The organism is Lysobacter sp. DMC104, assembly GCF_056313665.1.
Genome location: NZ_JBQUZW010000008.1, coordinates 178,348 through 236,018 on the forward strand (window position 1 = coordinate 178,348; position 57,671 = coordinate 236,018).

The 57,671-nt window shown below is 68.6% G+C and carries 42 protein-coding genes and 1 pseudogene (1 of these 43 running past the window's edge); 24 read left to right on the plus strand and 19 right to left on the minus strand.

Going from position 1 to position 57,671, the window contains the following annotated elements:
• The 4 genes and pseudogenes from ACT53R_RS12115 to ACT53R_RS12130 all read left to right on the plus strand — a co-directional run.
• Positions 1 to 341: pseudogene (locus ACT53R_RS12115) on the plus strand (hypothetical protein); the annotation flags it as partial.
• Positions 341 to 2,062 carry a BatD family protein gene (locus ACT53R_RS12120; RefSeq protein ID WP_476172133.1) on the plus strand — a complete coding sequence of 574 codons (1,722 nt, stop codon included), beginning with the start codon at positions 341 to 343 and terminating at the stop codon, positions 2,060 to 2,062. The pseudogene ACT53R_RS12115 and the gene ACT53R_RS12120, both read left to right, overlap by 1 nt.
• Positions 2,063 to 2,249: 187 nt before the next feature.
• Entirely contained in the window at positions 2,250 to 3,620 is a 1,371-nt protein-coding gene (locus ACT53R_RS12125; protein WP_476172134.1) for a dicarboxylate/amino acid:cation symporter, read from the plus strand.
• Positions 3,621 to 3,732: 112 nt separating this feature from the next.
• Positions 3,733 to 4,182 carry a hypothetical protein gene (locus tag ACT53R_RS12130; protein ID WP_476172135.1) on the plus strand — a complete coding sequence of 150 codons (450 nt, stop codon included), beginning with the start codon at positions 3,733 to 3,735 and terminating at the stop codon, positions 4,180 to 4,182.
• 69 nt (positions 4,183 to 4,251) lie between these two features.
• Here the strand turns inward: ACT53R_RS12130 and ACT53R_RS12135 are convergent, their stop codons facing one another.
• Entirely contained in the window at positions 4,252 to 4,896 is a 645-nt protein-coding gene (locus ACT53R_RS12135; protein WP_476172136.1) for a phosphatase PAP2 family protein, read from the minus strand.
• A 184-nt stretch (positions 4,897 to 5,080) separates the two neighbouring features.
• Between ACT53R_RS12135 and ACT53R_RS12140 the strand changes: the two genes are divergently transcribed.
• The 3 genes from ACT53R_RS12140 to ACT53R_RS12150 all read left to right on the plus strand — a co-directional run bounded on the left by ACT53R_RS12140 (position 5,081) and on the right by ACT53R_RS12150 (position 10,706).
• The gene (locus tag ACT53R_RS12140) at positions 5,081 to 6,352 is read left to right on the plus strand and encodes a hypothetical protein (protein ID WP_476172137.1); all 1,272 of its coding nucleotides are present in this window, start codon (positions 5,081 to 5,083) and stop codon (positions 6,350 to 6,352) included.
• 149 nt (positions 6,353 to 6,501) lie between these two features.
• On the plus strand, positions 6,502 to 8,493 hold the full coding sequence (gene tkt / locus ACT53R_RS12145) for a transketolase (RefSeq protein WP_476172138.1): 1,992 nt from the start codon (positions 6,502 to 6,504) through the stop codon (positions 8,491 to 8,493).
• A 23-nt stretch (positions 8,494 to 8,516) separates the two neighbouring features.
• Positions 8,517 to 10,706 carry a tetratricopeptide repeat protein gene (locus ACT53R_RS12150; RefSeq protein ID WP_476172139.1) on the plus strand — a complete coding sequence of 730 codons (2,190 nt, stop codon included), beginning with the start codon at positions 8,517 to 8,519 and terminating at the stop codon, positions 10,704 to 10,706.
• 25 nt (positions 10,707 to 10,731) lie between these two features.
• Here ACT53R_RS12150 and ACT53R_RS12155 read toward each other — a convergent pair whose 3' ends face one another.
• Positions 10,732 to 11,208: a hypothetical protein gene (locus ACT53R_RS12155; RefSeq protein WP_476172140.1), complete on the minus strand. Its 477-nt coding sequence runs from the start codon at positions 11,206 to 11,208 to the stop codon at positions 10,732 to 10,734.
• 317 nt (positions 11,209 to 11,525) lie between these two features.
• Between ACT53R_RS12155 and ACT53R_RS12160 the strand changes: the two genes are divergently transcribed.
• From ACT53R_RS12160 to ACT53R_RS12185, 6 genes are all read left to right on the plus strand, one after another.
• Entirely contained in the window at positions 11,526 to 11,996 is a 471-nt protein-coding gene (locus ACT53R_RS12160; protein WP_476172141.1) for a hypothetical protein, read from the plus strand.
• A gap of 108 nt (positions 11,997 to 12,104) precedes the next feature.
• Entirely contained in the window at positions 12,105 to 12,407 is a 303-nt protein-coding gene (locus ACT53R_RS12165; RefSeq protein WP_476172142.1) for a hypothetical protein, read from the plus strand.
• A gap of 79 nt (positions 12,408 to 12,486) precedes the next feature.
• The gene (locus ACT53R_RS12170) at positions 12,487 to 12,795 is read left to right on the plus strand and encodes a hypothetical protein (protein ID WP_476172143.1); all 309 of its coding nucleotides are present in this window, start codon (positions 12,487 to 12,489) and stop codon (positions 12,793 to 12,795) included.
• Positions 12,796 to 12,881: 86 nt separating this feature from the next.
• A complete protein-coding gene (locus ACT53R_RS12175) occupies positions 12,882 to 13,217 on the plus strand; it encodes a hypothetical protein (protein WP_476172144.1) in 336 nt (111 codons plus the stop codon).
• Positions 13,218 to 13,333: 116 nt separating this feature from the next.
• A complete protein-coding gene (locus tag ACT53R_RS12180) occupies positions 13,334 to 13,555 on the plus strand; it encodes a hypothetical protein (protein WP_476172145.1) in 222 nt (73 codons plus the stop codon).
• A gap of 203 nt (positions 13,556 to 13,758) precedes the next feature.
• Complete coding sequence (locus ACT53R_RS12185) at positions 13,759 to 15,837, plus strand: PAS domain-containing protein (RefSeq protein WP_476172146.1); 2,079 nt, start codon at positions 13,759 to 13,761, stop codon at positions 15,835 to 15,837.
• Positions 15,838 to 15,852: 15 nt separating this feature from the next.
• On the opposite strand, the gene ACT53R_RS12190 is transcribed toward ACT53R_RS12185, so the two are convergent.
• The gene (locus ACT53R_RS12190; protein WP_476172147.1) at positions 15,853 to 16,476 is read right to left on the minus strand and encodes a hypothetical protein; all 624 of its coding nucleotides are present in this window, start codon (positions 16,474 to 16,476) and stop codon (positions 15,853 to 15,855) included.
• Between the two features lie 276 nt (positions 16,477 to 16,752).
• On the opposite strand from ACT53R_RS12190, the gene ACT53R_RS12195 reads away from it, so the two are divergent.
• The gene (locus ACT53R_RS12195; protein ID WP_476172148.1) at positions 16,753 to 17,469 is read left to right on the plus strand and encodes a hypothetical protein; all 717 of its coding nucleotides are present in this window, start codon (positions 16,753 to 16,755) and stop codon (positions 17,467 to 17,469) included.
• Positions 17,470 to 17,488: 19 nt separating this feature from the next.
• Here ACT53R_RS12195 and ACT53R_RS12200 read toward each other — a convergent pair whose 3' ends face one another.
• On the minus strand, positions 17,489 to 19,459 hold the full coding sequence (locus tag ACT53R_RS12200; RefSeq protein WP_476172149.1) for an acetyl-CoA hydrolase/transferase C-terminal domain-containing protein: 1,971 nt from the start codon (positions 19,457 to 19,459) through the stop codon (positions 17,489 to 17,491).
• Between the two features lie 387 nt (positions 19,460 to 19,846).
• Here ACT53R_RS12200 and ACT53R_RS12205 point away from each other — a divergent pair, with 387 nt between their 5' ends.
• The 3 genes from ACT53R_RS12205 to ACT53R_RS12215 all read left to right on the plus strand — a co-directional run bounded on the left by ACT53R_RS12205 (position 19,847) and on the right by ACT53R_RS12215 (position 23,717).
• Positions 19,847 to 20,260 (plus strand): BlaI/MecI/CopY family transcriptional regulator, encoded by a 414-nt coding sequence (locus ACT53R_RS12205; protein ID WP_476172150.1) that lies wholly within the window; start codon positions 19,847 to 19,849, stop codon positions 20,258 to 20,260.
• Positions 20,247 to 21,758, plus strand: coding sequence for a M56 family metallopeptidase (locus ACT53R_RS12210; RefSeq protein ID WP_476172151.1), 1,512 nt, complete (start codon positions 20,247 to 20,249; stop codon positions 21,756 to 21,758). Before ACT53R_RS12205 ends, ACT53R_RS12210 begins: the two co-directional genes overlap by 14 nt.
• 231 nt (positions 21,759 to 21,989) lie before the next feature.
• Positions 21,990 to 23,717, plus strand: coding sequence for a TonB family protein (locus tag ACT53R_RS12215; RefSeq protein ID WP_476172152.1), 1,728 nt, complete (start codon positions 21,990 to 21,992; stop codon positions 23,715 to 23,717).
• Between the two features lie 60 nt (positions 23,718 to 23,777).
• On the opposite strand, the gene ACT53R_RS12220 is transcribed toward ACT53R_RS12215, so the two are convergent.
• Both ACT53R_RS12220 and ACT53R_RS12225 read right to left on the minus strand, forming a co-directional pair.
• Entirely contained in the window at positions 23,778 to 24,584 is an 807-nt protein-coding gene (locus tag ACT53R_RS12220; RefSeq protein WP_476172153.1) for a S1/P1 nuclease, read from the minus strand.
• A 158-nt stretch (positions 24,585 to 24,742) separates the two neighbouring features.
• Entirely contained in the window at positions 24,743 to 25,363 is a 621-nt protein-coding gene (locus ACT53R_RS12225) for an OmpW/AlkL family protein (RefSeq protein ID WP_476172154.1), read from the minus strand.
• A gap of 246 nt (positions 25,364 to 25,609) precedes the next feature.
• Between ACT53R_RS12225 and gap the strand changes: the two genes are divergently transcribed.
• Positions 25,610 to 26,614 (plus strand): type I glyceraldehyde-3-phosphate dehydrogenase, encoded by a 1,005-nt coding sequence (gene gap / locus ACT53R_RS12230; RefSeq protein WP_476172155.1) that lies wholly within the window; start codon positions 25,610 to 25,612, stop codon positions 26,612 to 26,614.
• Between the two features lie 709 nt (positions 26,615 to 27,323).
• On the opposite strand, the gene ACT53R_RS12235 is transcribed toward gap, so the two are convergent.
• On the minus strand, positions 27,324 to 28,574 hold the full coding sequence (locus tag ACT53R_RS12235; protein ID WP_476172156.1) for a cation:proton antiporter: 1,251 nt from the start codon (positions 28,572 to 28,574) through the stop codon (positions 27,324 to 27,326).
• Positions 28,575 to 29,237: 663 nt separating this feature from the next.
• Between ACT53R_RS12235 and ACT53R_RS12240 the strand changes: the two genes are divergently transcribed.
• From ACT53R_RS12240 to ACT53R_RS12250, 3 genes are all read left to right on the plus strand, one after another.
• Positions 29,238 to 29,534 (plus strand): hypothetical protein, encoded by a 297-nt coding sequence (locus tag ACT53R_RS12240; protein WP_476172157.1) that lies wholly within the window; start codon positions 29,238 to 29,240, stop codon positions 29,532 to 29,534.
• Positions 29,535 to 30,260: 726 nt separating this feature from the next.
• On the plus strand, positions 30,261 to 33,920 hold the full coding sequence (locus ACT53R_RS12245; RefSeq protein ID WP_476172158.1) for a class I SAM-dependent DNA methyltransferase: 3,660 nt from the start codon (positions 30,261 to 30,263) through the stop codon (positions 33,918 to 33,920).
• 92 nt (positions 33,921 to 34,012) lie between these two features.
• Complete coding sequence (locus ACT53R_RS12250; protein WP_476172159.1) at positions 34,013 to 34,474, plus strand: metallophosphoesterase family protein; 462 nt, start codon at positions 34,013 to 34,015, stop codon at positions 34,472 to 34,474.
• A 49-nt stretch (positions 34,475 to 34,523) separates the two neighbouring features.
• On the opposite strand, the gene ACT53R_RS12255 is transcribed toward ACT53R_RS12250, so the two are convergent.
• Both ACT53R_RS12255 and ACT53R_RS12260 read right to left on the minus strand, forming a co-directional pair.
• Positions 34,524 to 37,271 carry a zeta toxin family protein gene (locus ACT53R_RS12255; RefSeq protein WP_476172160.1) on the minus strand — a complete coding sequence of 916 codons (2,748 nt, stop codon included), beginning with the start codon at positions 37,269 to 37,271 and terminating at the stop codon, positions 34,524 to 34,526.
• Positions 37,268 to 37,615, minus strand: a complete 348-nt coding sequence (locus tag ACT53R_RS12260; RefSeq protein WP_476172161.1) for a hypothetical protein — start codon at positions 37,613 to 37,615, stop codon at positions 37,268 to 37,270. The genes ACT53R_RS12255 and ACT53R_RS12260 overlap by 4 nt, the downstream gene beginning before the upstream one ends.
• Before the next feature lie 565 nt (positions 37,616 to 38,180).
• Here ACT53R_RS12260 and ACT53R_RS12265 point away from each other — a divergent pair.
• Complete coding sequence (locus tag ACT53R_RS12265) at positions 38,181 to 41,687, plus strand: Dyp-type peroxidase (protein WP_476172162.1); 3,507 nt, start codon at positions 38,181 to 38,183, stop codon at positions 41,685 to 41,687.
• A gap of 63 nt (positions 41,688 to 41,750) precedes the next feature.
• Positions 41,751 to 43,001, plus strand: a complete 1,251-nt coding sequence (locus tag ACT53R_RS12270; protein WP_476172163.1) for a hypothetical protein — start codon at positions 41,751 to 41,753, stop codon at positions 42,999 to 43,001.
• A gap of 36 nt (positions 43,002 to 43,037) precedes the next feature.
• Here the strand turns inward: ACT53R_RS12270 and ACT53R_RS12275 are convergent, their stop codons facing one another.
• The 5 genes from ACT53R_RS12275 to ACT53R_RS12295 are packed head-to-tail and all read right to left on the minus strand — an operon-like array spanning position 43,038 to position 47,547.
• On the minus strand, positions 43,038 to 43,691 hold the full coding sequence (locus ACT53R_RS12275) for a DUF6182 family protein (protein ID WP_476172164.1): 654 nt from the start codon (positions 43,689 to 43,691) through the stop codon (positions 43,038 to 43,040).
• The gene (locus ACT53R_RS12280; RefSeq protein ID WP_476172165.1) at positions 43,688 to 44,794 is read right to left on the minus strand and encodes a hypothetical protein; all 1,107 of its coding nucleotides are present in this window, start codon (positions 44,792 to 44,794) and stop codon (positions 43,688 to 43,690) included. The genes ACT53R_RS12275 and ACT53R_RS12280 overlap by 4 nt, the downstream gene beginning before the upstream one ends.
• The gene (locus tag ACT53R_RS12285) at positions 44,791 to 45,363 is read right to left on the minus strand and encodes a hypothetical protein (RefSeq protein ID WP_476172166.1); all 573 of its coding nucleotides are present in this window, start codon (positions 45,361 to 45,363) and stop codon (positions 44,791 to 44,793) included. The genes ACT53R_RS12280 and ACT53R_RS12285 overlap by 4 nt, the downstream gene beginning before the upstream one ends.
• Before the next feature lie 7 nt (positions 45,364 to 45,370).
• On the minus strand, positions 45,371 to 46,015 hold the full coding sequence (locus ACT53R_RS12290) for a hypothetical protein (protein ID WP_476172167.1): 645 nt from the start codon (positions 46,013 to 46,015) through the stop codon (positions 45,371 to 45,373).
• Positions 46,012 to 47,547 carry a GH3 family acyl-acid amido synthetase gene (locus ACT53R_RS12295; protein ID WP_476172168.1) on the minus strand — a complete coding sequence of 512 codons (1,536 nt, stop codon included), beginning with the start codon at positions 47,545 to 47,547 and terminating at the stop codon, positions 46,012 to 46,014. The genes ACT53R_RS12290 and ACT53R_RS12295 overlap by 4 nt, the downstream gene beginning before the upstream one ends.
• Before the next feature lie 334 nt (positions 47,548 to 47,881).
• Here ACT53R_RS12295 and ACT53R_RS12300 point away from each other — a divergent pair, with 334 nt between their 5' ends.
• Positions 47,882 to 49,867 (plus strand): multicopper oxidase family protein, encoded by a 1,986-nt coding sequence (locus ACT53R_RS12300; RefSeq protein ID WP_476172169.1) that lies wholly within the window; start codon positions 47,882 to 47,884, stop codon positions 49,865 to 49,867.
• A 506-nt stretch (positions 49,868 to 50,373) separates the two neighbouring features.
• On the opposite strand, the gene ACT53R_RS12305 is transcribed toward ACT53R_RS12300, so the two are convergent.
• From ACT53R_RS12305 to ACT53R_RS12325, 5 genes are all read right to left on the minus strand, one after another.
• Positions 50,374 to 52,107: a UvrD-helicase domain-containing protein gene (locus ACT53R_RS12305; RefSeq protein WP_476172170.1), complete on the minus strand. Its 1,734-nt coding sequence runs from the start codon at positions 52,105 to 52,107 to the stop codon at positions 50,374 to 50,376.
• A 1-nt stretch (position 52,108) separates the two neighbouring features.
• Positions 52,109 to 54,241: an ATP-dependent nuclease gene (locus ACT53R_RS12310; RefSeq protein WP_476172171.1), complete on the minus strand. Its 2,133-nt coding sequence runs from the start codon at positions 54,239 to 54,241 to the stop codon at positions 52,109 to 52,111.
• Between the two features lie 405 nt (positions 54,242 to 54,646).
• Positions 54,647 to 55,882, minus strand: coding sequence for a S1 family peptidase (locus ACT53R_RS12315; RefSeq protein WP_476172172.1), 1,236 nt, complete (start codon positions 55,880 to 55,882; stop codon positions 54,647 to 54,649).
• 278 nt (positions 55,883 to 56,160) lie between these two features.
• Entirely contained in the window at positions 56,161 to 57,102 is a 942-nt protein-coding gene (locus tag ACT53R_RS12320; protein ID WP_476172173.1) for an ROK family protein, read from the minus strand.
• Positions 57,099 to 57,671, minus strand: partial view of an alpha-amylase family glycosyl hydrolase gene (locus ACT53R_RS12325; protein ID WP_476172174.1) — the final stretch only. Its footprint extends 1,371 nt past the window's final position; 573 of the gene's 1,944 nt are visible here — the last part of the coding sequence; its start codon lies beyond the right edge, outside the window — the gene reads right to left on this strand; it ends in the stop codon at positions 57,099 to 57,101. Before ACT53R_RS12325 ends, ACT53R_RS12320 begins: the two co-directional genes overlap by 4 nt.

Genomic DNA, 57,671 nt, shown 5'->3' on the forward strand with positions numbered 1-57,671 from the left:
AGCAGCAGAAGGATCAGCAGCAACAGAACCAGCAGCAGAACCAGCAGCAGCGCGACCAGCAGGGGCGCCCGAAGCCGGGCGAACCGCCGAAGCCGGTCGATCCGGTGCAGTCCGCCGAGCAGCAGGCCGCCGATCGCGCCCAGCGCGAGCGCATGGCGCGCGCGCGGGCGGGCGGCACGACGCCGCAGCCGAACACGCCGCCGAAGGAAACCGCCGAGGCGCGCGAGCGCCGGCTGGCGAACGAGGCATGGCTGCGTCGCGTGCCCGATGACCCGGGCCAACTGCTGCGCGAGAAATTCCGGCTCGAACAGCGGCGCCGCAAGCACGGAGGCGATCGCTGATGGCGCGTGCGCCGCATCACGGGCGTTGGCTCGTGCCGTGGCTGTGCCTGCTGCTGGCCGCGATCGTGCTGCCGGCATGGGCGCAACAGGTGCCGGCGTCGCTGGATCGCCAGCAGATCACGATGGGCGAGAACGTCACCCTCACGATCGACGTCGATTCCTCCAACGCGCGCGGCCTGCCCGATTTCACGCCGCTGATTCACGATTTCCGCATGGTCGGCCAGTCGTCCTCGCAGCAGGTGACGATGAACGGCGGCAGCGTGCAGATGACGCTGCGCCTCCAGCTGGTGCTGTCGCCGACGCACCCGGGCGAAATCGACGTCGGGCCGCTGTCGTTCGGTGGCGCGCGCACGCCGAAGCTGCACCTGACCGTGCTGCCGCCGCCGGTCTCGGCCGACACGCAGGCGCCGCCGCCCACCGGTGACACCCTGCGCGGGCCGGGCAACGGGCCGGTCTTCATCCAGGCGAAGATCGACACCACCGCGCCCTACGTGCAGCAGACCGTCGGCTACACCGTGCGGCTGTACTACGAACTGGGCACGCTGCTGGAAGGACGCCTCGACCAGGATCCGCCCGACGGTGCCAGCCTGCAGAAGATCGGCGACGATCAGGAAACCATCGAGCAGGTCGGCAACACGCAGTACAGCGTGGTCGAGCGGCATTTCCTGCTGATCCCCGAGCGTGCCGGCAAGGTGACGGTGCCGCCGGCGCGGTTCCTCGGCCGCATTTCCGGCGGGCTGGGCGGGGCGTTCGGCGGATTCCTCGGCGGCGACGACATGCGCGTCCGCGGCCCGTCCGCGGAGCTGCAGGTCAAGCCGATCCCGGCCGACGCGCCGCAGCCGTGGCTGCCGCTGGCCGGCCTGCAACTGCGCTACGTCGACAGCCCGCGCAGCGCGCGTGCCGGCGAGACCGCGCTGGTCACGGTGCAGGCCGTGGCCGACGGCGCGGTGCTGGCGCAGGTGCCCGAACTCGTCCTGCGCGTGGACGGCGACGCGCAGGTGTTCCCCGAATCGGCGCAGACCTCGGGGACGTTCGTGAACGGTCGTCCGCAGGCGACGGTGACGCGGCGGTTCGCGCTGCTGCCGACGCGCGAAGGCACGCTGCGCGTGCATGCGCCGCGGATCACATGGTGGGATGCCGCCGCCGGCGTGTCCCGCGTCGCCACGCTGCCGGACCTGGTGCTGCCGGTCGCCGCCGCCGGGCCCGGCGCGCAAGGGCAGGGCGACACGGGCGACGTGGCCGACGACGAGGACGATGGCGCCGACTTCTCGTGGCGCGAGTGGCTGCCCGACAACCTCTGGACGGTCGCCTTGCTGCCGCTGGGCGCGATCTGGCTGGTCTCGCTGGTCGTGGGCCTGCGCTTCTGGTCGCAGCGGCGCCAGGGCGCGAAGACGCCGCCCGGCGCGCGTGCACGGACCGCGACCGTGCTGCCCGATCCGCAGGCGCTGGCGACCGCGCTCGCGCGCGGCGACCGCGGCGCGGTGGAGCGCGTGCTGTGCGCGCTTGCCGGCGTGCGCGACCTCGATGGCGTCCGCGTGCGCCTGGCCGATCCCGCCCAGCGCGAGGCCGTCGCCTCGCTGCAACGTGCGCGCTGGGGGCGCGGCGACGCCGCCGCGGCGATGGCTGCGATGCGCGCCACGTTCGCCCAGGGCCCGCGCTGGTGGCCGCGTCCGCCGCGCGCGCCGCCGTCGGTGCTGCCGCCGCTGTATCCCGAGCGCTGATCCGGAACGCCGAGCAGTAGCGTCGAGCCGTAGCGTCGATCCATGACGCCGGCCGAGTGCGTCGAGCGACGGCCTGCGCTGTGCGCGTGCCGCGGGTTCCGGCCCGTTCGTTCGTCGCCCGCCATGCGGCCGGGGCGCCACGGGGCATGGTGTACCCTCTCGGCTTTCGTCCCAGAGGAGCCGCGCCATGGCCCATGCCGCCATCACCCCGTCGCCCGCGAAACCCGGCGGCATCCCGCTGCACGTCAAGGTGATGATCGGCTTCCTGGTCGGCGTGGCGCTGGGCGTGCTGGCCTACGTGGCGACCAAGGGCGCATGGGCCGGCACGCTGGACGAAGCCACGCTGCAGTCGGTCATCGACAACGCCACCAAGCCCTTCGGCGAGATCTTCCTCAACCTGCTGTTCATGCTGGTGGTGCCGCTGATGTTCTCGGCGCTGGTGCTGGGCGTGGCCGAACTGGGCGACATCGCCAGTCTCGGCCGCCTGGGCTGGAAGACGCTGCTCTACACCGCGGTGGTCACCGGCGCCGCGGTGCTGATCGGCCTGGTGATGGTGAACCTGCTGCAGCCCGGCCTGCACATCACGCGCGAGCTGGTGGACAGCGCGCTGTCGAGCAACCTGCAGAAGGCCGGCGACATCGTCACCAAGGGCGAGGCGCTGAGTTTCCGCGACCTCATCGTCAACATCGTGCCGCACAACATCGTCGGTGCCATGGGCGACGACAGCAAGAAGCTGGGCATCGTGTTCTTCTCGCTGATGATCGGCATCGGCCTGGTGATGAAGCCCACGCCCGGCACGCAGGCGTTCAAGCACGCGCTGCACGGCCTGTTCGAGATCTGCATGCACCTGATCGGCATGTTCGTGAAGCTGGCGCCGTACGCGGTGGCCTGCTTCATGTTCAACCTGTGCGCGAAGCTCGGCTGGGACGTCATCGTCAGCCTGTTCTGGTTCGTGGCGACGGTGCTGATCGCGATCTTCATCCACGGCTTCGTGGTGCTGCCGCTGTGGGTGCGCTTCATGGGCGGGATGTCGCCGCTGGCGTTCTTCCGCGGCGCGCAGGAAGCGATGCTCACCGCGTTCGCCACCGCCTCGTCCACGGCCACGCTGCCGGTGACGCTGCGCGTGGCCGAAGAGAACCTCAAGCTGCCGCGCAAGGTCTCGCGTTTCGTGCTGACCGTCGGTGCGTCGGCCAACCACCACGGCACCGCGCTGTTCGAGGGCATCACCGTGCTGTTCCTGGCGCAGGTCTACGGCGTGCACATGCCGATCGAGCAGCAACTGCTGGTGCTGGCGCTGTGCATCCTCGGCGGCATCGGCACCGCGGGCATCCCGTCGGGTTCGCTGCCGGTGATCGCGATGATCTGCGGCATCGTGGGTGGCATCCCGCCGCAGGGCATCGGCATCATCATCGGCGTGAACACCTTCCTCGACATGTGTCGCACGTCGCTGAACGTCACCGGCGACCTCGCGACCGCGGTCGTGGTCTCGCACCGCAGCGGCGAGCGTGATGCGCCCGGCGGCGCGCTGCCGGACGATCTCGACGAGATCGTGCGCTGAACCACGCCGTCGCCGGATCCGCGACGACTTCGCTTGTGGCCGTCGCCGTGCGGCTGGCAGAATCCACGCGAGTCGCCCGCACCGGGCGATACGCAGACAAGGAGAACGCAAGATGCGCATGATGTTCGCGACGCTGGCGCTGCTGGCCGCCACGCTGTCGGCCGCCGCGGGAACGGCGATGGCCGGCGACCCGCCGTGCAAGACCAACTTCAAGGAAGAGGGCCGCTTCATCACCGGTCGCCGCTTCACCAGCTTCGACACGGTGACCGGCGTCAACGTGTCGACCGCGTTCAAGCGCATCTACGCCGAAGGCACCAAGTCGGGCCTGCGCGTCGTCTCCAGCGACGAGAAGGCCGGCGTGATCTCGTTCGAGCAGCCCGATGGCGGCTCCACGCTCGGCGGCGGCACCGCCAACCTGCCGTGGAACGTCGTCATCGAATCCGCGGGCAAGAAGGAAGTGAAGATCACCGTCACCAAGACCACGCCGGGCGGTTATTCGACCAGCACCAAGTTCCAGATCGAATCGATCTGCGCGGTGATCGACGCGGCGCGCAATCCGTAAGCCGCCCGCGCCTCGCGCCATCACGAAGCCCCGGTCGCGTTCGCGGCCGGGGTTTCGCGTTTGCGGTGGTCAGAACGTCTTCGCGTAGCCGACCATCACGCCGCTGCCGTCGGGCGTGAAGCCGAGGAAGATCGGCCGCTTGCGGTGGTGCGCGTACACGCCGAAGGCGACGCCCACCGCCGCGCCGGCCAGCACGTCGCTCTGCCAGTGGCCATGGGTCTTCACCCGCGCCACGGCGTCGTAGACCGGCAGCAGCGCCAGCGCGTAGACCGCGGGATGGTCCTGGCGGTATTCGAGGATGAAGGGCGTCACCACCGACGCCATCTCGGCCACTTCGCCGCTGGGGAAACTCTGCGCGCCGCCGCCCTGGAAGAAATCGTTCGGGTCGTTCGTCTCGCTGGGGCGGCTGCGCGAGAAGGCATGCTTCAGCACGAGGGTGGTGCCGGCGCTGAGGACCATCGCGTCGAAGGATTGGTCGAACGTGCGCCCCAGGCGGGTATCGCTGTCGGCGAAGACCGCGCCGCCGACGGTGGTCAGGGCCACGCCTGCGGCGAGGCCTGTCTGGACGTTGCGGTTCCAGATCCCGCTGTCGTCGTAGGCCACGCGGTGGTCGATGCCGAGCGGGCCGCCGGCGAGGGCGTTCCCGGCGGACAGGAGCGCAGTGAGGCACAGGCCGCAGAGGCCGGCTGATCGGATCGGACGGAACGTGTGCATGCGGCTCTCCCCCGGGGTCCGGAACCCGCAGCCTCCGCCCGCCGGATTAGGGCTGCATGAAGGTCGGTGGCCGGATCGGGCCGGGTGGCCGTCCGGGACAACGGGCCGGGCGGGTGTGAGAATGGGGCGCGCAGTCCGCCGGGCGCCACGACATCCACACAACGGAAGCAAGGGGAGACAGGGAATGCCGACCAGAGAACAGAACCAGGCTGCACTGGACCAGATGGGCGCGAACTTCCTCGCCGATGTCGACGCGACGCGGGACGTGGACGGCCTGCCGCCGTTGACGGAAGGGGCGAAGACCGTGTTCCGGGACCTCCTCAACGACCCGAGCGGTCCGCACGAGGACCTGCTTTCGGCGATCGACGAAGGCAACCTGCAGATGATGATGACGCCGATCGGCCCGGGGCAGGGCATGTACTCGGCGCCTTCGAGGGCCTTGTGCATCGATCCGGAAGCGCTGGAACAGGCCGCCGCCGATCCGCGCATCGGCTACAACCTCAATTTCACCTTGTCGCACGAATGCCGGCATGCGCGCGACGGCGCCGGGATCTCGACGCTGATGTCGGATTTCAGTCATGCCGCGATGGCCAAGGCGCAGGAACCGGGATTGCCGCACGACTACACCGACCTGGTGCGCGATTACCTGCAGCGCGATCGCGCGTTCGAGCAGCGCGCCGAAACGGCCGGCTTCAACGCCCACGTCTCGAAGGTGATCGCGGAAGTCGGCCCGCACGCGACCCAGACCGACGTCTACGAGAAATCGCCCAAGGACATGGCGCCGTACATGGACCTCGTGGCGCGGGGCGGGCTGCTGTCGCGGGACACCTACGCCTACAAGCCGGAGTTCGTGACCCAGGCCGACGGCCTGCACCTGGATGCCGCGCATCCGAACACGCTGGCCGCGATGGGGACGCATTTCTACGATGCGCAGCAGTACGACTGGCGACAGGGCCTGAAGGCCACGCTGGACATCATCAACAACATCGAACAGAACCCGGCCGCGACCCGGGACCCGCAGCAGCCGCCGCGGATCGATCTGGCCGCGCTGGGGCTGGGCGCGCCGCCGGATGCCCACTGCCGCGGCTTCATGCAGCGCGTGGTCGACGGCAGCCTGCCGCCGCCGACGGCGCCGGGCCACCCGGACCACGCCTACTTCACGTTCCTGCAAGGGCAGTTCCCCGGCGCCAGCGACCAGACCGTCGCGCAGGCGATGCTGCAGGCCAAGCAGGCCGGGCTGCAGGATGCCTCCCACATCGATGCCGCGCGCACCGCGGCCGGACCGGACGGCCGGTTGTGGGTGACCGGCACCAACGACCACAGCTTCGCGGTGGTGCCCGGCAACGAGCCGCCCATGGCCCGGATCACGCAAGACCTCAGCACCCAGGCCCTCGAGCAGGCGGATGCCCGCGCGCAGCAGGCCCAGCAGCAGCGCCAGACCTGCGTGATCCTGTAGCGCCGCGAGCCGGCCCGCCCCCGCGGGCCGGCCCGGCCGCCGTGCAGGGGCGGACCGGTTCCGGGCCGGCGTCCGTGGATTCCGCGGCCCCCGGGATGGGACAATGGGCGGCCCGCAGTCCGCCGGGCGCCGCCGACCTCCCACGCCCCATGACGACGCCCAGCCGCCGCACGCTCGCCAACGCCCTCCGTTTCCTCGCCATCGACGCCGTCCAGGCCGCCAACTCCGGACATCCGGGCATGCCCATGGGCATGGCCGACATCGCCGAAGTGCTGTGGAACGACTACCTCAAGCACAACCCGGCCAACCCGGGCTGGGCCGACCGCGACCGCTTCGTGCTGTCGAACGGCCACGGCTCGATGCTGCAGTACGGCCTGCTCCACCTCGCCGGCTACGACCTGTCGATCGACGAGCTGAAGCGGTTCCGCCAGCTGGGCTCGAAGACCCCGGGCCACCCGGAGAACTTCGTCACCGGCGGCATCGAAACCACCACCGGCCCGCTGGGGCAGGGCATCGCGAATGCCGTGGGCTTCGCGCTGGCCGAGAAGCTGCTGGCGCAGCGCTTCAACCGCGACGGCCACGCCGTCGTCGACCACCGCACCTGGGTGTTCCTCGGCGACGGCTGCCTGATGGAAGGCATCTCGCACGAGGCCTGCTCGCTCGCCGGCACGTGGAAGCTCAACAAGCTGGTCGCGTTCTGGGACGACAACAGCATCTCGATCGACGGCCAGGTGCAGGGCTGGTTCACCGACGACACGCCGGCGCGCTTCGAGGCCTACGGCTGGCAGGTGATCCGCGGCGTGAACGGCCACGATCCCGACGAGATCCGCACCGCGATCGACACCGCGCTGAAGTCCGAGGACCGTCCGGTGCTGATCTGCTGCCGCACCACGATCGGCTTCGGCTCGCCCGCGAAGGCCGGCAAGGAGTCCTCGCACGGCGCGCCGCTGGGCAAGGACGAAGTGGCCGCGACCCGCGCCGCGCTGGGCTGGGAGCACGGCCCGTTCGAAGTCCCCGCCGACGTCGCCGCCGCGTGGGACGCGCGCAGCAAGGGCCACGCTGCGGAAACGCGCTGGACCCACGTGTGGGAGTCCTATGCGGCGCAGTATCCGGACCTCGCCGCCGAGTTCGAGCGCCGCCTGCGCGGCGACCTACCGGCGGAGTTCGCCGCGCATGCCGACGGCTACATCGCGAAGCTGCAGGCCGAAGGCCCGGTGGTCGCCTCGCGCAAGGCCTCGCAGATGGCGATCGAGACCTTCGCGCCGCAGCTGCCGGAACTGGTCGGCGGCTCCGCCGACCTCGCGCATTCCAACCTGACCCTGTGGAAGGGCAGCAAGAGCGTTGCCGGCAGCGATCCCGACGCCAACTACGTCTACTACGGCGTGCGCGAGTTCGCGATGACCGCGATCTCGAACGGCCTCGCGCTGCACGGCGGCTTCGTGCCGTACGACGCGACATTCCTCGTCTTCAGCGACTACGCGCGCAACGCCGTGCGCATGAGCGCGCTGATGGGCGCGCGCGCGATCCACGTCTACACCCACGACTCGATCGGCCTCGGCGAGGATGGCCCGACCCACCAGCCGGTCGAGCATCTCGCCTCGCTGCGCTACATCCCCGACAACGACGTGTGGCGTCCGTGCGACGCGGTGGAATCGGCGGTGGCGTGGCGCGCGGCGATCGAACGCCGCGACGGCCCCAGCTGCCTCGTGTTCTCGCGCCAGAACCTGCCGCATCAGGCGCGCGACGCCGCGCAGGTCGCGGCGATCGCCCGCGGCGGCTACGTGCTGAAGGATTCGGTCGGTGCGCCGACGCTGATCCTGATCGCCACCGGTTCGGAAGTCGGCCTCGCGATGCAGGCCGCCGCGCAGCTCGGCGACGGCGTGCGCGTGGTGTCGATGCCCTCGACCGACGTGTTCGACCGCCAGGATGCGGCGTACCGCGAAGCGGTGCTGCCGAAGGCCTGCCGCAAGCGCATCGCGATCGAAGCGGCGACCCGCGATTTCTGGATCAAGTACGTCGGCCTCGACGGCGCGGTGATCGGCATGGACGGCTATGGCGCCTCGGCCCCGGCCGAGCAGCTGTACCCGCATTTCGGCATCACCGTCGACGCGGTGGTCGCGGCGGCGAACGGGCTGGATTGATCCGTCGACCCGCCGGCATGGCGATGCACGCACGACGTGTCGTGCTCGCCTTCCGCCGCCTCGCCCTCGGCGGCGCGGCGGCGATCGTGCTCGCTGCCGGGGCGCCGGCTGCCGCCGCGCCCAACTGCGTGGCGCTGGAACATGCCGACGGCCGGCCGCTGCCGGTGCCGTCGGTCTGCGTCGCGCGCTTCGGCGTCGCACCGCCGGCCGACGACAGCGCCGCGGCGCGGCGCAAGGCCGCCGATGCCTTGTTCGCGGCCGCGAAGCGATCCGACGACGCCGGCCGCTTCGACGAGGCCGAGTCCGCCATCGACTGCGCCGACGCGGTGCTCGGGCCCGCGGCCGACGCGCTCGCCCGCGAGGAGCTGCTGCGCCAGCGCGGCGTGCTGGACTACCACCGCGAACGCATCCCGCAGGCGCTGTCGCGCTTCGAGTGCGGGTTGCAGCGGTCCACCGCGCGCGAGGACCGCACCGCGATCGCGCGTGACCTCAAGAACGTGGGCAGCGCACTGCGCCGCCTCGGCGACTACCACGGCGCGCTGGCGGCGCTGACCCGCAGCCTGGAGATGCAGCGCGCGGCCGGCGGCGTCCAGCCCGCGGTGCTCAACAATCTCGGCGACGTCTATCGCGCCCTCGACGAGCGCGACAAGGCGGAGGGTTACTACCGCGAAGCGCTGGCGGTGTCGGAAAGGCGCGGCGATGCGAAGACGGCCGCGCACGTGCGCGAGACGCTGGCCGAACTCGCGCTGGACCACGGCGATGCGCGCGCCGCGCGGCCGCTTCTGGAAGCCGCGCTGCGCGCGTACCGCGAGGCCGGCAAGCGCACCTTCATGCTGCGGGTCTACGCCGGCCTGATCCGCACCGCACTGCTGGAGGGCGACACCACGGCCGCGCAGCGCTTCGTCGCGGATGCGCTCGCCGTGGCCGATGCCCACCACCTGCCGCTGCCGGCCGACCTGCAACGCGAGGCCGCCCGCGTCGACCGCGTGTTGGGTCGCCTCGATGCGGCCGATGCGCGGTTGCGGCAGGCGCTGGCGGCACTGCCCGAGCGCGATGCCGATCGCGCCTCGCTGCTGGAGGCGCTGGCGGAAACCCGGGAGGCGCAGGGACGCCACGACGCCGCGTTCGTCACCCTGCGCGAGGCGCATGCGCAGGCCGAACGCCTGGCGCAGGCGCGGCAGGACCAGCAACTGGGCTGGCTGCGCGCGCGGTTCGAGACCGCCGAGCGCGATCGCACCATCGCCGCGCTGGAAGGCGAGAACCGCCTGCGTCGCGCCGAGCTGCGCCAGCGCACGCTGCTGCTGTGGCTGACGGTGGCGGTCGCGGCCTGCGTCGCGCTGCTGATCTGGACCGGGCTGCAGCGCCGCCGCCAGCACGAGCGCCTGCTCGCGGCGACGCGGCAGGTGCGGCACGAAGAGGAACTGGCGCGCTACCGGCGCGAGGCCGAGGCGCTGGCCGAGGATCGCAGCCTGCTGCAGGCGCTGCTGGACAGCCGCGGCGATGCGGTCTGCCTGCTCGACGCCGACGGCCACCTGCTGGCGGCCAATCGTGCGGCCTGCGAGTTGCTCGGGATCGATGCCGCGCGCCCGGCCGGACCGGTGCTCGCGGACTTGCTCGCCGCGGAGGATCGCGCGCCGCTCGCCGAGGCGCTGGAACGGATGGAGGACGCCACCGCGCAGGCGTTGCCGGTCGCAGCGGCCGACGGCCGGCGCCTGCAGGCGCGGCTGTCGCCGTGGGAACGCGGCGACGGCCTGGTGGTGCTGGTGCTGGCCGCGCAAGGCGGGCCGCCCGAAGTGTCCACCGTGCCCGAAGCCCCGGCGGCGACCGACCCGGCCACCGCGCCGGAGACCGGCGATGCGCCGCCTGCCGACGCCGGGTCCGAGGACCTCCGCGGCGACTTCCGCCGGGCGCTGGTCGAGCTGATGCTGGCCGCGGTCGACACCTGGGAGCGCAGCACCGGCACGTCGCGGCTGGAACTGGCGGAGAAGAGCCGCCTGTGGCGCGTCACCATCGACGACGGTCGCCTGCGTACCCGCGCGATGGAGCGCTACCTGTCGCTGTCGAAACTGCCGCGCAACCCGCGCTGGCGCGACGTGCTGCGCACGGCCTACCACGTGCTGGGGCAATGCGCGCTGGAACCCGAGGCCCGCGCCGCCCTCCAGGCCCGGGTCGACGCGGTGCTGGCCTACACCCGCCGCGACGCGCTGGTCTGAGCGGCCGCGGGCGGCGTCCCGTGCCTCACGAGTCCGGATCGTTCGACGCCCCCGGCTGCGTCGTGGGGACGCAGACCACGCACACGCCCTTGAGGCCGTCCTTGAAGCGATAGTCCCGGTGGTGCTCGTCGATGCCGTCGCCGTCCAGATCCTCGTTGTGGTTGAACGCGTCCGGCGACACGACGTGCGGCGTCGCGACCAGACCGCTGCCGTTGCGGAGCTGCTGGCCGATGCAGGTCTCGGTGGCCGCCTGGTTGGCCCAGAACCACTCGTCGACGATGCCGCAGGACTTGGGCGTGTTGCAGGTGCTGCCCAGGACCATGTCGTCGTCGGCGTGCTCGGCGCGATAGGTGATGAGGGTCGATGTCGATAGATCGAAGGTCGACACCGCCTGTTGCTGGTAGCCCGCGGGGCACCAGTTGACGGGCCGGGTGTCGTGGGCGAACGCCGGCGCGGCGGCCAGCAGGCAGAGGCTGAAGGGCAGGAGCGCGACGTTCCGCATGGGCAGGCTTCGGATGGGGACACAGCCGACAGTCTAGGGATGCCGCTGCCCGCCGGGCCATGCGCATGCGGGAACAAATCGGGCCAAGGTGCGCACAAGTCGTTGAATTCCCGTTCTGCGGCATGGCCGACGTCGTCCGTGCGGCCCGTCGGCACCTCGCCGCAGGCCCGCCCGGCGGGGTGGTGCGAAGTGTCGTTCGGTCCCGGATCGTCCCGGCATGTCCCGGTTTCGTACTGGCCGCACGGCGGGGCGCTGCCTAGCGTGATCGCACCCCGTCATCCGGCGGGGACGATCCTCGCTCCCGGGAGAAGCACCGCATGAAACTGACCCAGACCCTTTCGCTCGGCCTGCTGTTGGCCCTCGCAGCCGCCGGCCACGCCCGTGCCGAAGCGCCGCTGCAAGGCGTGTTCGTCTACTACGGCGGCGCCGAGTTCGCCGGCAGTTCGGCGGGGCTGACCGTCGGTCCCTACGCCAGCGCCTTCGACTGCCAGACCGCGTTGAACGCCGCGATCGACAACGCCGTGAACCAGGGCTACCAGATCGAGAGCGTCTCGCCGTGCATCGGCCACTGGGCCTTCAGCGGCGGCGGCGTGCCGGAAATGGAAGCCGCGCCGTACACCCTCGCCGTGCTGGCGGACTCGCCCGGCGAATCCGGCGGCATCGCCCACGTCCTGCTGGACGAAGTGGCCGCGACCCGCAAGACGTTCCGCATCGACGAGTACGAAGCGACGCTGCAGGCCATCTCGCAGGCGGCGATCACCGACCCGCTGCGCAAGAAGGACCGCTGATCCGCCCCGTCGCACGGACGCGGCAGCCCCGCGATGCCGCCCGGCTTCCCGTCCGGGCGGCCCGCGTTCGACCGATCCCCATCCGATCCCTTCCGTTCCGGAGCTTCCATGAAGTCCCTGCTGTCCACCTTCGCGCTCGCCCTGCTCATCGCCGCCGCCACCCCGGTGTCCGCCGCCCAGATCGGCGGCATGACCCCCGTCGGTCCCACGCCCTACGTGCCCGGCGTGTGGCGCGCCAAGGTCCGCTACGTCAATCCGGTCAAGCAGCCCAACGGCACCGTCTCGACCTACAGCTACATCGACATCACCGCCGATACCCAGGCGTACTGCGAGAACCAACTGTCCACCCTGGCCAACAGCCCCGGCGTGTCGGTCGTGACCTTCTGCTGGTTCGACGCGTACTACGACTGATCCGGTCCGCGTTGCGCGACGGTCGGCCGCCACGCTGCGGCCGGCCGTCGCCCTTTCCGCCACAGGTGAATCCATGACCATGACGTTTCCCCGCCCCGTGTCCTCCGCGTTGTTCGCCGGCCTGCTGCTGGCCGTCGCCGGCGGCGTGTCCGCCGCCGCCGATCCCTGGGTGGCGGTGCTCGACTACGACGACGGCGTCGAGGCCTACACCGTCCGCATCGTCGCCGCCACGGAAGACGACTGCATCGCCCGCGCGTCGATGTACCGCGGCGCGGAGGTGATCTCGCCCTGCCAGCCGACGCCGTCGGCGATCACCGATCCCAAGGAAGACAAGCGCACGTCGAAGACGCCGCGCCCCAAGCAGCCCAAGCTCTACGACGACATGTGAGCTGCGGTCGAACCCGTCCGACACGAGACCTCCCGACGCGGCCCGCCTGCCGCATCGGGGACGACAACACTCCGGAGACCCTTGCCATGCCCCTGTTCCGCCACGTCCTGTCCGCAGCCTGCGGCTGCACGCTGTTCCTGACGACCGCCGCCGCGCTCGCCGCTGATTGGACCGCCGTCCTGTCGGTCGACGACGGCACCGGACCGCAGAGCGTCCGCATCGTCGCCGCCACGGAAGACGAGTGCTACGCCCAGGTGTCGCTGCATCGCGGTGCCGAGGTGATCGAACCCTGCCAGCCCACGGCCTCCGCTATCACCGATCCGAACGATGCGAACCGCACGTCGAAGACGCCCAGGCCGGTCACCGAGCCGAGGGATGCCGGGCGCGTGCTTGGGGATGTCGGGCATACCGGCGGCGGCTGAACACGCTCCAGGGTCCGGCCCGTTCCGTGATCTCGCCCCGGCGACGGGGCGTTTTGTCTCCCTCCCGGCGACAGAGAATCCGGAGAGGTTTTCTCGCAATCCATTCGGAAACACAGATGCTCAACGATACGAAACGCAACACACGAAAGACCGTCGTCGCAATCGCGGCGACGCTGGCCCTGGCCAGCGCGAGCGCGGCCGCTTATGCCGCCTGCAACACGTACCTGGCCGGAAAGTGCAAGACGAAATACGTCAACTGCCTGAAAATCAACGGCGTGGATTGCGAACAAAAATACATCGCCTGCATGGAAGCGGCCGGCTGCTCGTCCATGTTGTGACGCGACGGTCGGCATGTCGGATGCGACGGGTGCCGTGGATCGCTTCTTCGAGGCATCCCTCGCAGCCGGCTCTTCCCGCGATGCGTGGCCTTCCTTCGGCCGGGCATCGCGGGTGATAGATTGACCCCGGACCGGTGCGGGGCACCGGCAAGGGGAGAGGGGCGTTGCGAGGGACACGCACGCGGACGCGATGGAACGGCCTGTTGCCGGCGACCGCGCTGGCCTGCGTCGTGGCCACCGCCGATGCCGCGTCGATCCCGGCCTGCGCGGCGATCGACATCCACTCGCTGCCTTCGCCGGCGACCTGCCAGCGCCTGTTCACGTCGGTCGATCCCGAAGCGCTGTACGTGATCGCGGATGCACAGCTCAAGGCAGGCGAGCTGGAACCGGCCCGCACCGCGCTGGACTGCGCCGCGACGCGGCTCGCCTCCAACCCCGATGCCGCGGCGCGCTACGAATGGGTGCGCCGCCTCGGCGTGCTCGCCTATCGCGACGAGAAGATCGACGTGGCGCTCGGGCATTTCCGCTGCGCGCTGTCGATCGCCGAAACGCGCAACGATCGCGCGGCCATCACCAAGCAGCTCAAGAACGTCGGCAGCGCGCTGCGCCGCGACGGCAAGCTCTACGACGCGCTGCGCACGCTCGAACGCGGCCTCGCCATCGCGCGTGCCGACCGCAGCGACGAGGTCGGAGGCCTGCTGGCCAACATCGCCGACGTGTACCGCGACCTCGACGATATCGCACAGGCCGAGGCCTACACGCGCCAGGCGATGGCCGCGTTCCATCGCAGCGGCAACGAGGCCGAAGCCGCGCACATGCGGCACGGGCTGGGCAAGTTGGCGCTGGACGCCCACGACACGAACACCGCCATCGCCGAATTCAAGCTCGCGCTGACCGCGCTGACCGCGCTGGAGGCGCAAGGCAACGTGCCGTACCAACTGCGCGTGCATGCCGACCTCGCAGCGGCCGCGTTGGCCGAAGGCAATGTCGAGCGTGCAGGCCGCCACGTCGACGCCGGGCTGGCGCTGGCCGCCAGGCACGGGTTGCAGGTGCCGTCCGAACTGCAGCTCGCGGCGGCGCGCGTCGACCGGATCCACGGAGAGATGGTGAGCGCCGGTAACCGCCTGACCGCGGCCCTGCAGGACAGTCCGGCCAGTCCCGGCGAACGCGCGGCACTCCTGGACGAACAGGCGGTCCTGCTGAAGCAGGAAGGAAAGTACCGCGACGCGCTGGACAGGCTGGATGAGGCCCGCGAGGCGGAGCGGGAAAAATTGCGCGCCGCGAGCGATCGCCGGCTGGATTTCCTGCGCACGCGTTTCGAGGTCTCCGAGCGCGAGCGTGTGATTTCCGAGCGCGGACGCACCATCGCCGTACTGCGCCAGCGCACGCTGGTGCTGTGGCTCATCGCGGTGTCCGCGCTGGCCGCACTGTTCGCGGTGTCGATCGTGTTCCTGCGCCGCCAGCAGCGTGCGCGCCTGGTCGAGGCCGCGAACCGCGCGCGCTACGAGGAAATGCTGGCGCGCTACCGGCGCGAGGCCGACGCGCTGGGCAGCGATCGCGACCTGCTGCAGGGCCTGCTGGACAGTCGCGGCGACGCGCTGTGCCTGCTCGACGCCGACGGCACCGTGCTCGCGGCCAATCGCGCCGCCTGCCCGCTGCTGGGCGCCGCGCGCGATGGCCTGACCGGCCGCCCGCTCTCCGACCGGTTGTCCGCCGAGGATGCCGCGGCGCTGGCGACGGCGCTGGAACGCATGGAGGACAGCGCGTCGCAGACGTTGGCCTTCGCCGCGGGCGATGCGCGTCCCGCGCTGCATGTCGAGTTGTCGCCGTGGGAACAGGGCGACGGCCTCGTGGTGATGCGGCTTGCGACGCCCGCGGAAGCCTCCGCGGCAGAGGCCGGCACGATGCCGTCACCCGTGGCGGCGGACGCCGAACCGGTCCTCGACGAAGACGCGGCGCGCGCCGCCTTCCGCCTCGCGCTGGTGGAACTGATGCTGGCGGTGGTCGAGGCCTGGGAACGCAGCACCGGCCGGAACCGCATCGAACTGGCCGAACGCAGCCGCATCTGGCGCATCAACATCGACGACGGCCGCTTGCGCGCGCGGGCGATGGAGCGCTACCTCAGCCTGTCGCGTCTGCCGCAGAACCCGCGCTGGCGCGACGTGCTGCGGCTGGCCTATTACGTGCTGGGCGAATGCCGGCTGGACACCGCCGAGCGCGACGATCTGCAACGCCGGGTGGACGGCGTGCTCGCCTACACCCGGCGCAGCGCGTTGGTGTGATCGCGCGCGGCGTGGTCAGCGGGGCGATGTCGGTGCCGGTTCGACGACCTGCACGTTCCGCGGTGTCGCCTTCGACGACTTGAGGGGCGCCATCTCCGGCGGCGCGCAGACGTAGCAGGTGCCGGTCAGCCCCGCGCCGTAATCCCTGTACTGCTCATGGTGATCGGCCGCGTTGAACGTGGCCGGTGAGGTCACTTCGAAATACGCCTGCCCGTTCCCCATGTCCGGTGCGTTGCAGTACGAGTAGGCATCGACGGCGGCGTACAGCCAGACATCGACGACGCCGCAGGTGGCGTTGGGGCGAGGAGGCACCGAGTGCGTCGTGGTATTGGCCGACACCCGGGCCAACGCGGTCGACTGCGCGCGGACGCTGGGGTGCAGCAGCGCACCGATCGCTTCGGTCAGCGTCGCGCGGCGTTGCGGGCCGGCGCGCCGGGCACCCACCGGTTGCGGCGGGCGGGGATGTTCGTCCTGGAACGTCTGCAGATCGGCGGCACTGAACTGGAAGCTGCCGATGGTGATGCGCCGCGCCCCGGCCACCTTGCAGGCGCTCGGCTCGACGGGCGAATCGGCCAGCGCCGGGAAGGCGGCCGGCAGGCCCAGTGCACACAGCAGAAGCAGTCGGAACACGGTGGTCATGGCAGCCACTCCTTGAGGTCGGGTCGGGCCAGTCTCGGGAAGACGATCGCCGCCGGCCAGCGGAACGCCGGGCAGAAGCCGGGAACAAAACCGGCAACCCCTTGATTCGTATCGATGCGGGCCGTGGTGACGGCGATTTGTTCCCGGCTTCGTCCTTACCCGGCGGCGGGCCGCTGCCTACGGTGATCCGACCGGATCGCACCGCGTCCTGCCTCCCGCACAACGGCGCTCCGGCCCGTCCATCGCCGCGTCCGCGGCCTCGCCAGGAGCCTCGCCATGTCGTCGTCTTCCCCGCTGTTTCCCGTCTTCGCCTCACGTCGCGCCGTTTTCGCCGCCGCGCTCGCCGTCGTCGCCGGCCTGTCGTCCACCGCCGCGCCGTCGGCCCGTGCGCAGGACCGGGTGGTCGGTCCGCCGCGCGGCAACCTGCCCATCGCCGTCGTCCCCGAGCGGATGCCGACGCTGGGCTGCTGCCACTGCCTCGGCGGCGAGAACAAGCTCGACCTGGGCACCATTCCCGGCAATCCCTGGCGGGTCAACGGACAGCCGGCCGTGGCGGTGCCGGCGCCGAACGCGGCCTGGGCGCCGGCCCCGAACGGCACCCGCTGGATTTCCGTCAACGCCGCGGCCGCCGGCGACACGAACGCGACCTACCACTACACGCTGCAGTTCCGCGTCCCGAAATGCACGATCCCGCAGAGCATCGTGCTGAAGGGGCTCGCGGCGGCCGGCGACAATTTCATCAAGGTCTCCCTCACCGGTCCGGTCGGCGCGGGGCCGGTGCAATGCACCAATACCGGTGGCTATTGCTTCACCACCGGCAACCAGCTCGTCAACTTCGCGACCTGGCCGGTCACGGTGGTGCCCGGGGTCTACACCCTGAACGTCGACGTCAACAATCTCGGTGGTCCCACCGGCATGTTCCTCAGCGCCGTGCTCGAAGGCCGCTGCACGAAGGAGCCGGTGAAGCCGGAGAAGGGTGCGCAGGAACCGTGAGTGCGCTGCGGCAGGGGCTTCAGCCCGTCCGCCGCAGCCCCAGCAGCACCAGCTTCGCGGACACCTTGTCCGCGAAGCCGGCTGGCGCGTCGTAGCCCATGCGCGCCAGCGCTTCGCGTTCGGCGTCGTTCTCGGCGGCACCGGCCATCAGCGCCTTCGTGATCGTCGCCAGCTTCGCGCCGCGGGTCGCGGTGTTGGCTTTCAGCCACAGCAACGCCTTCGCCAGACGCTGTTCGACCGGCGTGAAATCGCTGCCCAGCGGATAGTCGGGCAGGGTGCCGTCGGCGCGGAACGGCGCCAGCGCCGCGCTGAGGCGTTCGGGTGTGTTGCGGCCCGGCATGCGCAGGCGCAGCAGCGATTCGCCGAGCTTGCCGGCCGCGTTCGCCTTCGACAGCAAGTCGTGCTGGAAGCGGCTGTCGGCCACCGCCGCCATCGTCGCGATGCAATCCTCGTCGCAGGCGCCGCGCAGGTCGGCGATGCCGTATTCGGTGACGTACACGTCGCGCAGGTGGCGCGGGATCGTGGTGTGGCCGTAGTTCGAGACCACGCTGGAGATCGCCGGCATGCCCGGTTCCTCGCGCAGCGCGCGCAGCATCAGCACCGAGCGCGCGTCGTGCAGCGCGTGCGCCATCGCCACGAAGTTGTACTGCCCGCCCACGCCGGACACCACGCGGCCGTCGGCCAGGCCATCCGACACCGCAGCGCCCAGTACCGTCGCCATCATGCAGGTGTTGAAGAAGCGCGCCTCGCGGCGCTGCACGCGCTCCAGCGATTCGCGGCCGCCGTAGAGTTCGTTGACTTCGCCGACGCGGCGCATGCCGATGCCGCTGCGCGCGTCGTCGCCCAGCGTGCGCAGCCAGTCGTAGAACTCGTGCGAACCGAGGTAGAACGCGCCGTGCAGGAATTCGCCTTCGCGCGCGACGCGTGCGTGGTCGGCCTCGCTGGCGCTGCCGTCGGCGATGCGCCGCATCAGCGCTTCGTCGTCGACCACGCGACGGCGCAGCACGCCGGCCTGCACCAGCGCGCGGAAGCCTTCGTTGATCATCTCGCTGCAACCGTACAGGCCGATCTCGAACGGCCCCAGCCCGCCGCTGGCGACCACCGCCGGATGGCGTTCGATCTCCGGATCCAGCGCCTGCAGCACGCGGCGGTACGCGGCGTTGTCCGTGTGGCGCAGCACCAGCGCGTGGCACAGCGCGTCGGCCAGCGCGCCGATGCCGATCTGCAGCGTGCCGCCATCGCGCACCAGCGCGCTGGCGTAAAAGCCGATCGCGAATTCGGCGTCGGCCACCGGCTGGCGCGGCAGCGCGAACAGCTTCGGATGCGGCCCCGGCGGCGTCACCACCACGTCGAAGAAATCCGCGTCCACCGCGGCGCCGCTCTCGATCCACGGCAGCTCCGGATCGACCTCGGCGATCAGCAGCGGCCGCGCGCCGCCGCGCGCGGCGATGGCGTCCAGCACGTCGAAGGTGAGGTCGGTGTTCGACGACAGCGACAGCCGCGTGCCGTCGGCGTTCGCCGCGACCTTCTGCACGATGCAGTTCACGCCGCGCTCGGCGACGGTGCGCGCGACGTGGGTGTAGTTGAGGCTGGCGTAGCGGCGCTGCGCGTGGCGCGAGCGCAGCAGCGCGCCGGACTGCATGTAGAACTCCTCGATCTCCACGTGCGCCGGCAGTGCGTCGCGCTTCTCCGCCTGCACGTAGGCCAGGCGCGGGAAGTCGTCGCCGAAGTGGCGCGACAGGAACGGGGCGAGGAAGCGGCGTTGCAGGTCGCTGGTCGCCGTCGGCGTGTCCAGCGACAGCGCGGTGTAGAGATGGAACGGACGCGACGGCTCGCGCTCGATCCGCGCGTACAGCGCGTTGAGCAGGCGGTGCGGCTTGCCGATGCCCAGCGGCGCGGCGATGTGCAGCGGGCCGTCGAGGGTGGCGAGGAGGGTCTCGACGGCATCGTCGAGCGAGGTGAGGCGATGCGGGCGGGTCGGTTCGGTCATGCGCGCATGATCGCGGAGTTTGGCCGCGGGCGTCTTGTTCCGGCGCAATTCGGTGGCGCGTCCGGGCCGGGCAGGGCGGGGAGGGTCACGCATCTCCGGTGCCTCGTGGCGTCATCGAAGGCATATGCGCATCGAACCCATCCCCACCCAAACCCTCCCCTTGAAGGGGAGGGCTTCAAAGCACAACGGCCTTCTCCTGCCGCACCAAGGCACTTCAAGGCGCCCGGCATTTCTCCCTCCCCTTCAAGGGGAGGGCCGGGGTGGGGATGGAGTCGGCTCAGCTCCGCAAAGGGCCACGCCTCGAAGCCGGGTCGATCCGGCACTTGACATGATCGTTTACGGATGTAATCTGAATTTCGATTACGAGCGTAAACGAGTGCCGCGCACATGCAGATCAGCGAAGCCGAATCGGTGGTGATGGACGTCCTCTGGCAGCGCAGCCCGCTGGCCGCGGAAGAGGTGGTGGCCGCGCTCGCCTCGCGCCAGGACTGGCAGGAAGCGACGGTGAAGACGCTGCTCAACCGCTTGCTCAACAAGGGCGCGATCGAAGCCGACAAGGACGGCCGCCGCTACCTCTACCGCCCGCTGCTGCGGCGCGAGGACTGGGTGCTCGACGAAAGCGAGAGCCTGCTGGCGCGGCTGTTCGACGGTCGCGTCGCGCCGCTGGTGGCGCACTTCAGCCGGCATCGCAAGCTCAGCGCGGACGACGTGGCCGAACTGCGCCGGCTGGTGGCGTCGCTCGATGCGGACGACGGCGCCGACGACGACACCGCCACGGAGACGCGCGATGGACATCCCTGAGCTGGGCACGCCCGATCTGCTGGCGCTGCTGTGGCGCATGTCGCTGGTCGCGACCCTCGCGCTGGCCGCGCTGCTGGTGCTGCCGCGCTGGCTGCGCGCGCGCTTCGGCGCCGATGTCGGCTATGCCGCGTGGTGGCTGCTGCCGGTGTCGCTGGTCGCGCTGGCGCTGCCCGCACGCACGGTGCTGCCGACGCTGCCGACGACGCCCGCGCCCGCATTGCACACGCTCGTGCAGCCGGTACTGGCGGCGCCCGCGCAGGCCGCGGATCACTCGGCGTGGTGGTTGCTCGCCTGGCTGGCCGGCGCGCTGCTGACGGCGATGTGGCTGTGGCGCGCGCAGCGCCGGTTCGAGCGCGGTCTCGGCGCGCTGGCGCTCTGCGACGACGGCCTGTGGCGCGCGCAGGCGAATGCGGGCCTGCCGGCGCTGGTCGGCGCGCTGCGTCCGCGCATCGTGCTGCCCGACGATTTCGAGCATCGTTACGACGCCCACGAACGCGGACTGATGCTCGCGCACGAACGCCTGCACCGGCGGCGCGGCGACCATCTCGCCAACCTCGCCGCGGCCGCGTTCCGCTGCCTGTTCTGGTTCCACCCGCTGCTGCCGCTGGCCGCGGCCCGATTCCGCCACGACCAGGAGCTGGCCTGCGACAGCGCCGTGGTCGCGGCCCATCCCGATTCGCGACGCGCGTACGGCGAAGCGATGCTCAAGACCCTCATGGCCGACCGGCAGGCGCCGCTGGGCTGTCACTGGGGCGTCTCACATCCCCTGAAGGAGAGAGTCATGCATCTCGTCACCCCCCCGCCGCGCCCCCGGGTCCGGCGATTCGGCGCCGCGCTGGTCGCGACGCTGCTGTTCGGCGCCGGCTTCGCGGTCTGGTCGGCGCAGCCCGCGCGTGCCGTGTCCGGCATCACCGGCCAGGGCCGCGACTACCACATCGCGATGGAGCTCAAGACCGACGGCCTGCCGCCCGCGCATCTCGAAGCGGGCGGACGTTACGGCACGAAGTTCGATCTGAAGCACCGGAACGGCCGCGGCGGCGACTTCCGCATCGAAGGCCGCGTGCGCAAGGCCGGGCAGGACCGCTTCGACGTGGCGTTGGTGCTGAGCCGCAACGACGTCGTGGTCAGCCGTCCGCGGCTGATCGTCGCCCGCGACACGCCGGGCGTGGTGAAGGTGGGCGAGCAGAAGGCCGACGGCCGTTTCGACGGCATCGAACTGGCGATGCGCGTCGACGACACCCCGCCGCCGGCCCCGCCCGCGCCCCCGGCGCCGCCTTCGCCGCCTGCACCCCCGCCGCCGCCGGAAGCCTCGGGCGCGCCGGATGCACCGCCGCCGCCGGACCCGCCGACGCCGCCCGCAACGCTCGTGTCCCTTCCCGCGCTGCCCGCGCCGCCGAAGCCCGCGGCCTTTCCTGCGCCACCGGCACCTTCCACGGGTGCGCTGATTCCGCTGAAGTTCCTGCAATCCATGGAAAAGCCGAAGGCCGATGCGTGCTGAACGCGATGGTTGCGCGATCCGGTGATCACGGCATTCGCGTGATCGCCACGCGCGGACAAGCGACGCGGTCGGCGGAGATGGCCGGGATCCGCGGCCGCATCCAGTCGCGACGCGATGAGCGCCGCGCCCCGGCGGCCCCGCGCCGCCACGACCACGGCCCGCTGAAGATGTAGCCGCGTCGTGGCGACGCATCGATCGCCACGACGCGGATGGCTCCCCAGGAGAACGACGATGAACGTGCATGACGTCCTGATGCTGCTGTGGAAGGCGACGCTGGCGACCAGCGCCGCGTCGCTGCTGCTGCTCGTGCTGCCGCCGCTGCTGCGGCGCCGGTTCGGCGCGGGCGTGGCGTACGCGGCGTGGATCCTGCTCCCGGCGGCGCTGCTGGCCGTGTCGTTGCCCACCGTCTCGCGGCCGGCGCCCGACGCCGTGGCGCCGCCATCGGTCGTGCCGGCGGCGGCCTGGGCGCAGGTGACGGCCGTGCGCGAGGCCGTCGCGCAGGCCGTCGCGATGCCCGCGCACGTGGCGCCGCCGGCTTGGCCGTGGCGCCCCTGGCTCTTCGCGCTGTGGCTGTGCGGCGCACTCGCGTCCGTGGCCTGGCTGTGGCTTCGGCAGCGGCAGTTCGAGCGCAGCCTCGGTGCGCTGTCCCGCCTCGCGGACGGCCACTGGCGCGCGGACGGCCGCGTCGGCCTGCCGGCACTGGTCGGCGTGGCGCCGGCGCGCATCGTGCTGCCCGCGGACTTCGACACCCGCTACGACGCGCGCGAGCGCGCCCTGATGCTCGCCCACGAACACGCGCATCGCGCGCGCGGCGACCACTACGCCAATCTCTTCGCCGCGCTGCTGCGCTGCGTGTTCTGGTTCCACCCGTTGCTGTGGTGGGCGCTGTCGCGCTTCCGCCACGACCAGGAGCTGGCCTGCGACCAGGCGGTGATCCTGTCCCATCCGAATGCGCGACGCACGTACGGCGAAGCGATGCTCAAGACCCTCATGGCCGACCGGCAGGCGCCGCTGGGCTGTCACTGGGGGCTTTCACACCCGATGAAGGATCGACTCATGCAACTCAGACAAGACATCCCCCGTGCCGGCCTGCGTCGGCTCGGCGTGGCGCTGGTCGGCGCGCTGGCGCTGGGCACCGGCTTCTCCGTGTGGTCGGCACAGCCCGTGGCGATCACGTCCACGTCGTCTCCGGTCGCGGCGCCGGCCGCTGCCGATCCCGCCAACGACGGCCTCTACATCACGTTCCAGCTGGGCGGGATCATGGACGGCCACCCCGACCTGAGCCCGCAGGAGGTCAGTTGGCTCAAGCCCGGGCAGGCGCTGTCGTCCAGCCTCAACTGGGCGGAACAGGACCAGACCCGTACCACCGTCGCGATGACCTACGGCGTCGAACAGGACGCACAGGGGCGGATGACCGCCACCATCGCGCTGTCGCAGAAGGACAACGCAGCGCTCGGCACCAACGCATCGGCCGAGCATCCGAACCTCATCCGCATCCCGGTCACCCCGGGCCGGGTGTCGCGTTTCGAGCAGGTCGTCGGGCACGGCAGCACGCGGATCGCGTTCGAGGTCCATCGTGACGCCGGTCCGTGCCGGGGCCAGCCCGGCCGGCGCGATGTGCTGGCGATCGTGCAGGACGGCGCGTTCGACTGCATCCGGTCGGCGAATGCGGCCGCCGCGAGCGCGCCTTCGCCCGAAACCTACACGCCGCCGGCGGTCTATCCTGCCGCCGCGCTCAAGTCCGGCACCAACGGCAGCGTCACCGTGCGCTACAAGGTCGGTCGCGACGGCCGCGTGCTGGATGCGAACGTCGTGTCCGGCACCCCGGCCGGCGTGTTCGATGCCGAAGCGCTCAAGGCCGTGCGGCAGTGGCGGGTCCGGCCCGCCATGAAGGACGGCGTCGCGATCGAAGCCTGGCAGCAGACGCGGATGTCGTTCGAGGTGCCGAAGGATCGCTGATGCGGCCACCGCGGCGCGCGCCGTCACATGGCGCGCGTTGCGGACGGAGGCCCGCCGTCCTCAGCGCGACGGCGCCAGCGCGTCGTTGAGCAGGGTCGCGAGATGGTGCCCGGCGATGCGCAGTTGCTGCTCCGCCACCGGTCGCCACTGCGGCACGTAGGTCGCCGGCAGTTTCGCGCCCGGCGGATAGAAGCCATCGCGCAGCACGATCCGGCACGAGGCTTCGGCCCACGCCTGTGCATCGCCGACGCCCGTGGCGTCCTTCGGCAGCGGCAGATGCTGCACGGTCTCCAGCAGCGGGCGTTCGTCGATGCCGGCGAACAGCCCGCTGTCCCACAGCGAGTGCAGGTTGGTGCCGCGGCCGCCGACCTGCAGCTGGAACAGGTTGCCGCCGCGATCGCGCGTGGTGGCGTGCAGCGGCTGGTGCACGTCGCCGACGAAATGCACCAGGAACTTCAGCGCCCGCGCACGTGCCGCATCAGGCTGGCTGCGGTCGGCCAGCACGTCGCGCTGGCGGCGGATCGCCTCGATCACGCAATCGCCGTCCGGGCACTGCTTCGGCGGCACGTAGCCGCAATCCTCATCGGGCAGGTTGACGTAGTGCCAGTGCGAGGTGCGCTTGCCGATGCCCGGATCGTCCGCGGGCGGATGGTCGCGCAGGTCGTCGGCCCAGTTGGCGACGCCGGCGAGCGTGGGATCGGCTTCGCCATGCAGCAGCCGCGCGACTTCGGCGCGGGCGGCGGGCACGAGTTCGGGAGCGGCGAGCGCACCGACCATGCGGTGCCCGACGGCACCCCAGGCGAATGCGTTCGAGACAGGCAGTGCGGCGAGCGCGCCGCAGACGATCAGGCAACAAAAACGGGTCATGCGGAGGAGAGTAGCCGACATGACCCGCAAGGTGCAGACGTGTTGTTCGCGTCCTCGTCGACGCGACCATCGCCGGCCGTTGCGGCCGGCGACGGGTGTTGCATGAAGCGACTTGCTCGGGATGACTCGATCAGAACGACTCGATCAGGACGATTTGCTCAGAACTGGAAGACGTACGCGGCGCCGTAGACCAGCGGGTCGATGTTGACGGTGCCGAGGTTCGCGCCGTTCAGCTTGACGTCGGTGTCGATGTCGATCCAGCGGGCGTCGACGCGGATCGAACCCTTGTCGCTGACCTTGAAGTCGACGCCGGCGTGCGCGGCGAGGCCCCACGAGTTGTCGAGCTTCAGCTTGCTGCCGGCCAGCGCGCCGGTGGTGCTTTCGCTGAAGAAGTAGGTGTAGTTCAGGCCGGCGCCGATGAACGGCTTCACCTTGCCTTCGCCGAAGTGGTACTGCAGCGACACGACCGGCGGCAGGTGCTTGGTCGAGCCGACGTTGCCGAGGCCCTTGATGTCGATGTCGTGCTGGAACGGCAGCGCGGCCAGGACTTCGATGCCCAGGTTGTCGCGCACGAAGTATTCGGCGGTGACGGTCGGACGGACGTTGCTGCCGACTTCGACGTCGAGCGTGTTGCCGGCCAGGCTGCCGTTGTCGGACTTCGGGTTCACCTGGTGGGCGCCGACGCTGAAGGTCCACTCGCCGGCCTGCTGGGCGAAGGCCGGGGCGGCGAGGCCGCCGAAAGCGAGAGCGATGGCGAGCGGGGCGTAACGACGGATCATTGGATTTGCCTCCTTGGGCATTGAAGTTGGACTACCGCTTTGTTGGGCGGCAGTATCTGCGCGCTCTTCCGGGCGCCGTTTGAGGATGATCAATTTTTTAACGAATGACCAGACGGTACCGTGTGGTCCGGGATCGAAGTCCGGTTCCCGGGGTGCCGGCCCCTTCCCTCCGGCCCGGGGCGGCCCGACGGTCCAGTAGAATGGGCGGCTTCCCCGTCCCCACCCCTGCTCAGGAGCGATCCGCCCATGGCGATCAAGGTTGGCATCAATGGTTTCGGCCGCATCGGCCGCAATGTCCTGCGTTCCGCGGTCCAGAACTTCGGCGACGACATCGAGATCGTCGGCATCAACGACCTGCTGGAGCCGGAATACCTGGCCTACATGCTCCGCTACGACTCGGTGCACGGCCGCTTCAAGGGCGAGGTCTCGGTCGACGGCAACACCCTGATCGTCAACGGCAAGCGCATCCGCCTCACCCAGGAACGCGATCCGGCCAACCTCAAGTGGGACGAGGTCGGTGCCGAGGTCGTCATCGAATCCACCGGTCTGTTCCTCGACAAGGCCAGCGCCGAGAAGCATCTCGCCGCCGGCGCGAAGAAGGTCATCATGTCGGCCCCGTCGAAGGACGACACGCCGATGTTCGTCTACGGCGTGAACCACGCCACCTACGCCGGCCAGGCGATCATCTCCAACGCCTCGTGCACCACCAACTGCCTCGCGCCGATCGCCAAGGTGCTGGACGACAAGTGGGGCATCAAGCGCGGCCTGATGACCACCGTGCATGCCGCCACCGCCACCCAGAAGACCGTCGATGGCCCGTCCAACAAGGACTGGCGCGGCGGCCGCGGCATCCTCGAGAACATCATCCCGTCCAGCACCGGCGCCGCGAAGGCCGTGGGCGTGGTGCTGCCGCAGCTCAAGGGCAAGCTCACCGGCATGTCGTTCCGCGTGCCGACCTCCGACGTCTCGGTCGTCGACCTGACCTGCGAACTCGACAACAGCGCCACGTATGCCGAGATCTGCGCCGAAATGAAGGCCCAGTCCGAAGGCGCGCTCAAGGGCGTGCTCGGCTACACCGAGGACAAGGTCGTCGCCACCGACTTCCGCGGTGACACCCGCACCTCGATCTTCGACGCCGACGCCGGCATCGCCCTGGACGGCACCTTCGTCAAGATCGTGTCCTGGTACGACAACGAATGGGGCTACTCCACCAAGTGCCTCGACATGGTGAAGGTCGTCGCCGGCAAGTAAGCGCCGACGCACCACACCGCGACACCCGCGAAAGCGCCTCCGGGCGCTTTCGTGCTTTGGGGCGCCCGGCACGGCAAGCCTTCCTTGCAGGAGCGCCGGAAGGCGCGACCACCGACGCGGTAAGCGCTTCCTGTGGGAGCGACGGCAGTCGCGACAACCGAATCGGCAGACCTTCCCGTCACCCGCACCGGATCAAAGCTTCACCGTCATCCTCGCCTGCGCGAGGATGACGACCTTGTGCCTGCCGTCGCCGCCTCCCGGCAACCCCATCCCCACCCCGACCCTCCCCTTGAAGGGGAGGGAGCAAAGCGCCGCCGCCCTGTTTGTGGGAGCGGCGTAAGCCGCGACACCTGCCGCGGCAGCCTTCCTTGCAGGAGCGCCGGGAGGCGCGACCACCGACGCGGCAGACCTTCCCGTCACCCTCACCGGATCAATCCTTCACCGTCATCCTCGCGCAAGCGAGGACCCAAGCGTGATCGCACCGCAGAGCTGGGTCCTCGCCTGCGCGAGGATGACGACCTTGTGCTTGCCGCCTCCCGGCAACCCCATCCCCACCCCGACCCTCCCCTTGAAGGGGAGGGAGAAAAGCGCCGCCGTGCTGTTTGTGGGAGCGGCGTGAGCCGCGACACCCGCCGCGGCAGCCTTCCTTCGTAGGAGCGCCGGGAGGCGCGACCCGAACCGCGGCAACCCCACCCGCGGACACCGACGCCTACCCCTCCGCCGCCTCGCCGCCGCCCAACCCGCGCATCACCACGCGCTTGATCGTCAGCCCCTGCAGCAGGATCGAGAACACCACCACCGCATAGGTCAGCGCCAGCAGCAGCTCGCGCTGCGGACCCGCCGGCAGCGACAGCACCAGCGCCACCGAAATGCCGCCGCGCAGCCCGCCCCAGGTCAGCACCTTCCACGCGCCCGCCGGTAGCCGGAACAGCCGCGGCAACACCGCCACCGGCACGCCCACCGCCAGCAACCGCGCCAGCAGCGCGATCACGATCGCCATCGCCGCGGCGGCCAGCGTCTGCATGTCGAACGCGATCAGCACGATCTCCAGCCCCAGCAGCACGAACAGCACCGCGTTGAGGATCTCGTCCAGCAATTCCCAGAACAGGTCGACGTGATGCCGCGTCGTGTCCGACATCGCATACGCACGGCCCTGGTTGCCCACGATCAGCCCCGCGACCACCATCGCCAGCGGCCCGGACACGTGCCACAGGCTCGCCAACTCGTAGCCGCCCAGCACGCCGGCCAGCGTCAGCAGCACCTCGACCTGGTAGTTGTCGATGCTGCGCAGCAGGTAGAACAGCACCCCGCCCAGCGCCGCGCCCAGCAGCAGCCCGCCGCCAGCCTCGTGCAGCAACAGCATCGCGCCTTCGCCCACGCCCGGCGCCTCGCCGCGCGTCGCCATCGCCAGCAGCAGCGAGAACAGCACCACGCCCACGCCATCGTTGAACAGCGACTCGCCCGACACCACCAGGTTCACGCTGCGCGGCGCGCCCGCGGACTTCAGGATGCCGATCACCGCGATCGGATCGGTCGGCGAGATCAGCGCACCGAACACCAGGCAGTAACCCAGCGAGAGCGACAGACCCACCATCGGCAGCAGCACGTACAGCCCGAAGCCCACGATCGCCGTCGACAATGCCGTGCCCGCCACCGCCAGCAACCCCACCTGCCAGCGATACGCCCGCAACTCGCTCAGGTCGATATGCAGCGCCCCCGCGAACAGCAGCAGCGACAGCATCCCCTCCATCAGCAACTGCGAGAAATCGATCGAACGCAGCATCGCCGCCTCGTAATCGCGCAGCGCCCCGAACCCCAGCCGATCCAGCGCGATCAAGCCCAGCGACAGCAACAGCGCCACCGCCATCACCCCGATCGTCGTCGGCAACCCCACGAACCGGTGGTTCACGTACGCGAACAGCGCCGTCAGCACCAGACACACCACCGCAATCTCGAACATCGACCATCCCCGCGCCCGACCGCAGGCGCCACCCCCGCATCGTACCCGCCCCCCCGACATCGCCACCGCCCGCGTGGCGGCATGTCCTTCCCTGTGGGAGCGGCGTGAGCCGCGACACCCGCCGCAGCAGCCCCCCTGTAGGAGCGCCGGGAGGCGCGACCCCAGGCGCGGCCGGCCTCTCTTGTGGGAGCGACGGCAGTCGCGACAACCGCCGCAGCAGGCCTCCACCCCATTCCCACGGGCCGCATCCACACACCGTCCTCTTCGCGAACGCGAGGACCCAAGCCTGATCGCCCCGCCGAGTTGGGTCCTCGCCTGCGCGAGGATGACGACCTTGTGCTCCGCCCGCCCCGGGCACACAAAAAATCTGACACCCCCTGACACCCCGCTCCCGGCCGGCCTTTGCCCCTCCAACCCCCACCGTTGCCCCGATTTGGTGCATCGCTGCCCCGCGAAGCGCCGACGTTGCCCCTTCGAGGGCCATCGATGCCGCTTTTTCCACCACCGCTCCCCCTCGAACGGACAACGTTCCCCGATCGCGACTCGACATCTGCCGTTTTTTTCGCCACGCCTGCCCCTCGGACCCGCAACCTCGGCCCTTGAAGTCGCACGCACGCCCCTTTTTGGTGCAACACCGACCCTTCCAGCGTCAACGCCGACGCTTTGACCGTCATCGATGCCGCTTTTTTCGCCATCGACGACCCTTCGAGCGCCGACGTCGACCCTTTCAGCGCCATCGCTGCCGCTTTTTTCGCCATCGATGACCCTTCGAGCGTCGGCGTTGACCCTTTCAGCGTCGTCACTGCCGCTTTTTTCGTCATCAATGACCCTTCGAGCGTCGACGTCGACCCTTTCAGCGTCATCGCTGCCGCTTTTTCGCCGTCAGAGGCTCTTCGAGTGGCAATGGCGCCCCTCGCTGGCGCTGCATCGCCCGCGCCTGCCTCCGAAGCCCCGCGTTGAAGCCCTCCCCTTCAAGGGGAGGGTTTGGGTGGGGATGGGGTGGGGCGCTGGGACCGGACAGGCCGGCCACTGCGTTCGTCGCGACTCCCGTCGCTCCCACAGGACAGGCATGCCTCGGCTTTGGTCGCGCCTCCCGGCGCTCCTACAGAGGGATCTGCCTCGACCGGGGTCGCGGCTCACGCCGCTCCCACAGGGAGCGACGGCAACGGCCAGGCGCCGCGCCCGCCTCCGAAGCCCCGCGTTGAAGCCCTCCCCTTCAAGGGGAGGGTTTGGGTGGGGATGGGGTGGGGCGCTGGGACCGGACAGGCCGGCCGCTGCATTCGTCGCGACTCCCGTCGCTCCCACAGCAGACGCCTGCCGGGTCGGTCGTCGCGCCTCCCTTCGCTCCTGCAAGAAAGGCTTGTCGCGACGACGCCCCGGCAGGCGCTTCCTGTGGGAGCGGCGTGAGCCGCGACAAGACTGCGGCAAGCCCTTCCTGTAGGAGCGCCGGGAGGCGCGACCCACACCACGGTAAACCCATCCCGTGGGAGCGACGGGAGTCGCGACGATCGCAGCCGCAGCCCCACCGACCTTGTACGAGCGACAACGGCGCATCGCACATCACACACGGTCATCCCGAACACCCGCGTAGCGGGTGGAGGGATCTGCTGTTCGCCATGCCCCGGACAAAACGGACACCCGGCGTCCGCATTCCTTAAGATGCCCGCAGCACCCAGGGGAGCCCGCATGGACGAGATCACGCGCGATGCCGTCGAGGCATTCATCGGCAAATGGAACGGCGTCGTCGCGTCCGAACTCTCCACCTCGCAGAGCTTCCTGATCGACCTCTGCCGCCTGCTCGGCGTCGATGCCCCGCACCCCACGCCCGAACAGGACTACATGTTCGAGCGGCCCATCACCTTCCTGCACGGCGACGGCAGCACCAGCGCCGGCCGCATCGATCTCTACCGCCGCGGCGCCTTCGTCCTCGAATCCAAGAAGCTGAAGGCGGCCACGCACACCCGCGGCTTCGACGAAGCGCTGCTGCGCGCCCGCACCCAGGCCGAGCAATACGCCCGCGCGCTCCCGGCCGAAGAAGGCCGGCCGCCGTTCGTGGTGGTGGTCGACGTCGGCAACCGCATCGAGCTGTATGCCGAGTTCTCGCGCAGCGGCGGCACCTACACGCCGTTCCCCGATCCGCGCAGCCACCGCATCGCGCTGGAAGACCTGCGCGACGACCGGCTCCGCGACCGCCTGCGCCAGGTCTGGGTCGATCCGCTGTCGCTCGATCCCGGCCGCGAATCCGCGCGCGTCACCCGCGCCATCGCCGAACAGCTCGCCGAACTGGCGAAAAGCCTCGAAGCCGCCGGCCACGGCGCCGAGGCCGTCGCCCAGTTCCTCATGCGCTGCCTGTTCACCATGTTCGCCGAGGACGTGCGTCTGCTGCCGCAGGACAGCTTCCGCGACCTGCTGCTGAAGTTCGCCGAGCAGCCCGACATCGCCATGCGCATGCTCGGCGAACTGTGGCGCGACATGGACCACGGCGGCTTCTCGCCGGCCATCGCCAGCGAGGTGCTGCGCTTCAACGGCAAGCTGTTCAAGCAGCCCGACACGCTGCCGCTGGACAAGCCGCAGCTCGCATTGCTGATCAAGGCCGCGAAGGCCGACTGGAAGCACGTCGAGCCGGCGATCTTCGGCACCCTGCTGGAACGCGCGCTCAGCCCGAAGGATCGCCACAAGCTGGGCGCGCACTACACGCCGCGTGCCTACGTCGAACGGCTGGTGCTGCCGACGGTGATCGAACCGCTGCGCGCGGAATGGAACGACGCCTACGGTGCCGCGATGGTGCTGGATGCCGAAGGCCATCACGACGAAGCGGTCGACACCCTGCGCCGTTTCCATCACCGGCTGTGCACGGTGCGCGTGCTCGACCCGGCCTGCGGCAGCGGCAACTTCCTCTACGTCACGCTGGAGCACCTCAAGCGCCTCGAAGGTGAAGTGCTGAACGCGCTGGACGAACTGGGCGACCGCCAGACCGGCCTCGCGCTGGGCGGCGAGCGCGCCGACGCAGCCGCGGGCGAGACCGTCGACCCGCACAACCTGCTGGGCATCGAACTCAATCCCCGCGCCGCCGCCATCGCCGAGGTGGTGCTGTGGATCGGCTACCTGCAATGGCACTTCCGCACCCGCGGCGACGTGAACCCGCCGATCCCGGTGATCCGCGATTTCCGCAACATCGAATGCCGCGACGCGGTGCTGGCGTATGACGGTGATCCGCAACTGGTGCTCGACGAACACGGTGTGCCGGTGACGCGCTGGGACGGCGAGACGATGAAAGTCTCGCCCGTCACCGGCGAGGAGATTCCCGACGACACCGCGCGCAAGCCGGTGCTGCGCTACGTCAATCCGCGCAAGGCCGCATGGCCGGAGGCGGATTTCGTGGTGGGGAATCCGCCGTTCATTGGCAACAAGCGGATGCGCACTGCATTGGGTGATGGCTATGTCGAAGCCTTGCGCGAGGCGTGGCCCGATGTGCCCGAATCGGCCGATGTGGTCATGTACTGGTGGCATCACGCCGCGCAGCTGACACGCCGCGGTGCGCTGGAACGCTTCGGCCTGATCACGACGAACTCGATCCGGCAGGCGTTCAATCGCCGCGTGATCGAGGCGGCGATGGCGCCGCCAGCGAAGCCGGCATCGTCCGCGAAAGCCGCCGCCGTGCTCCCCTCTCCCCCCGGGAAAGGGGCCGGGGGAGAGGGTTCGGCCGCGCATCGGACGTCGACGGCCGACGCACCCTCATCCGGCGCTCCGCGCCACCTTCTCCCGGGGGGAGAAGGGAAAGAGCAGGCGCTGTCGCTGGTGTTCGCGATTCCGGACCACCCGTGGGTGGATGTCGCCGACGGTGCCGCGGTGCGGATCGCGATGACGGTGGGTGTTGCAGGCTTGGCTGAGGGTGTCGTGATGCGCATCTTCGACGAAATCGAGGTGGCTGGCGCAGAGGTCAAGGTTGATCTTCGCGGAAAAAGCGGGCGAATAAATTCGAATCTTACGGTTGGTGTCAGCGTTACAAAGGCAGTAAGGCTTGCTTCCAACAGGGGGTTGGCTTGTCCAGGGGTTCAGCTTTCTGGGCAGGGGTTTGTTCTTTCGCGCGGCGATCTCGCGAGTTTTTCTGATGGCGCAATAAAAGAACTGGTTCGCCCTTATATAACGGGAAGGGATTTGACTCAAAAAAGCCGTGAGCAATACGTAATAGATACTTTTGGTTTTGATGAGGATCGTCTTCGATTTGAATTTCCGGATGTTTATCAGCATCTGCTTTTGCATGTGCTTCCGGATCGTTTGGGGGTGTCTACGGCGAGTAAGGATGTTGCGGACTACGCGAGGACTTGGTGGCTTCATTCAAAGCCTAGGCCGAAATTCCGTCCTGCTTTAGAGGGATTGGGGCGATTCGTTGTTACGTCTCGTACTGCGCGCCACCGTTTTTTCATTTTTTGCCAGAAAGAAGTTTTACCTGAAACCAAGGTTCTAATATTTGCATTCGATGAAGCCGATAAACTTGCGGTTCTTAGTTCTGTGGTGCATTTGGTTTTTTCTCGTGAGTCCGGCGGGAATCATGGGGTTGGGAATGATCTGACATACAACCATACTGATTGCTTTGAAAAATTTCCTTTTCCAGTTGACTTCAATAGGTTGTCTGCGACAGCTTTTTTTGCTGAAAATCTCGACACCCACCGCAAACGCCAGCAAGCCGCCCATCCCGATTTGACCCTCACTGGCATGTACAACGTGCTGGAGAAGCTGCGCAGCGGCGAGCCGCTGACGGCGAAGGAGCGGGTGATCCACGAGCAGGGGCTCGTGTCGGTGCTGCGCCAGATCCACGACGAACTCGACGCCGCCGTGCTCGACGCCTACGGCTGGTCCGACCTGCTGCCGCTGCTGCGCGTGGCCCACGGCAACGACGCAGCCGCCGAAGGCCAGACCCGCGACGAGGCGAAGCGCGCCTTCGACGAGGCCGTGCTGGAACGCCTCGTCGCGCTCAACGCCGAACGCGCCGCCGAGGAAGCGCGCGGCCTGGTGCGCTGGCTGCGCCCCGAGTTCCAGAATCCGCAATCGACGCCGCGGCAGGCGGAAATCGAAACCGTCGACGACGTGCCCGATGCCGACGACACGCCCGTCGTCGCCACGCCCGCCGCGAAACCGCAGCCGTGGCCGAAGGACGCCGTCGCCCAGGTGCGCGCCGTCGCCGACGTGCTGTCCGCCGGCACCGCGCCGCTGTCCATCGACGACATCGCCGCCCGCTTCACCGCCCGCGGCCCGTGGAAGAAGCGTCTCCCGCAACTGCTGGACATGCTGGCCGCGATGGGCCGCGCGCGCGAAGTCGACGGTCGCTACGTCGCGCAGCAGTGACGAAAGGCGACAGGCCACGCCATCGACCCGACACCCTCACGACCCCGAAGCCGGGTGCAAAACCCCCAGCCCACGAAGTCACGCATCCCCCCATGCCCCGCCTCGCCCTCATCTCCGACACCCACGGCCTGCTGCGTCCCGAAGTCCTCGACTTCGCGCGCGGCAGTGCGCGCATCGTGCATGTGGGCGACGTCGGTGATCCCGCGATCCTCGATGCCTTGTCCGCGCTCGCGCCGTTGACGGTGGTGCGGGGCAACAACGATCGCGGGCCGTGGGCGGAGGCGCTGGCGGACACCGGGACGTTCGCGGTCGAGGGCGTCGTGATCCACGTGCTGCACGATCTCGCCACGCTCGATCTCGATCCCGCGGCGGCGGGCATCGGCGTCGTGGTGTCCGGGCATTCGCACACGCCGCGCATCGAGCGCCGCGACGGTGTGCTGTACGTGAACCCGGGCAGCGTCGGGCCGCGCCGCTTCAGCCTGCCGATCGCGGCCGCGGGACTGGTGATCGAAGGCAGCGAGGCGCACGCACGCATCGTCGAGTTCGCGCGCTGACGGGCGTCGGCAATCCCTGTTTCCTGCAATGGACGGCTGGGCAAGCCGCTCACGCCATCCGCGCGATGCGTCCCGGTGTTTCGATCGAGGGTGCTTCCTGCGCCTGGCCCATCGTCTGCGCCTGCTGCTGCGCCAGCGCGTCGACGCGCTGCAACGATTGCTCGACCGGGCGTTCGACGGCCTGCGCCACGTCGGTGACGGCGCGGCGTGCGGCCGGGTCGGCGGGATCCTGGCCCTGCACGACGAACAGCAGCGTGCCCGCAGCGATGCGCGTGCCGTCGGGCTGCGGCTTGCCGGTGTCGTTGATGGCGACGCGGTCGGCCGACACGAGCCCCGCGGCCTTGGCATCGTGGAAGGCGCTCATCGCCAGCCGCTCGCTGGTCGCATCGAAGCCGCGGCCGCGGTCGGCGTCGATGCCGGCCACGCCGCGTTCGATCTGTGCGTAGAGGCGATGATCGGCATGACCCGGATCGCGCGGATCGTGCAGTTGCGTCGCCGAGGGCGCTGCCGTATCGGTTTGCGCATGTCCGGGTGCGCGTTCTGTCGTCTGCGGGGAGACGGGCGCCTGCGTGCGTACGCGCTCGATCTCTGCTGCCGTGGTTTCGGCGGCGATGACGTAGGTCCTGCCGTCCGCGTCGAGGCGCAGGCTGGCGATCGGGCTGTCGGCGCCGTAGCGGCCATCGGCTTGCGGCCTGATCTGCAATGCCGTCGTCGCGGGGTCGAGCGTGTTCGCTTTCCAGGTCGCGTCGACCGCCTTCGCGGCGGCGGTCACCTGGTCCGCGCCCGCATCGATGCCGGCATTGCGGTAGGCGCCCGCGATGGTGTCGCGCAGGCGTGCGTCGGCATCCATCGGCGGCACCGGCGGGATCTCGCGGGGCGGCGGCAGCCGCGCTTCCAGCACGCTGCGGGTCGCTTCGAGTTCGTCGTGCAGGCGGCCGCTCGCGGTGCCGTCGACGAACATGCCGTCGTTGACCCAGCGCCCGTTCGCCTGGCGCTCGTAACGGGCGCCATCGGACGCCACCAGCGTGTCGATGTCGGTACGCGCGCTGCGCACGGCGTCCGGCAGCGGCCCGTGGGCGGCCCAGCCGTTGCGGATGTACGTGTCCTCGTAGCGGGCGGCGATCGACGCCCGGCTGTTCGCCGCGTTCTCGACCACGATGCCCGCGGCCTGCTGGTCGAGTCGCGCGGCGCGGTCGCCGTCGGCGATTTCCGTGCCGTGCGGTGTCATCCCGCGTTCGACGAACGGCCCGTAGACCTCGCGCTGCCATGTGCCTGTCGCGGGGTCGCGTTCCCAGTTGGATGGCCGGCTGCTGGGCGTGTCGTTCGCGTCCGCGGCCAGAGAGAAGGGATCGCGTGGTCGCGGCGGGCCGCCCAGCACCAATGCCACCGAGGTGCTGGTGGCCCGGTAGTTCAGCGCATTTTCCGTCGCCGGTGAGGCGCGCAGATCACCGCGTCGTGCGTTGTCGATGCCGTCCGCGCTGGCGTCGATCGGCGCCTGCCGCCGCCATCCGAGGTCGGGGTGTTCGGGATCGTAGTGCCAGCTGTCGCCGCGCGCGTCCTGCTGGTTGTAGATGCGGCGGTTGTCGGTCCATTCGGCGAACTTGTCGCCGCCGACGGCACCGGCGATGCCGCCGATCGCGCCGGTGACGAGCAGCCCGGGCCCGGTTTCCACGCCCAGCGCTGCACCGGTGGCCATGCCGATGCCCGCGCCGGCCCAGCCGCCGACGGAACGCGCCCCGAAGTGGACCAACTCCGATTCGGCCGCCGTGCGATTGCCCTCGCCGGACAGCCGATGCGCCGTGCGCAGCGACTCCGCGCCGTCGTACACCTCCAGCGCGATGCCGGCGATGCCGAGGGCGCGTCCGGCTTGCATGCGGGCAGGGTGCACGCGCGTGACGTGATCTACCTCGATCGCTTCGCGTGCCGTCCGGTCGACGCTTTCCGGGATACGATGCGCGCTCCGCTCCGCCAGGAGGTTTTCACGGGTCGCAGGATCGACCTTCGGGTTGTTCGGCAGATGTTCGGGCAAATCGCGATGCCAGGTCTGTTGCTCTTTCCAGCCATCGCGCAGGTCGCGCGTGAGGGCGGGCTCCTTCAGGCGCGCTTCGCGCGCCTCGTCGAGCACCGCGCCCGGCAGTCGAGTGTCCGTACGGCTGTCGTACAACGCTGTACCCTCGCGGTCGAAGATGCGGATGGGAGTTCCTGTCTCCCTGGCGACCTGGGTCAGGTTGTCCGGAAGGTCGCGATAGACCTGATCGCGAATGCCTTCCGGAACGTAGCGTCCGAAACCATTTCTTTCGAGAGAATTCGAAAAACGCTCATCGACACCAAGCTCACTTTCGAGTCGATGCGTCGCCATCGCCCGAATCTCGACCTCGTAGCCTTTGGCCTGCAGTTCCTTGACCAACGCCACAGCCTTGTCGCCGTCGGCCAGGGTGGTATCGAGAATGAGGTTCTTCCGGCCTTCAACCGCAGCGCTGCGGAGTTCCTTGGCCCACGCGCTGGCATCCGGATGCGTGTCGTCGGCCCAGGTGTAGGGGTGAGCACTGCGGAATGATTCGACTTTCGGATGAAAGTCCCGGAGCCTATCCGGGTCCACGGTCACCGCGTCTCCGCGGAGTTCCAATTCCGCGGATCTTGCGAGGCCGCCCTTGCCTGCTCCGGGTTGTCCGGAAAGAATGATGGCGCGCGGTCTCTCCTGGGATGTCGCGGTTGAGAACGCGCTCTCTTCCAGGATACGCTCTCGAAAGATGCGAGCATGTTCTTCCGGGCTCAGGACATCCTGTTCATTGCTCATCGGAAGGCATCCTTGTTTCTATGGAAGTATTCCCACAGCGCCTCGTCACTGAGCCAGACATGTCTCCAGGATGCGCGGGACATCAATCGTTCTTTGGATTCTGCCTTGGCAATGGCCTCCGCATCCCCCGTGGTTTGAGCGTCCTTCAATTCCTTTCTGGCCTCGGAAACAAAGCCGCTCAAGGCATCTTCCAGTGTCCAGACGGCACGCTCGAAGGGCGGAGTGGGGCTTTTCTTCTTCGTGACCTCAATGAGGTCATCCTGAAGAACCTGGATGTGCTCCGGATACTCCGCGAGCATCTCGCGCAGTCGTTGCGGGACGGGGGGCAGTGGCGATGACGGCATGGCAATCGTCCTTCGATCCTTCGCAGATGTACGCACCAATGGCGTTCGTGAATGGGCATGGCGAGGAAAGCCCGTTGACGCGCAGTATATTGTCTGACGTTCCATCGTGCCGGAACAAACACGCGTCCCATGTCGGTGTGGCCGTGGGCCATGTGGATGGACGCATTTCCCATCGCGTTTTCTCGCACGTGAACCACTCGCGCGGTGTCCCGCTGTCCTTGCCTGCCGTTGCGCGCGTGCATCCGATCCGACGAGACGTTCGGCGACCGATGCGATCAAGTCGAGACCTGCGGCCGCTCCGACCGTGTTGCTCCCGTCAGGCTGGACAAACCGCCGCCTGCGGGCGCACGCTTCGGCGGTGACGGAGGCAGGGCAGGGGGCTGCTGCGGCGGTATGTGCGGAGGCGATCGATCGCCTCGATGACGCGCAGGGTCCGGCCGCGACGACGGCCGTCCTTTCCTGCATCGCGTCCATGCAGGCGGCAGGGACGCCGGGTTCGCGGCCACGGGGCGCGCACCGGTCGGGTCCACTGCCTCGACATCGGCATCCACGGGAAGGACGCGACATGTTCATCGACATCATCAAGGGCGCGCAGTACGGGCTTCCGCTGCGGGCGCTGTTCGGCCGCACCGCCACGCTGCATCTGACATCGCACGATGACGCCGCGCGCGATGCGGTGCTGGCGCTGGTGCGTGCACTCGCGCGCGCCGCCGCGGACGCGCCGCAGCCGAGCGGGTTGGTCGCGGCGTTCTCGCCTGAGTTGTGGGGGCGCTGGGAGCATCGCGAGATTCCGGTGAGTCGGCGCGTGCTGGACGGTTCGCCGAAACTGCGCGATACGCATGGCGACGTGTTCCTGTACCTGAAGACGCCGGACATCGCGACCGCCGAGCGCATCTTCGATGCGGTGTGCGCGCAGATCGACGCGCTGGCCGAGCGCGTGGAGTACGTGTCCGTCGGCAAGCGCGAGGACGGTCGCGTGATCGGCGGCCGCTACCTGGACGGCATCACCAATCCGTCCGATCCGGTGAGCATGGCCGAGGACATCCTGATCGATGGGCCGTACCGCGGTGCGGCGTTCGGCTTCACCCAGCAGTTCCTGTTCGACTGGCAGGCGATCGCGGCGCTGGCGCCGGATGCCGAGGACGCGACGCTGGGCCGCAATCCTGCCGGCGCGGTGCTGCCGCAGGGGCCGAAGGATGCGCACATCCATCGCGCGCACCTGCTCGACGAGGACGGCGACAACCGCAAGCTGCTGCGGCAGGCGCTGCCTTTCGGCGAGCAGGCCGGGCATCCGGCGCGCGAACAGGGGCTGATGTTCGTCGCGTTCTGCAACGAGCAGGAACGCTTCGAGAAGATCCTCCACCGGCTGATGGGCGACATGCCCGATCGCCCGGTCGATCGGATGATGTCGCTGGTGCAGGGCGTGTCCGGCGGCTACTGGTACGTGCCCGCGGCCGCCGAGCTGGGCGTGCCCGCCGTCGACGACGACGCTGCGGTGCAGGAAGACCCGCACTGGCAGGTACGCAGCGCGAACGGCTACATGTTCTACAACTCGCAGGATTACCTGCACCAGATGGCGGACGGTCGCTATCGCCCGGGCGATCCGCCGAGCGAGCGCCTGCTGTCGCTGCTCAGTCGCGCGTTCTCGCACTGGAACGACGGCTGGCTGAAGCGCAAGCCGTTCCCGCGGCTGCCGCACCTGTCGACGCTGGTGACGTCCGACGAGCAACCGGTGCTGCAAGCTTCCGCGCAGCAGCGCAAGGGCCTGGCGAACAAGAAGACGCTGGCCGGGCTGCTGTCGTCGCCGCATTCGCCGTATGCCAAGCATGGCCAGCTGCTGCGCATCCATCCGAAGGAACTGCTGGTCGGCATCATCCCCGACTTCACGCTGGGACGCGGCAAGGAAGTGGTGCCGTACCTGAGCGAGGACGAATCCGTCTCCGCGTGGCTGAAGGGCGAACTCAACGAATGGTCGGCGATGGGCCACATCGTGCCGCACTACCAGCGGCTGGTGGAGCGTGGCCTGGGCGCGATGCTCGACGACGTGCGCGCGCACCTCGCGCAGCCGGGACTGACCGACGCGCAGCGCGATTTCTACCAGTCGACGGTGTGGTCGCTGGAAGGCGTGCAGGCGTATCTCGCGAACTGGGCGACGCTGGCCGATGCCGCCGCCGAGCGCGCCGGCGATGCCGCCGACGCCGCGAACATGCGCGAGGTCGCGCAGCGCCTGCGCCGCCTCGTCACCGACAAGCCCACCGACTTCCACGACGGCGTGCAGCTGATCTACTCGTTCCACTGCTGCCTGCATCTGTTGGGCGAACTCACGTCGCTGGGCCGGCTCGACCAGATCCTGTGGCCGTTGCTGCGCGACCATCCGATGGACACGGTTCGCGCGCAGGAGATCGTCGACTGCCTGTGGGTGAAGATCGGCGAGAACGCGTTCGTCAACCGCGCGAACATCACCGACTACGTCAACTACGGTACGACCGCCGTGTGCGGACTGGGCGGCAACTTCCCGCAGGGCGGCGGCATCAACCAGTGGGTGCAGCAGATCACCGTCGGCGGCTACGTCGCCAACGACGACGCGACGCCGACCGGCGGCGTCAATCCGGTCACGCTGCTGTGCCTGAAGTCCGCGCGCCGCATCCCGGTGAATGCGCCCACGCTGTCGCTGCGCGTCTACAAGGACATGCCGCAGGAGGTGCTGGACGCCGCGGCGGAATCGCTGCTCGCGGGCGGCGCGCATCCGATCCTCTACCAGGATGATCGTCTCTGCGAAGCGTTGCATCGCTCCGGCAAGGCGGTCAGCCTGCGCTGGGCGCGCGACTACGCGGCCGACGGCTGCTACGAACCGATGCTGGCCGGCGCCACCGAGTTCGCGTTCGCGAACGTCACGCCGCTGGCCGCGCTGGAGCAGGCGTTGAACCAGGGCGCAACGTACGGTTCGGCGGGACCGGTGTACCTGCGCGGCCTGAAGCAGACGTTCCGCTCGCCGCATGCCGCCACGCTGGACACGTTCGAGGCGCTGCAGAAGCAGTTCCTGCACCAGCTGGAATGGCTGGTGGTGCAGACCTACAACGTGCTGCTGGCCAACTACGGCAACCTCGGCAGCATCTGCCCGAGCCCGCTGCTGTCGACGGTGATCGACGGCTGCGTCGAATCCGGGCGTGATCTCACCGCCGCGGGCGCGCGCTTCCACATGCTCGCGCCGCTGTGCGTGGGCGTGTCGAACACCATCGACTCGCTGTACGCGATCAAGAAGCTGGTGTACGACCGCGAGACCGCCGTCGCCACGCTGCCGGAACTGCTGGACTGCCTGATCAACGACTGGGGCTACACGCTGATCGAGCCGTACCAGAACGAGTTGATGGGTCCGGCCGATGCCGCGGCGCGCACGCTGAAGTACCAGGAATGGCGGCAGACGGCGCTGGCATTGCCGAAGTGGGGCAGCGGCGATCCCGACGTCGATGCGCTGGGCAAGTGGCTGATGGATGCGCTGGTCGGGCTGTGCGTCGACGTGATCCGCCAGCCGCATCCGGCGCTGAAGGGCGTGCTTGCCGGCATCGCGCAGACCTACGGCGAGTTCGAGTTCGTGGTGACGCCGGGCATCGGCACGTTCGAGGGCTACGTCGGCGACGGCCTGTCGTTCGGCGCCAGCGCCGACGGCCGCCGCAACGGCATGCCGATCGCCTCCGATCTCTCGCCCGTGCCCGCGCCGCAGGACCTGCCGCCGGCGCCGGCGTTCCGCAACATCTACCAGTCGCTGCGCAGCTGGCGCGTGGATGCGATCGAGTACGGCCTGTCGAATGCGTCGCCGGTGGACATGAACATCACCGAAGGCTTCCCGCTGGACGATCTCAAGCGTTTCGTCCGCGCGTATGCCGAAGGCGAGACCGGCTCGAACCTGATCACGCTGACCTGCGCCGATCCCGCGACGTATGCCGCGGCCGGGCAGGATCCCGAGCGCTACAACCTGGTGCGCGTGCGCATGGGCGGCTGGACCGAGTTCTATTCGGTCATGTTCCCGATGCACCAGGAACAGCACCAGCGCCGGCAGTTCTTCACGCCGTAAACCGCCACGCCACGACGCGCGTCCCGATGCGGGCGCGCGTCCCATCCACGGAGGGGGAGTTCGATGAAACGCTTCGCAAGCCTGTGGGCCGTGCTCGGCCTGCTGATCAGTTCCGTCGCGATGGCCGACGATCCGCCGCTGAACACCAACGACTGGAACTTCGTGCTGGTGCCGGCGTTCGAGCAGGGTCGTGCCAACAACCTGTCGGTCGCCGGGCTCAACGCCTCGCTGCGCTTCGGCCAGACGCTGACGTCGCTGACCGCGGGCAAACTGCCGCAGCTGCAGCAGGTGTACGCGTTCACCATGAGTTCGCCGGAGAAAAGCGCGGACATGGCGCCACTGGAAAGCATCCAGCCGTACGCGCTACTGAACTACCAGGCGGTGAAGGTCGTGCACCTGAATCCCGGCGGCCCGTCCGACTACAACTCGCCGGCGTATTTCATGCAGCAGTTGCTGGCGAACGAGCCGCGCGGGATCTACGTGATGGCGATGCCGCGCGACATCCTCGCGGGCGTCGTCGAAGGCCTGACCGGCACGAAGCCGCGCATCGACGATCATCACTACTACGTCGTGTCCGGCCAGGCCGGTGCGCTGAAGGTCTCGGCCTACGGCGACGGTGTCGTGCCCGACGGGAAGTATCCCGACATCGCGTTGCCGCGGCGCTCTGCGTCATGTCCGCAGGCACCGGTGACGATCCGCGTGCGGCCGCCGGTCGGGCTGGTGCCGTACACGTCGCAGAAGGCGCTGCTGGTGCGGCACGTCGAAGCGCATCCCGGCGGCAACTTCGAGAACGGCAACTACGTCTGCCAGGGGCAGTGGCGCGCGCTGGGCGCGAACCGCATCCTGCTGGAGAAGCTCGGCCGCCGTCCGGATCACGTCTACACCTCCGACCCCGTCGACATCATCGACTGCGGCGACGCGTGTTCGTACATCCGCCCGTCGCTGACGGTCGCGCCGTTCGCGATCCAGCACGACCTGCCGCTGACGCTGGCGCCGTTCCAGTGGGAGGACGCGTCGGATCTGGCGATGGCGCTGTTCGATCGCAACTCGCCGTATCTCCAGCGGCCCGCGTCGGGACAGACGCTGCTGGTCGGCTGGGAGCACGACCACATCGTGAAGGCGGTGCAGTATCTGCTGGCCGAGGTCTATCGCGATCCCGCCGCCGCCGCGAAGCTGCCGGCGTGGAGCTACACCGACTACGACACGGTGTGGGAGCTGTCCACGGACAAGGACGGCACGCTGACCTTCCGCAACGGCTGCGAAGGCATCGCCACCGACACGCTGCCGAGCACCTGCCCCGCGTTCTTCCCCTGACATCCGCGCCGTCGATCGCGACGGCGAGGGCCGGCATCACGCGCCGTCGGTGATGCCGGTGCGGACGGGTCGCAGGAGCGCGCGGCACGTCGGCGGCGTCGCGTCGAGATCGAGGCGCAGCTGTTCGACGTCATCGCGGCACACCGGCGCTTCGGCGATGTGCCGCAGCGCGATGCGCCCGCCGAACGCCGCGTCGCCGATCGCGGCTTCGGCCAGCAGGTGCAGCACATGCACGAGGTAGCGCGTCCAGTCGAGATCGCGCACGTCGATCACGAGTTCGCGGTCGCCATCGCCCGTGCCCCAGTGCAGCGCGATCGTGTCGCCCGTGGCGGGACCGGACCGGCTGCGCAGCGGCACCAGCAGGTCGGCGATGCGCGGATGCCGCGCTTCGGCATCGAGCAGCGCGAAGCCGATCGTGTCGCCTTCGACGTGCGTCAGCAGCGGCGCGATGCCGGCCGACGTCGGCCGGCCGGCGAACAGGCGCACCTTCGTGAAGTTGGCGAGCCACGCGACGCGCTCGTGATCGGGCATGTCCGCGATCGTGCGTGCGAGGCCGCGCGCGAGCGCGGGCAGGTCGGGCTCGCGCACCACGACGAACAGCGTGCGGCGTTCATCGCCCGCAGCCTCGGCGGCACGGACCACGGCGTCGAGGCGGCGGGTCATCAGGCTTTCATGCAGGGACGTGGTCATAGCAGGCAATGCAGCACCGCGTGGCGAAGGCCGGCGGAGGCCTTCTTCTGTTCGAGCACCGCGAGGGCGCCGTAGACGTTCGCGCCGCCGTCGCGCTTGATCAGTCCCCGCAGCACCTTGCGGTCGGCATCGGTCGGGGCGGCGGGTTCGTGCGTCGCGAGGATGCGTCGCGCGCGTTCGAGGCAGGCGGCGAGACCGGCGTCGGAGTAATCGTCGGGTTGGCGCAGTCCCAGCGCGTGCAGGAAATACAGGCGGAAGCCGAGCCGGATCTCGGCGGTGGTCGCGCCACCCGCCACGCGCGACAGCAATCGCGCACCGGTGTACTGCTCCCAGCCGCCCTGCTTGGCGCTGAGCACCAGGCCTTCGACCGGCACGCGGGTGAAGCCGACGCGACGACAGCGCACGCCGAGCCGCTCGAACACCCGCGTCAGCGCCTCGTAATCGCGCTGGATGCCGGCGTCGTGGTACAGGCACAGCGTGTCGTGGCGCGGCGCTTCGTCGAGCAGGTCGCGCAGGATCGCCAGAAGGTAGTTCGGCAGTCCGTGCTCGGACATCAGCACGCGCAGCGGGCGCGCTTCGTCGGTGAGGTCGAGATACACGCCGCCGCCGAAGCCGCGCTGGTCCAGCAGCAGGCCCTGCGCGTCGAGCCGCGCGAGCACGGTCGGCGCGTCGAGGCCGAAGGGCGTCGAGTGGACCAGCGCGTCGCGCGGCAGGCCGAGCGTGTCGAACACCTCGCCCCACAGATCGAGGATGCGCTGCGACGCCGGATGCACGTAGCCGTCGGCCTCGATGCGCTGCGCGTACGCAGCCACGCGCTCGGCGGTCGGCAGCGCGCCGGCGCGGTGGCAGGCGATGTAGAGCGCACCGATGTCGCCTTCGCCCATCGCGGAGAAATCGGTGCCGGCGCATTCGCGGTCGAGGTAGTCCCAGAACCGGATCGTCTGCAGCGAGATGTCCCACGGCCGGCGGTTGTGCCAGAGCGTGCCGGGCGAGAAATGGCTTTCGAAGCGATGCATGAAGTCGAGCATCAGCACGCCCTTGAGGTGCGAGGGCGTGAGCGGCTTGGTCGGCGTGATGCCGACGGGCGCGTACAGCGTGCTCATGCGGTGCTGCCGACGCGGGCGAAGTCCTCGCGCAGGAAGGCGCGCAGCTGCGCCAGCGCCTGTTCCGGCGGCAGGCCGTTGTCGACGATGCGGTCTGCCAGCGTGCGTCCGAGCTGCAGTTCGTCCTCGAAGTTCGCCAGTCGCGTGCCGATGTCACCGTCCAGGGCGACGCGTGTCTGCAGGTGCGCCTCCACGCGCGCGTGCGGCGCTTCGATCTGGTAGACCACGTGCGACGGGAAATAACGCGGCAGCTTCTGCAGCAGCATCGCGCGCAGCATCAGCACGCGGATGCGGCCGTCGCCGGTTTCCAGCGCCTCGCGCGGCAGGCCGTAGCGCGCCTGCAGGCCGAACAGCTGCACGGTTTCCAGGAAGGAGCCGGACGCTTCGCGCGCGTCGAATTCGGCGTCGTCGACGAAGACGTGGTCGGCGTTCGCCGGGTCTTCGTAGTGGCGCGGCTTGCGCGTCGTCCACGTCGGCACGAGGCAAATGGTGCCTTCCTGCCGCAGCGGGGAAAACAGCGTGCTCTTGCCGACGCCGGAGGGACCGATCACGACCAGAATCTTGGGCATCATGACCTCACGCAGTCAACGGGATGTGCAGCAGCGGCGGCAGGAGCAGCGCCGCACCGACCGGGATGGACAGGTTGTCCACGCCCTTGTGCGACAGCGCTTCGACCAGGGTCAGCGCACCCGCGGCGATGCCGCCGGCGAGCAACGCCGTCGGTGGCGGCAGGCCGCCGAAGTGCGCGACGGACGCGAGGATCGCCCATGCCGACATGAAGAACGCGCTGCTGCCGATGTAGGACTTGGCATGGCCCAGCAGCACGTAGCGGCGACGGCCGAACGTGCGACCGACGAGGCTCGCCAGCGCATCGGAAATGCCGAGCACGAGGTAGGCGCCGAGGAACACCGGGTACGCCACGTGCATCGGCGCGATGATCGCGACCGACAGCGGCAGCATCAGGTCGCCCCACGAGGTGCGCTCCACCGACATGATCGCGCGCATCAGCACGGTGCGACGCAGCAGCGCGATCGCGACGAAGCTGCCGATTGCGATCAGCAGCAGTTCGCGGTCGCCGATGCCGAACACCGGGAATGCAGCGATCACGAGGCAGGTGCCGACGTGCACCGACTTGCGCGAGACCTCCGCGGTGTTGCCGAACCGGTGCAGGAGATCGCCGACCACGAAGCAGGCGAGGATGCCCAGCACGAACGCGATCATGGCGCGGGGCTCACGATCCGGTCCTTGACCTGCGGCGGACGCAGGCCGCTCGCCACGCGCTCGCACCATCGTTGCGTGAAGTGGTCGGGCGGCACGCGTTGCACGCGGCCCAGCGGTGCGGTCGCCAGCGCCGGATCGGCGGCGTATGCGTCGCGCAGCGCGGTTTCCGGGAACGTGCCATCGCCATCGCCGGCGAACAGCAGGTCCAGCATGCCCTTCCCGTCCGGCACGAAGGTGAAGTTGCGCAGGCGCAGGCCGTGCGTGGCGTCGAGCCGGCGCATGAAGGCGAGCAGCGACGATTCCGGTGCGGCGGAGGCCGGCGCGAGTCGTCCCGCGTAGGCGACCTGCGGCACCGCACCGGCGTGGCCGGTGACTTCGAGCAGGTCGCCCAGCACGTAGCGCGAGAAACCACCGGCCTGCGTGACCACGACGGCGTAGCTCGCGCCGGCGCGCAGTTCGCCGAGTGTCAGCGGCACCTGGTCGTCGCCGGCCTGCACGTCGAGGAACTCGAAGAATGCCGCGTTGTAGGCCATCACCCCGCGCAGCCCGTGCGGCAGCAGGTGCAGCGCCAGCGGCGCTTCCGATGCGGCCAGCGGTGCGGGCACCACCACGGCGTGTTCGCCGTAATCGGCGAGCACCTGCGGCAGGTAGACGCCGGCGATGCCTTCGTCCCAGCAGATCAGGCGTTCGACGTTCGGCCATACGTCGCGCGGCAGCAGGTGGCCGCGTGCGGCGCGCTTCGTCGCGATGTGGTCGGCCAGCACCGGATCGGGCTCGGCCACCGCGCGGCCGGCGAACGCGCCGGCGGCGAGGTCTTCGCACAACTGGTCGGCACGGGCTTCGAGCAGGTACGGGATCGACGCGAGGATCGCCGGATTGATGCCGACGAACTGGCGGATGTCGTGCGCCGCGGCCATGCGCAGGCGGAAATACAGGCGATCGAGGTCGGCGGGGATGTCCGCCGGCACCGACGCCCACGGCCCCTGCGTGCCGGGTTCCATCAGCGCCTCGCTGCCGAACTCGTTGGCGAGGTTCACCTGGCTCAGGCCGACGTGCGGCACACCGCTGGAGAGCGTCGCGGTGTCGCGCAGCGGATCCCACTTGAAGTTGATCGTGCGATCGCGCGTGGCCGCCAGCCCCGGATGCGCGCGCATCGTGCCTTCGAGATAGGTCATGTAGAAGGGATTGAACGTCTCCGCGAAATACACGCGCGGCAGCGGCAACACCTTCGCGCGGCCGGACGTGCTGCCGCTGCTGGAGATGTAGCGGAATACTTCGCCCGCAAACAGGACGTCCTGCTCGCCGGCGACGATGCGGTCGACATAAGGCCGGAAGGCTTCGTAGTTGCGCAGCGGCACCTGGCGACGGAAGGCGTCGAGGCCGTCGATGCGGTCGAAGCCGTGTTCGCGCCCGAAGGCGGTGTCGCGGCAGAGCTCGACGAAGCGCGACAGCAACGCTTGCTGGGTGCGGAGCGCGTCGTCGAGGCCTTCGACGAAACGCGCATACGGAGACGGACGGGGGGCGTCATGCATGACGTGCTTCCCTGCTGGATGGACGACTCGCCCGGTTCCCCCCTGGCGTTCCAGGCCGTGGCGGCGCGTGGCGCCGTGCGCACTATACACAGCAGCGCGGCACGTGGCGGATCGCGCGGCGGATGCGGGATCGGCTGCGGCTTTTCGTCTTGCACGCACCCGGTGCGCGTTTTTGGCGTAACGTGTGGACCGGGGCCGCGTGCCCCGTGACCGACACGTGGCAGGGGGCGGCTGGTCGGAAGGCGACGACGACGGCGGGGACGCCATCGTGTTCGCGGGACCGGGGACGCCCCGACACGTGCGCAACGTGAATCCGCCCGACAAGGAGATCGTCATGCGCGTCCGTTCGTCGTTCCTTCGCTGTCCGTCGCCGCGCCCGCGCCTGCTGGCGCCGCTCGCCGCCGTCCTGCTGCTGCCGTCGTTCGCGACGTCGGCGGCGCCCCCCGCCATGCAGGTGGTCGAGAGTCCGCGGCTGGTGCCGATCCTGCGCGCCGCACTGTCGCCGCCTTCGACCATGCTCGAAACGGTGCCGTCGCCGGCGATGACGCCGGTGCCCGACCACGACGCCTCGCTGTCGCTGGACATCCGGCTGACCGACGGCCGCATCTACAACCCCGCGACCGGCCGCTACGACCACGTGCGCCTGCGCAGCTACGTGCCCGAAGGCCAGGCGGCCGATCCGGAGACGCCCTTCGTCGCACCGACGATCGCCGTGCGACCCGGCGAGACCGTGCGCATCAAACTCAACAATCGCCTCGATCCGCAGCCGGGCTGTACGCCACCGAACATCAACACGCCGCACTGCTTCAACTCGACCAACCTGCATTCGCACGGGCTGTGGGTGAGCCCCGCCGGCAACAGCGACAACGTGCTGCTGACGATCCGCCCGAAGGTGTCGTTCGAGTACGAATACAACCTGCCCGCGACGCATCCCGCCGGCACGTTCTGGTACCACCCGCACCTGCACGGCTCGACCGCGTTGCAAGTCGCGAGCGGCATGGCCGGCGCACTGATCGTGCGCGGCGCGCGCGTGCCGACGCCGCAGCGCAACGGCGACATCGACACGCTGCTGCGCGGCGCCGACGGCCAGCCGTTCCGCGAACGCGTGGTGCTGTTCCAGCAGGTGCCGTATGCGTGCCGTGACGCGAACGGCAAGATCAAGACGAATCCCGACGGCACCTGGGCCTGCGGCCCGGACGACGTCGGCGAGATCACCGACTACGCCGACCAGCTCGGTTTCGGCACGTGGGCGCCGTCAGGTCGCTACACCAGCATCAACGGCGACATCCTGCCGCGCTTCGACGGCGCGGTGGCGGGGCGCATCGAGCGCTGGCGCAACCTGCACGCCGGCATCCGCGACTCCATCCGCCTGCAGTTCGTGCCGATGCGCGCGAACGCGAATCCGCTGTCGCTGCGCGAGGCCGACGACCACGCGAAGTGGATCGGCCGGAACTGCGTCGGCGACCCGCTGCCGCAATGGGAGATCGCCACCGACGGCCTGACCCATGCGCAGGTCATCCGCAAGACCGAGGTCGTGCTGCAGCCGGGCTACCGCAGCGATTCGCTGATGGTGTTCCCGGCCGCCGGCGACTACTGCGTGATCGACAACAGCGTGCCGGCCACCGGCTCGGTGTCGAGCGACGCCGAAAGCCGTCGCCTGCTCGGCACGGTGCGGGTGGCATCGGGCGACGCGGTGACCGGCGACATCGGCGCGTATCTGCAGCGCCAGCTCGTCGCCGCCGCGAATCGCTGGATGCCCGACGACGTGAAGGCGCGCGTGATCGCGGACCTGATGGCCGACCTGCGCACCGGCGCGTTCGTGCCGCATGCGCAGATCACCGACGGCGAACTGACGCCCGGCACCGGCCAGCAGGTGCAATTCGACATTTCCGGCACGCCGACGCAGTTCAAGGTCAACGGCAAGCCCTACGATCCGGCGACCTCACGCGATCTCGTGCTGAACAACGTCGAGGAATGGACCATCACCTCGGCCAACGGCAGCCATCCCTTCCACATCCACGTCAACCCGTTCGAGATCGTGAAAGTCCTCGACGCACAGGGCAACGACCTCAGCCTGCCCGGCAGCCCCGACCCCGACTACGCCGCGATGCAGGGCACGTGGAAGGACACGATCTTCGTGAAGAAAGGCCTGCGCGTGATCGTGCGCACCCGCTACGAACGCTACATCGGCGAGTACGTCCTGCACTGCCACATCCTCGACCACGAAGACCAGGGGATGATGCAGAACGTCCGCGTGCTGCTGCCGGACGGGCAGGGCGGGGCAATGGTCAGTGGACATGGCGGGCATGGGAGTCATTGAGCGTGGGGCGTCATGCACGCCCAGCGGCATGCGCCGGCGGAAGAGCGCCGGCGCGGTTGCGAGCGGCGCAGCCATGGAATCTCTGGCATGGAAGCGCTTTCAGGCGCTTTCGTGTCGTCGGAACGGTGGCGATGGAGTACCGCCGCGAATCGATTCCCTTGCCGAGGGACCGTTGCGTCAGTCCGACGTGCTCCTCTCCGCAGTCAGTCCCACCCTCCCGCCCCATCTGTCATCCGCCTCCGCCTGTCATCCCGAGCCGAAGGCGAGGGACCTGCTTTCCTGCTTCCGCGATGTCCCCCACTTCCGTCATCCCGGCGTATGCCGGGATCCAGCTCTTGGCTGCGCGCGGGCGGCCGAATAGCATAAGATTCCGCAATGTTCCATTTTTTGACTGTGCAAACGCATTCCTGTCAGAAATGACAGGGGAGGTAGGCCTTTGAAAAGTTGTTCAATCAGGGAATAGCTGCTTCCGACCCGAAGCGGACGTTGAGCCGTACTGCAAACCACTACTCGGGCATTGTTACCGCCTCGACGTTCGTTTCACCGAACAGCTTTGTGGTCGCCGTCAATGCCGTGGTGGACAAAGTCTGCGTCGCTAGCACCGCGAGCCGTTTCATGGGTCTTGAGATCGACACATAAAAGAGATTGCGCGCGCGGTAGAAGCCCTTGGTATTTGCAGTGGTGAGTTCCTTGGTCTCGAAAAGTTCCAGCAGCTGCGGCCAGTTGTAGTGATTCCAACCGCCACCGAGCACAACCAGCACGTTCTCGAATTCCGCTCCCTTCACGCTGTGCTGGGTAGCAAAAGGTGTCTGTTTGTCGATGAACCGAGCCAATGCCGTAATTTCGGAGTAGGCGACATTGCGCAGCGCTTGATGGCGTTGCAATCCTGTCGCCTCCGTCGGTACTGGCTCGCCATTCAACTGCTTCAGCTCTTCCTCGCGGCGAAGCACACGATCGGGAAGCACAGGTCGCTTCGTGGTCTGCAGGTGATCAAGGACTCCGCCTATGGTGCCCTCCCTCCTCAGTGTCATTAACAAGTCCATGTCGTTACGCCAGGACTGCTTGTCCGCGTGTGTATGGATGGCAGGGCGCGCACCGTAGAGACGGAAGAGTTCACCATAATTGGAGGCCTGATAGGCCTCCGCCATCGGCTCAAGGGTCTCAGAAAAGAACTTGATCAAGGCATCTTCTTTGCGTGCGAAGGCATCGTTGCGACCGGAAAACACCTTGGCAATTGTAGGGTAACCTTGCTCTGCTGCCAGCACGTTGTGGGTCAGCATGAGCACCTTGGTCTTGCTCAGGTCCCATCCTTCACCTTGCAGGCGCAGCATGAGCGACTCCCGTGTCGTGCGAGCAAGCTCGGGAAAGAGATCGGCCCTCGAATGGGGTGTGTTCGTTCTCGCGCAGCTGAAAAGATTGGTGTGAAAAAACCTTGCCTCACCGACTGCTTCAGGGTCAGCCACTGCCTGCGTCAATTCCGGTCGGAGCCGGTTGAGTACGTCGACGATGGCTGGCGCCGAACGGAAGTTCGATCCCTTGTTGATCGCCTCGATCGGATATGCGGCGAGCTCGTACTCGCTGTTGTAGATCGTTTGCCAATGATCGCCGAACAGCCCAATGAGAGGCCCCTTCTTGGGTGCAAGATAGTGGTCTGTAATAGCCGTCATGAAGTCGCGGTCGGTGTCTTGGTATTCGTCAATGAAGACGATTGGAAACTGCTGCTGGAATAAGAGCTGGAACTTGGGCTTGGCGAGGAGCTGCGACATGTACAGAGGGATGTCGTCATGGGCAAGCGTGATGCGCTCGTCGTCTACGCTGAAAAAGCCGAGTTCGTACTCCACCGGCTTCGATCCGACGCCGCCTGCCTCTTCTAGCTTTTCCCTCCGGTTCTCTGACGCTGAGACGAGTTCGCGAAGCGCCTTCTGGTATTGCCGTAGAAAGGCCCATGAGAATGCGTGGATGGTTTCGACGAGGATAGCGGGATGGCGTTCCACGTCGCGCGCTATTTCCTCGCGCGCAACCTCCGTATAGGTAATGCAGGCGATCATGCGTCCGCTTTGCATCAGCTCGGTCCCTCGCTCCGCGATCATCCGCTTCAGCGCGGCTACCAGAGAATAGGTCTTGCCGGCCCCAGCGCCTGCTTCCAACCGGAAGCTGCGGCCTTCATCCAGACACTTGTCGATCTTCGCCTGTGCCTGTTTAGCAGCGGCCAAGGCAGGGCTATCGTGGGCTGTATTCATGCTACCTCCTCCCCGGTAGCGGCTTGCTCGGGCGTAAGTCCGCGGGAGATTGCACTGTATCCCCCGCTGGGGGAGCAGGTGGTTCAGAAAGCCATTTAAGGCCCTCAGTGATGTATCGCGGCACGTTCCAATTCTTTTCGTGAATCGCGAAGCGCAGCGCCGTTTCCGCTTTGGGCAGGTTCTGCGCGATCTCCCAAGCGTCCTCTGCCTGACCATCGCCGTCTGCGAGCTTAAATATCGCGGGATTCGCGAGCACCAGCGCATCCTCATAGCTGCGCGCACAGATGCTCGACTCCGGCGCTTCCGGTACTTGATACGCGATGCGGCGATAACCGGAAATCTTTTCGGCGTCAGTTTTGGCGAGCAATGTCTTCATGTCCAGATCAGGAGCCGGCTTGGCCTTGATCTGGGCTTCGCCGCCATCCTTCTCGTTAGTTGGCCTGAACCACTCGCGAATGGCCGCATTCGATGTCCTTTCGCCTTGCGCGACCGGACATTTCTCCCAGACGTTTCGGTCGTTTCCTTTCCGATCTTTCTTGACAACTGACCGAACGGCATCAAGGTCAGTGACGACTAGCGTCTTCAATTCAAGGAAGTTCAGCAGTGGATAGAAGATGTGGGCATGGGCTCCGCCCACCTCGACGGTGGTGATGTACTGCTTGGCTAGCTTATGTTCCTCACCCAGGTCGCGATCGACAAACTCGAAGAGTTTCGGCATCAGCACTCGTTCTGTCGTGCCTTCCACGAGAATCACCTTGTCCGCGAAGTACAGGTCGCAATTGGTAAGGGTCATGTACTGGTGCAGGAATTCCTGTTCGGACGGGGGGATCGCCGCCATGCCCTTCTTGAAATCTTTCACCTTAGTCCGACGCCCCGACGTCGGCACCGGTTGCTGATTGAGGAAATAGCGCATTGCCTCGAACGGCGCAGCATTAGCGACATGCGAGGAATGCGTCGTAATGACGAACTGTACCTGCCATGCCGGTTCGTCTGGATACTTTGCCGAAAGCTTACCCACCGCAGCGTTCAACTGATGGATGAACACCTCTTGCATCTGTGGGTGAAGATGCGCTTCTGGTTCCTCGATGAAAATGAGATGAGTCGCTGGGCGTGTCGCTCTCGCGCGATAGAGTTTGTGGTAACTCTCTAGCTGGAGGAGCATGTAGATGAGGTTGCGTGTGCCAAGCCCGTTATAGCCTTCAGGCAAATGGACGCCGTCGGCGCTGGCATAGACCACCTTGGTGTGGTCCGACAGAAGCGAATCGACATTGAGCGATGTCTCCGGTTGCAACAAAGTGTCGTTCATGCTCGGAAAGCCCAGCATGCTCATCGCTGGCAGCAGCGCTTTCAGCATCGTATCGAACTCCGACTGCACCTCCCGTTCGATACCTTCAACTGAGGATCTCAGCTGGGCTGCGAGCTGCTGGTCCGCTGCAGCCGCGGTCGGAGCAGATGCGGTCTTGAACAAGATACTCAATAGCTTGCTGATGACATCGGTTTCGCCATGCTTGGCATGATCGAGCGTGCGTTCGGCACGCACTAGATTGCATTGGAGCAATGCGGCGAGGTGTGTCCCCCCTTCGAATCGTCGAACATTCGTAGGGTCTGTTGGATCAATAGCACTAACCTGAATGCTGTAGGCCTTGGGTATTGCCTCCTTGAGATGCCTCATGAATTGGATCTTCGCGTCTACGCCATTTGAGGTCTCTGGAACGTCGAGCAACTGCTGCAGCGACGGGAGGGTCGGTGCATATTCCAGTTTCGCGATGGCGGCCGTCGAACCCATGTCGAGGTCGATGATGAATGCCGATAATGGCCCTAGGGAGTGGGCGGCACTGTCATAGGCGAAGGTCAGGGTAATCGTGATCTTCGGAAGAATGGAGAGGACCTTATCTGGATCCTCTCCCTTCTGTCTGAACTCCTTCGCTTCGAAGAACTTGTAGCGGGCGCTTTCGGAGAAATCCTGGAGCCTGAACTTCGCGCCACCTTCGCCTGCGAAACGCTCGAACACGTCGGTGAGCGATGTTTTGCCGCTGTTGTTGCGACCCACGATAACCGTCGATCCCGGCTCGAGCATGATCTCGACATCCTGGAGCAGGCGGAAGCCTTCGACCCTGACCTTCTGTATGCGCATGTTTTCCCCCTAACAGCTGAGGAGAGCCTAACGCATTCTTTCGTCTGGAAAGAAACAGCCCTCTACGGATCGAGACCTGAGTATTTGGAGCCATACGCTTGAGCAGGCATCGTTCCACTCCAGTCGACTCTTAGCTATCAGATAAGTGCCCGCTCCTGGCCGGACAGCGGCCCTGTCAGATGTTGCAGTATAAGCATTCGCTTCTTGGTGCAATTGGTTCGCGTCGACTGCCTTCGATCCCAAGCGGACGTCCGCTCCTGCCGTTTGCAGCCATTCTTTTCCCCGCATGCTACGCCTGCGAGAAATACCATTGCGTGTCATGCCCGATTCGGTCCCGGCTTTGACCAACGCCCACAAAAAACGCCCCGTCTCCGGGGCGTTTTTCGTTCCGCATGCCGGATGCGATCAGCCGGTCACGAGACTCAGGCCGTAGTACGACAGCAGCGGCACCAGTGGCTGGTAGTAGCTGTTGCCGCCGCCGGGCTTGCCGGCGCGGCCCTTGCAGTTGCCGCTGCCGCCGGAGAGCACGCCCTGGCCCTGGCCGGTGCCGGTGATGAACGCGCCGCCGGAGTCGCCGCCTTCCGAGCAGGCGGTGGTCTGCGTGAGGTTCACGATCGTCTCGCCGCTCTGGTAGTTGACGGTCACGTTCTTGGCCTTGATCGCGCCGCAGCGCCAGCCGGAGGTGCGGCCGGAGCGGCAGAGCGCGGCACCGACCGCGGCTTCTGCGCTGCCCTTCACGGTGACGTTGCCGCTGCCCCAGCCGTACACGGTCGCCGACTGCGTGTGGCCCCCGGAGATCTGGACCCACGCCATGTCGGTGCCCGTGCTGCCCGGATTCGGGAAGGTCGAGCCCTGGAACGTGCCGATCTGCGGGCCGAGCGTCCACTGCGGGCCGGTGCCGCTCGCGCCTTCGAGGTACGCCGGTTCGCCCGCGTCGCCGCAATGCCCGGCGGTGGCGTAGCCGGGCGTGCCGCCCTTGGTGACGTTGAAGCCGATCGAGCAGGCGTAGAGATAGCCGTCGCCTGGATTGCGCAGGTAGCCGAGGCCGCCTTGCAGGGTGCTGCGCAGCGTCGGCTGTTCGTCCATGGTCACGAAGCGCAGGGTCTTCGCATCCGCGCCACTGCGCGCGATGAAGTCGATGGCGGCGAGCTGGCCGCCCGTGCCGATGCCGACCACGACGCTGTTGGTGGTCACGTCGACGCTCCAGCTGTAGACGCCGCGGGGCGCGCGCGCGCCCTGCCTGAGCATCATGTCGAGCTGGCCCTTGGCGTCTTCGAGTTCGGCCAGCGTGTGGCGCGCGTTGCGGATGGCGATGCCGGGCGCCGCCTTCTGCGCGCCGGAGCGCGTGGTCGCGACGACGAGCTGGAATTCGCCGTTGCCCTTGCGCTCGATCCAGCTGCCCGCGAACTGGCTGCCCTGCTGCCGTTCGAGCAGCTTCGCCTGCTGCCGGGCGAGGCGTTCGGTCTGGAGATATTGCCCGAGCTGGGCATCCGTGAGGGCGAGGTCGCGCTTCATCGCCTGCCGGAGTGCGGGCGCGATGGTGTCGTCTTGAGGGGAGGCCGATGCCGTGGTGGCGATCAGCAGGAAGGCCGCGGCGAGCGGCGACAGAAGGACACGTGCCTGGGAGAAGGTCTTGCGCATTCCGTAAGCTCCTCGATGAGCGAGTGGTGGTGGCGCGATCGCCCTGAACCGCCCGGTCCGCCCCTGTTCGACCCGACGATCGCCAACGGAATCTAGCACACGATGTCCGCGCGATCCGGTGCAATGCAGCAGACGCGGGCGTGCGCGGCGACGCTGCACCGCGTCGTGTTTGCAGGGGGTTTTCGATCCGGAGGCGTATGGCGCGCATGCGTTCATCCGCGCGGGACGTTCATGTGCGTCGGTTCGTGCCGTCCGCACGAGCGACGCTTCCGAGTGCGCTACCTCGGCGCCGGGTCCTCGGCCGCCGCCCGCATCGCCAGCAGCAACGCACCGAGGATCCCGCTGCGATCGCCCAATCCCGGCGGCACGATGTACGCCTCGATCCCGCCTTCGACTTCATCGCGGGCGAGGTAGCCGCCCAGCCAATGCCGCGTGCGGGTGCGGATCGGGGCGAACAGGCGGTCGTGCTGCATGACGCCGCCGCCGAGGACGATGCGGCGCGGCGACAGGGTGAGCGCGAGCTGGGCGCAGAGTTGGCCGAGGTAGTCGGCTTCGATGTCCCACACGGGATGTGCGTCTGGCGCGTCGCCGAGGTCGTGGCCGAGGCGCGCGACCAGGGCGGGGCCGTTGGCGAGGCCTTCGAGGCAGTCGCCGTGGTGCGGGCAGACGCCGGCGAATCCGCTGTCGCCGGCGTGGCGGCGCGGGTGGATGTGGCCGACTTCCGGATGCAGCAACCCATGCAGCGGTTTGCCCGCAATGACCGCACCGACGCCGATGCCGGTGCCGACGGTGACGTAGCACAGGCTGTCGAGCGGCGTGCCGTCGTCGCCGCGGCCCGCGCCCCAGTGCGCTTCGGCCAGCGCCGCGGCGTTGACGTCGGTGTCGAGCGCGATCGGAATGCCCATCGACGCGAACGGCGCGCGCAGGTCGGCGTCGTGCCAGCCGGGTTTCGGCGTGCGCAGCAGACGACCGTAGGCGGCGGCGCGTGGATCGAGTTCGAGCGGACCGAAGCTCGCGATGCCCAGTGCGCGCGGCGCGCCGAAACGTTGCGATGCGGCATCGAAGAACGCATGCGCTTCGGCGAGCGTCGATGCGGGATCGCGGGTCGGGAAGCGCACGCGTTCGAGCAGCGTGCCGTCGGCGGTCGCGACGGCGCAGACGAACTTGGTGCCGCCGGCTTCGATGGCGGCGTAGACGGGCGTGGCGTCGTCTGCGGTCATGCGTGGTCTGCAGTCGGTTCGATGCGTCGCAGCCAGCGTAGCGCATGCGGCGCGAGCGTGGCGGGCAGTGCGTGGGTCGCGCCGTCGTCGTCGAGCAGGTCGCGCCAGCCGTCGAGCGGCAGCACATGGTCGCCCTGCGGCGTGACCACGACGTCGCGCGGCGACAGGTTGGCGAGCACCAGCACGTCGTCGCCGCGCCGCAGGCCGAGCACCGCGGGATCGTCGAAGCCGAGGACGCGCATCGATGCATCGCCGCGGAAGGCCGGTGTCGCGGCGCGCACGGCGAGCATGCGGCGCAGCGCAGTGCCGATGCGGCCGGCGCTGTCGTCCGCCGTGCCGCGCTCGACCGCGTCCGCCGTCGCCCAGTCCATCGCCGGGCGATGCAGCCAGCGGCCTTCGTCGGCGCGCGAAGGATCGTCGGCGTAGCGCTCGTCGTTGCCGAGCGCGATCTCGTCGCCCATGTACAGCGTCGGCAGGCCGGGTGCGGCCAGCATCAGGCCGTGCAGCAACAGGAAGCGCGCCTCGGCGGTGGTCAGCGCATCGTCGTTGTCGTCTTCGCGTGCCGCATC

Bases quoted from the DNA above. Each gene is read 5' to 3' on its own strand.
- ACT53R_RS12120 (WP_476172133.1), top strand. From the start codon at position 341: ATGGCGCGTGCGCCGCATCACGGGCGTTGGCTCGTGCCGTGGCTGTGC.
- ACT53R_RS12125 (WP_476172134.1), top strand. From the start codon at position 2,250: ATGGCCCATGCCGCCATCACCCCGTCGCCCGCGAAACCCGGCGGCATC.
- ACT53R_RS12130 (WP_476172135.1), top strand. From the start codon at position 3,733: ATGCGCATGATGTTCGCGACGCTGGCGCTGCTGGCCGCCACGCTGTCG.
- ACT53R_RS12135 (WP_476172136.1), bottom strand. From the start codon at position 4,896: ATGCACACGTTCCGTCCGATCCGATCAGCCGGCCTCTGCGGCCTGTGC.
- ACT53R_RS12140 (WP_476172137.1), top strand. From the start codon at position 5,081: ATGCCGACCAGAGAACAGAACCAGGCTGCACTGGACCAGATGGGCGCG.
- tkt (WP_476172138.1), top strand. From the start codon at position 6,502: ATGACGACGCCCAGCCGCCGCACGCTCGCCAACGCCCTCCGTTTCCTC.
- ACT53R_RS12150 (WP_476172139.1), top strand. From the start codon at position 8,517: ATGCACGCACGACGTGTCGTGCTCGCCTTCCGCCGCCTCGCCCTCGGC.
- ACT53R_RS12155 (WP_476172140.1), bottom strand. From the start codon at position 11,208: ATGCGGAACGTCGCGCTCCTGCCCTTCAGCCTCTGCCTGCTGGCCGCC.
- ACT53R_RS12160 (WP_476172141.1), top strand. From the start codon at position 11,526: ATGAAACTGACCCAGACCCTTTCGCTCGGCCTGCTGTTGGCCCTCGCA.
- ACT53R_RS12165 (WP_476172142.1), top strand. From the start codon at position 12,105: ATGAAGTCCCTGCTGTCCACCTTCGCGCTCGCCCTGCTCATCGCCGCC.
- ACT53R_RS12170 (WP_476172143.1), top strand. From the start codon at position 12,487: ATGACGTTTCCCCGCCCCGTGTCCTCCGCGTTGTTCGCCGGCCTGCTG.
- ACT53R_RS12175 (WP_476172144.1), top strand. From the start codon at position 12,882: ATGCCCCTGTTCCGCCACGTCCTGTCCGCAGCCTGCGGCTGCACGCTG.
- ACT53R_RS12180 (WP_476172145.1), top strand. From the start codon at position 13,334: ATGCTCAACGATACGAAACGCAACACACGAAAGACCGTCGTCGCAATC.
- ACT53R_RS12190 (WP_476172147.1), bottom strand. From the start codon at position 16,476: ATGACCACCGTGTTCCGACTGCTTCTGCTGTGTGCACTGGGCCTGCCG.
- ACT53R_RS12195 (WP_476172148.1), top strand. From the start codon at position 16,753: ATGTCGTCGTCTTCCCCGCTGTTTCCCGTCTTCGCCTCACGTCGCGCC.
- ACT53R_RS12200 (WP_476172149.1), bottom strand. From the start codon at position 19,459: ATGACCGAACCGACCCGCCCGCATCGCCTCACCTCGCTCGACGATGCC.
- ACT53R_RS12205 (WP_476172150.1), top strand. From the start codon at position 19,847: ATGCAGATCAGCGAAGCCGAATCGGTGGTGATGGACGTCCTCTGGCAG.
- ACT53R_RS12210 (WP_476172151.1), top strand. From the start codon at position 20,247: ATGGACATCCCTGAGCTGGGCACGCCCGATCTGCTGGCGCTGCTGTGG.
- ACT53R_RS12215 (WP_476172152.1), top strand. From the start codon at position 21,990: ATGAACGTGCATGACGTCCTGATGCTGCTGTGGAAGGCGACGCTGGCG.
- ACT53R_RS12220 (WP_476172153.1), bottom strand. From the start codon at position 24,584: ATGACCCGTTTTTGTTGCCTGATCGTCTGCGGCGCGCTCGCCGCACTG.
- ACT53R_RS12225 (WP_476172154.1), bottom strand. From the start codon at position 25,363: ATGATCCGTCGTTACGCCCCGCTCGCCATCGCTCTCGCTTTCGGCGGC.
- gap (WP_476172155.1), top strand. From the start codon at position 25,610: ATGGCGATCAAGGTTGGCATCAATGGTTTCGGCCGCATCGGCCGCAAT.
- ACT53R_RS12235 (WP_476172156.1), bottom strand. From the start codon at position 28,574: ATGTTCGAGATTGCGGTGGTGTGTCTGGTGCTGACGGCGCTGTTCGCG.
- ACT53R_RS12245 (WP_476172158.1), top strand. From the start codon at position 30,261: ATGGACGAGATCACGCGCGATGCCGTCGAGGCATTCATCGGCAAATGG.
- ACT53R_RS12250 (WP_476172159.1), top strand. From the start codon at position 34,013: ATGCCCCGCCTCGCCCTCATCTCCGACACCCACGGCCTGCTGCGTCCC.
- ACT53R_RS12255 (WP_476172160.1), bottom strand. From the start codon at position 37,271: ATGAGCAATGAACAGGATGTCCTGAGCCCGGAAGAACATGCTCGCATC.
- ACT53R_RS12260 (WP_476172161.1), bottom strand. From the start codon at position 37,615: ATGCCGTCATCGCCACTGCCCCCCGTCCCGCAACGACTGCGCGAGATG.
- ACT53R_RS12265 (WP_476172162.1), top strand. From the start codon at position 38,181: ATGTTCATCGACATCATCAAGGGCGCGCAGTACGGGCTTCCGCTGCGG.
- ACT53R_RS12270 (WP_476172163.1), top strand. From the start codon at position 41,751: ATGAAACGCTTCGCAAGCCTGTGGGCCGTGCTCGGCCTGCTGATCAGT.
- ACT53R_RS12275 (WP_476172164.1), bottom strand. From the start codon at position 43,691: ATGACCACGTCCCTGCATGAAAGCCTGATGACCCGCCGCCTCGACGCC.
- ACT53R_RS12280 (WP_476172165.1), bottom strand. From the start codon at position 44,794: ATGAGCACGCTGTACGCGCCCGTCGGCATCACGCCGACCAAGCCGCTC.
- ACT53R_RS12285 (WP_476172166.1), bottom strand. From the start codon at position 45,363: ATGCCCAAGATTCTGGTCGTGATCGGTCCCTCCGGCGTCGGCAAGAGC.
- ACT53R_RS12290 (WP_476172167.1), bottom strand. From the start codon at position 46,015: ATGATCGCGTTCGTGCTGGGCATCCTCGCCTGCTTCGTGGTCGGCGAT.
- ACT53R_RS12295 (WP_476172168.1), bottom strand. From the start codon at position 47,547: ATGCATGACGCCCCCCGTCCGTCTCCGTATGCGCGTTTCGTCGAAGGC.
- ACT53R_RS12300 (WP_476172169.1), top strand. From the start codon at position 47,882: ATGCGCGTCCGTTCGTCGTTCCTTCGCTGTCCGTCGCCGCGCCCGCGC.
- ACT53R_RS12305 (WP_476172170.1), bottom strand. From the start codon at position 52,107: ATGAATACAGCCCACGATAGCCCTGCCTTGGCCGCTGCTAAACAGGCA.
- ACT53R_RS12310 (WP_476172171.1), bottom strand. From the start codon at position 54,241: ATGCGCATACAGAAGGTCAGGGTCGAAGGCTTCCGCCTGCTCCAGGAT.
- ACT53R_RS12315 (WP_476172172.1), bottom strand. From the start codon at position 55,882: ATGCGCAAGACCTTCTCCCAGGCACGTGTCCTTCTGTCGCCGCTCGCC.
- ACT53R_RS12320 (WP_476172173.1), bottom strand. From the start codon at position 57,102: ATGACCGCAGACGACGCCACGCCCGTCTACGCCGCCATCGAAGCCGGC.